Origin of the sequence: Pseudomonas sp. CFBP13509 (assembly GCF_005233485.1) — a bacterium.
Classification (GTDB): domain Bacteria; phylum Pseudomonadota; class Gammaproteobacteria; order Pseudomonadales; family Pseudomonadaceae; genus Aquipseudomonas; species Aquipseudomonas marginalis.
Map to the genome: position 1 here is coordinate 458,307 of NZ_QGAA01000002.1, position 57,551 is coordinate 515,857.

The 57,551-nt window shown below is 58.7% G+C and carries 47 protein-coding genes, 1 tRNA gene and 1 pseudogene (2 of these 49 cut by a window edge); 29 read left to right on the forward strand and 20 right to left on the reverse strand.

The features are described from left to right. The 4 genes from bcsB to PspCFBP13509_RS05485 form a co-directional block, all read right to left on the reverse strand. A protein-coding gene (bcsB, locus tag PspCFBP13509_RS05470; protein ID WP_027605102.1) for a cellulose biosynthesis cyclic di-GMP-binding regulatory protein BcsB crosses the window boundary here: on the reverse strand, window positions 1-1,465 show its 5' portion. It extends 803 nt beyond the left edge of the window; the window shows 1,465 of its 2,268 coding nt (coding positions 1-1,465); its start codon is at window positions 1,463-1,465; its stop codon lies beyond the left edge, outside the window. Beyond that, the gene (gene bcsA, locus PspCFBP13509_RS05475) at window positions 1,462-3,681 is read right to left on the reverse strand and encodes a UDP-forming cellulose synthase catalytic subunit (RefSeq protein WP_137211664.1); all 2,220 of its coding nucleotides are present in this window, start codon (window positions 3,679-3,681) and stop codon (window positions 1,462-1,464) included. Before bcsA ends, bcsB begins: the two co-directional genes overlap by 4 nt. Then, window positions 3,678-4,727, reverse strand: a complete 1,050-nt coding sequence (gene bcsQ / locus PspCFBP13509_RS05480) for a cellulose biosynthesis protein BcsQ (RefSeq protein WP_446730744.1) — start codon at window positions 4,725-4,727, stop codon at window positions 3,678-3,680. Before bcsQ ends, bcsA begins: the two co-directional genes overlap by 4 nt. Window positions 4,728-5,300: 573 nt before the next feature. Continuing rightward, window positions 5,301-5,711: a hypothetical protein gene (locus tag PspCFBP13509_RS05485; protein ID WP_137211665.1), complete on the reverse strand. Its 411-nt coding sequence runs from the start codon at window positions 5,709-5,711 to the stop codon at window positions 5,301-5,303. 188 nt (window positions 5,712-5,899) lie between these two features. Between PspCFBP13509_RS05485 and PspCFBP13509_RS05490 the strand changes: the two genes are divergently transcribed. From PspCFBP13509_RS05490 to PspCFBP13509_RS05515, 5 genes are all read left to right on the forward strand, one after another. After that, window positions 5,900-5,975, forward strand: a tRNA-Thr gene (locus PspCFBP13509_RS05490). A gap of 164 nt (window positions 5,976-6,139) precedes the next feature. Beyond that, entirely contained in the window at window positions 6,140-7,468 is a 1,329-nt protein-coding gene (locus PspCFBP13509_RS05495) for a tyrosine-type recombinase/integrase (RefSeq protein WP_137211666.1), read from the forward strand. Window positions 7,469-8,372: 904 nt separating this feature from the next. Next, on the forward strand, window positions 8,373-9,353 hold the full coding sequence (locus PspCFBP13509_RS05505) for an integrase domain-containing protein (RefSeq protein ID WP_137211667.1): 981 nt from the start codon (window positions 8,373-8,375) through the stop codon (window positions 9,351-9,353). Continuing rightward, window positions 9,350-9,661 carry a hypothetical protein gene (locus PspCFBP13509_RS05510; RefSeq protein WP_137211668.1) on the forward strand — a complete coding sequence of 104 codons (312 nt, stop codon included), beginning with the start codon at window positions 9,350-9,352 and terminating at the stop codon, window positions 9,659-9,661. Before PspCFBP13509_RS05505 ends, PspCFBP13509_RS05510 begins: the two co-directional genes overlap by 4 nt. Before the next feature lie 143 nt (window positions 9,662-9,804). After that, entirely contained in the window at window positions 9,805-12,951 is a 3,147-nt protein-coding gene (locus tag PspCFBP13509_RS05515) for a phosphoribosyltransferase-like protein (RefSeq protein ID WP_137211669.1), read from the forward strand. A gap of 286 nt (window positions 12,952-13,237) precedes the next feature. On the opposite strand, the gene PspCFBP13509_RS05520 is transcribed toward PspCFBP13509_RS05515, so the two are convergent. Next, a complete protein-coding gene (locus PspCFBP13509_RS05520; protein ID WP_137211670.1) occupies window positions 13,238-13,654 on the reverse strand; it encodes a hypothetical protein in 417 nt (138 codons plus the stop codon). 57 nt (window positions 13,655-13,711) lie between these two features. Next, on the reverse strand, window positions 13,712-14,593 hold the full coding sequence (locus PspCFBP13509_RS05525) for a hypothetical protein (RefSeq protein ID WP_137211671.1): 882 nt from the start codon (window positions 14,591-14,593) through the stop codon (window positions 13,712-13,714). 864 nt (window positions 14,594-15,457) lie between these two features. Between PspCFBP13509_RS05525 and PspCFBP13509_RS32090 the strand changes: the two genes are divergently transcribed. Then, complete coding sequence (locus PspCFBP13509_RS32090; protein ID WP_446730745.1) at window positions 15,458-15,715, forward strand: hypothetical protein; 258 nt, start codon at window positions 15,458-15,460, stop codon at window positions 15,713-15,715. Window positions 15,716-15,824: 109 nt separating this feature from the next. On the opposite strand, the gene PspCFBP13509_RS05535 is transcribed toward PspCFBP13509_RS32090, so the two are convergent. Both PspCFBP13509_RS05535 and PspCFBP13509_RS05540 read right to left on the reverse strand, forming a co-directional pair. Further along, entirely contained in the window at window positions 15,825-16,085 is a 261-nt protein-coding gene (locus PspCFBP13509_RS05535; RefSeq protein WP_065925781.1) for a DUF6429 family protein, read from the reverse strand. A 69-nt stretch (window positions 16,086-16,154) separates the two neighbouring features. Further along, window positions 16,155-16,452: pseudogene (locus tag PspCFBP13509_RS05540) on the reverse strand (IS66 family transposase); the annotation flags it as partial. Between the two features lie 103 nt (window positions 16,453-16,555). Here PspCFBP13509_RS05540 and PspCFBP13509_RS05545 point away from each other — a divergent pair. From PspCFBP13509_RS05545 to PspCFBP13509_RS05570, 5 genes are all read left to right on the forward strand, one after another. Beyond that, window positions 16,556-17,062, forward strand: coding sequence for a sigma-70 family RNA polymerase sigma factor (locus PspCFBP13509_RS05545; RefSeq protein WP_137211672.1), 507 nt, complete (start codon window positions 16,556-16,558; stop codon window positions 17,060-17,062). After that, a complete protein-coding gene (locus tag PspCFBP13509_RS05550; protein ID WP_065925784.1) occupies window positions 17,059-18,021 on the forward strand; it encodes a FecR domain-containing protein in 963 nt (320 codons plus the stop codon). Before PspCFBP13509_RS05545 ends, PspCFBP13509_RS05550 begins: the two co-directional genes overlap by 4 nt. 98 nt (window positions 18,022-18,119) lie before the next feature. Continuing rightward, window positions 18,120-20,543 carry a TonB-dependent siderophore receptor gene (locus PspCFBP13509_RS05555; protein WP_137211673.1) on the forward strand — a complete coding sequence of 808 codons (2,424 nt, stop codon included), beginning with the start codon at window positions 18,120-18,122 and terminating at the stop codon, window positions 20,541-20,543. Between the two features lie 565 nt (window positions 20,544-21,108). Further along, a complete protein-coding gene (locus tag PspCFBP13509_RS05565; RefSeq protein ID WP_074848410.1) occupies window positions 21,109-21,393 on the forward strand; it encodes a DUF3077 domain-containing protein in 285 nt (94 codons plus the stop codon). 204 nt (window positions 21,394-21,597) lie between these two features. Next, complete coding sequence (locus PspCFBP13509_RS05570) at window positions 21,598-23,727, forward strand: M48 family metallopeptidase (RefSeq protein ID WP_137211675.1); 2,130 nt, start codon at window positions 21,598-21,600, stop codon at window positions 23,725-23,727. Between the two features lie 73 nt (window positions 23,728-23,800). Here PspCFBP13509_RS05570 and PspCFBP13509_RS05575 read toward each other — a convergent pair whose 3' ends face one another. Further along, complete coding sequence (locus PspCFBP13509_RS05575) at window positions 23,801-25,117, reverse strand: OprD family porin (RefSeq protein WP_027605121.1); 1,317 nt, start codon at window positions 25,115-25,117, stop codon at window positions 23,801-23,803. Between the two features lie 408 nt (window positions 25,118-25,525). Between PspCFBP13509_RS05575 and PspCFBP13509_RS05580 the strand changes: the two genes are divergently transcribed. Beyond that, complete coding sequence (locus tag PspCFBP13509_RS05580) at window positions 25,526-27,613, forward strand: TonB-dependent receptor (protein WP_137211676.1); 2,088 nt, start codon at window positions 25,526-25,528, stop codon at window positions 27,611-27,613. A gap of 199 nt (window positions 27,614-27,812) precedes the next feature. Here PspCFBP13509_RS05580 and PspCFBP13509_RS05585 read toward each other — a convergent pair whose 3' ends face one another. From PspCFBP13509_RS05585 to PspCFBP13509_RS05595, 3 genes are all read right to left on the reverse strand, one after another. Further along, window positions 27,813-28,028, reverse strand: coding sequence for a hypothetical protein (locus PspCFBP13509_RS05585; protein WP_065925789.1), 216 nt, complete (start codon window positions 28,026-28,028; stop codon window positions 27,813-27,815). Between the two features lie 234 nt (window positions 28,029-28,262). Then, complete coding sequence (gene aguA, locus PspCFBP13509_RS05590; protein WP_065925790.1) at window positions 28,263-29,369, reverse strand: agmatine deiminase; 1,107 nt, start codon at window positions 29,367-29,369, stop codon at window positions 28,263-28,265. Window positions 29,370-29,490: 121 nt separating this feature from the next. Continuing rightward, window positions 29,491-32,391 carry an aminotransferase gene (locus PspCFBP13509_RS05595; protein WP_137211677.1) on the reverse strand — a complete coding sequence of 967 codons (2,901 nt, stop codon included), beginning with the start codon at window positions 32,389-32,391 and terminating at the stop codon, window positions 29,491-29,493. Between the two features lie 153 nt (window positions 32,392-32,544). Between PspCFBP13509_RS05595 and rfbB the strand changes: the two genes are divergently transcribed. The 7 genes from rfbB to PspCFBP13509_RS05630 are packed head-to-tail and all read left to right on the forward strand — an operon-like array spanning window position 32,545 to window position 39,609. Then, window positions 32,545-33,627 (forward strand): dTDP-glucose 4,6-dehydratase, encoded by a 1,083-nt coding sequence (gene rfbB, locus PspCFBP13509_RS05600; protein WP_065925792.1) that lies wholly within the window; start codon window positions 32,545-32,547, stop codon window positions 33,625-33,627. After that, on the forward strand, window positions 33,624-34,517 hold the full coding sequence (rfbA, locus tag PspCFBP13509_RS05605; RefSeq protein ID WP_065925793.1) for a glucose-1-phosphate thymidylyltransferase RfbA: 894 nt from the start codon (window positions 33,624-33,626) through the stop codon (window positions 34,515-34,517). The genes rfbB and rfbA overlap by 4 nt, the downstream gene beginning before the upstream one ends. Further along, window positions 34,498-35,043, forward strand: coding sequence for a dTDP-4-dehydrorhamnose 3,5-epimerase (rfbC, locus tag PspCFBP13509_RS05610; protein WP_065925794.1), 546 nt, complete (start codon window positions 34,498-34,500; stop codon window positions 35,041-35,043). Before rfbA ends, rfbC begins: the two co-directional genes overlap by 20 nt. Next, on the forward strand, window positions 35,040-35,909 hold the full coding sequence (rfbD, locus tag PspCFBP13509_RS05615) for a dTDP-4-dehydrorhamnose reductase (RefSeq protein ID WP_137211678.1): 870 nt from the start codon (window positions 35,040-35,042) through the stop codon (window positions 35,907-35,909). The genes rfbC and rfbD overlap by 4 nt, the downstream gene beginning before the upstream one ends. 36 nt (window positions 35,910-35,945) lie before the next feature. After that, window positions 35,946-37,754, forward strand: a complete 1,809-nt coding sequence (locus PspCFBP13509_RS05620; RefSeq protein ID WP_065925796.1) for a sensor histidine kinase — start codon at window positions 35,946-35,948, stop codon at window positions 37,752-37,754. Next, entirely contained in the window at window positions 37,751-39,127 is a 1,377-nt protein-coding gene (locus tag PspCFBP13509_RS05625; RefSeq protein ID WP_065925797.1) for a sigma-54-dependent transcriptional regulator, read from the forward strand. Before PspCFBP13509_RS05620 ends, PspCFBP13509_RS05625 begins: the two co-directional genes overlap by 4 nt. 26 nt (window positions 39,128-39,153) lie before the next feature. Then, on the forward strand, window positions 39,154-39,609 hold the full coding sequence (locus tag PspCFBP13509_RS05630) for a YiiD C-terminal domain-containing protein (RefSeq protein WP_065925798.1): 456 nt from the start codon (window positions 39,154-39,156) through the stop codon (window positions 39,607-39,609). A gap of 65 nt (window positions 39,610-39,674) precedes the next feature. Here the strand turns inward: PspCFBP13509_RS05630 and cysQ are convergent, their stop codons facing one another. Beyond that, window positions 39,675-40,511: a 3'(2'),5'-bisphosphate nucleotidase CysQ gene (gene cysQ / locus PspCFBP13509_RS05635; RefSeq protein ID WP_027605133.1), complete on the reverse strand. Its 837-nt coding sequence runs from the start codon at window positions 40,509-40,511 to the stop codon at window positions 39,675-39,677. Beyond that, window positions 40,508-41,074 (reverse strand): ADP compounds hydrolase NudE, encoded by a 567-nt coding sequence (nudE, locus tag PspCFBP13509_RS05640; RefSeq protein WP_027605134.1) that lies wholly within the window; start codon window positions 41,072-41,074, stop codon window positions 40,508-40,510. The genes cysQ and nudE overlap by 4 nt, the downstream gene beginning before the upstream one ends. A gap of 87 nt (window positions 41,075-41,161) precedes the next feature. Here nudE and yrfG point away from each other — a divergent pair, with 87 nt between their 5' ends. Further along, entirely contained in the window at window positions 41,162-41,824 is a 663-nt protein-coding gene (gene yrfG / locus PspCFBP13509_RS05645; RefSeq protein WP_065946703.1) for a GMP/IMP nucleotidase, read from the forward strand. A gap of 107 nt (window positions 41,825-41,931) precedes the next feature. On the opposite strand, the gene lysM is transcribed toward yrfG, so the two are convergent. Continuing rightward, on the reverse strand, window positions 41,932-42,372 hold the full coding sequence (lysM, locus tag PspCFBP13509_RS05650; RefSeq protein ID WP_065946704.1) for a peptidoglycan-binding protein LysM: 441 nt from the start codon (window positions 42,370-42,372) through the stop codon (window positions 41,932-41,934). A 132-nt stretch (window positions 42,373-42,504) separates the two neighbouring features. Between lysM and PspCFBP13509_RS05655 the strand changes: the two genes are divergently transcribed. From PspCFBP13509_RS05655 to PspCFBP13509_RS05670, 4 genes are all read left to right on the forward strand, one after another. After that, a complete protein-coding gene (locus PspCFBP13509_RS05655; RefSeq protein WP_065946705.1) occupies window positions 42,505-43,392 on the forward strand; it encodes a LysR family transcriptional regulator in 888 nt (295 codons plus the stop codon). Window positions 43,393-43,489: 97 nt separating this feature from the next. Further along, the gene (gene fdhD, locus PspCFBP13509_RS05660; protein WP_065946706.1) at window positions 43,490-44,329 is read left to right on the forward strand and encodes a formate dehydrogenase accessory sulfurtransferase FdhD; all 840 of its coding nucleotides are present in this window, start codon (window positions 43,490-43,492) and stop codon (window positions 44,327-44,329) included. Then, the gene (locus tag PspCFBP13509_RS05665; protein WP_065925805.1) at window positions 44,326-46,674 is read left to right on the forward strand and encodes an FdhF/YdeP family oxidoreductase; all 2,349 of its coding nucleotides are present in this window, start codon (window positions 44,326-44,328) and stop codon (window positions 46,672-46,674) included. Before fdhD ends, PspCFBP13509_RS05665 begins: the two co-directional genes overlap by 4 nt. A 205-nt stretch (window positions 46,675-46,879) precedes the next feature. Beyond that, window positions 46,880-47,353, forward strand: coding sequence for a glycine zipper domain-containing protein (locus tag PspCFBP13509_RS05670; protein ID WP_027605140.1), 474 nt, complete (start codon window positions 46,880-46,882; stop codon window positions 47,351-47,353). Window positions 47,354-47,436: 83 nt separating this feature from the next. Here PspCFBP13509_RS05670 and PspCFBP13509_RS05675 read toward each other — a convergent pair whose 3' ends face one another. From PspCFBP13509_RS05675 to PspCFBP13509_RS05685, 3 genes are all read right to left on the reverse strand, one after another. Further along, window positions 47,437-47,868, reverse strand: coding sequence for an acyl-CoA thioesterase (locus PspCFBP13509_RS05675; protein WP_137211679.1), 432 nt, complete (start codon window positions 47,866-47,868; stop codon window positions 47,437-47,439). 23 nt (window positions 47,869-47,891) lie between these two features. Next, window positions 47,892-49,829 (reverse strand): RecQ family ATP-dependent DNA helicase, encoded by a 1,938-nt coding sequence (locus PspCFBP13509_RS05680; protein WP_137211680.1) that lies wholly within the window; start codon window positions 49,827-49,829, stop codon window positions 47,892-47,894. Window positions 49,830-50,055: 226 nt separating this feature from the next. Further along, window positions 50,056-51,231, reverse strand: coding sequence for a tetratricopeptide repeat protein (locus PspCFBP13509_RS05685; RefSeq protein ID WP_065925808.1), 1,176 nt, complete (start codon window positions 51,229-51,231; stop codon window positions 50,056-50,058). Window positions 51,232-51,407: 176 nt separating this feature from the next. On the opposite strand from PspCFBP13509_RS05685, the gene PspCFBP13509_RS05690 reads away from it, so the two are divergent. The 4 genes from PspCFBP13509_RS05690 (at window position 51,408) to PspCFBP13509_RS05710 (ending at window position 54,172) form a co-directional block, all read left to right on the forward strand. After that, entirely contained in the window at window positions 51,408-51,578 is a 171-nt protein-coding gene (locus PspCFBP13509_RS05690; RefSeq protein WP_083221252.1) for a YhfG family protein, read from the forward strand. Continuing rightward, window positions 51,578-52,177: a putative adenosine monophosphate-protein transferase Fic gene (locus PspCFBP13509_RS05695; protein WP_137211681.1), complete on the forward strand. Its 600-nt coding sequence runs from the start codon at window positions 51,578-51,580 to the stop codon at window positions 52,175-52,177. The genes PspCFBP13509_RS05690 and PspCFBP13509_RS05695 overlap by 1 nt, the downstream gene beginning before the upstream one ends. 301 nt (window positions 52,178-52,478) lie before the next feature. After that, window positions 52,479-52,775, forward strand: coding sequence for a hypothetical protein (locus PspCFBP13509_RS05700; protein ID WP_065948515.1), 297 nt, complete (start codon window positions 52,479-52,481; stop codon window positions 52,773-52,775). Between the two features lie 1,040 nt (window positions 52,776-53,815). After that, the gene (locus PspCFBP13509_RS05710) at window positions 53,816-54,172 is read left to right on the forward strand and encodes a DUF1493 family protein (protein WP_027605145.1); all 357 of its coding nucleotides are present in this window, start codon (window positions 53,816-53,818) and stop codon (window positions 54,170-54,172) included. A gap of 127 nt (window positions 54,173-54,299) precedes the next feature. Here the strand turns inward: PspCFBP13509_RS05710 and PspCFBP13509_RS05715 are convergent, their stop codons facing one another. Together PspCFBP13509_RS05715 and hslO are read right to left on the reverse strand one after the other, a co-directional pair. Continuing rightward, complete coding sequence (locus PspCFBP13509_RS05715; RefSeq protein WP_065925812.1) at window positions 54,300-55,841, reverse strand: phosphoenolpyruvate carboxykinase; 1,542 nt, start codon at window positions 55,839-55,841, stop codon at window positions 54,300-54,302. Between the two features lie 179 nt (window positions 55,842-56,020). Then, a complete protein-coding gene (gene hslO / locus PspCFBP13509_RS05720) occupies window positions 56,021-56,923 on the reverse strand; it encodes an Hsp33 family molecular chaperone HslO (protein WP_027605147.1) in 903 nt (300 codons plus the stop codon). Window positions 56,924-57,049: 126 nt separating this feature from the next. Here hslO and PspCFBP13509_RS05725 point away from each other — a divergent pair, with 126 nt between their 5' ends. Continuing rightward, on the forward strand, window positions 57,050-57,551 hold the 5' portion of the coding sequence (locus PspCFBP13509_RS05725) for a phosphatase PAP2 family protein (RefSeq protein WP_065925813.1). Its footprint extends 302 nt past the window's final position; 502 of the gene's 804 nt are visible here — the first part of the coding sequence; its start codon is at window positions 57,050-57,052; its stop codon lies beyond the right edge, outside the window.

Here is a 57,551-nt window from a genome sequence, read left to right on the forward strand (position 1 = left end):
AGTCCGGGTCGACGGAACCGCGCATGTTGTCGACGATAATGTCGCGGCATTCGCCTTCCTTGATGTAGTCGTACATAAAGCGCAACTGCAGCTTGGACTTGGGCGATGCCGAGCTGATCGGCAACAGGGTCGTCACTTCACGGGGCAGGCTTTCGTCTTTCTTCAACTGGTCGAGCAGGGTTTGACCGCCGCCCAGGTTGGTCACCGACGGCAGCGCCACGGACTTCATGAACTGGTCATTCAGACCGATCAGCAGCGCGGAATTGGTCGACACCTGCTGTGGGGTGTAACGGTATTTGAGGTGCAGCGGCACGCCTTCTTCACGCCAGTTGAACAGGTCAGGCGGCAGGCGCATGTCAACGCTGATGGCGCCGGGATTGTAGCCCGACACACTGAGTTTCTGCTGCTCGACCAACTCACCGAGGCGCACCGGGCGGTTGCTCGGCAGCCAGTTCGGGGCGTCATAGGGACGGCGCGGCGCGAGGGCTTCGAGCTTGGTGATGACCACGCTGTTGCCGGCCAATACCGGGCTACCCAGCACCACGGCGGTGGCGGCGCGCTTGAGCTCTTGCGCGTCACGGCCGGTGACGATCAGCAGCTTGCCATTGGCGTCGGTGGGGTTGGCGATCAGGGTCAACGTCGGGCCGGTCGGCTTGGCGATGGCGACACCGTGCACATCCATGGCTTCGGCGGTTTGCACCAACACGATGGCATTGCCCTTGGCCGGCAGCTCGCCGAGGGTGGTCGGGAAGGTCGCGCCACGGTAGCTGGCGAGGCCGCCGATCCAAGACGACAACGCACCGGCCGCTTCCAGGGCGGCACTGTCCGGCGCGGTGGCGAACACGAACGGCAGGCTCACCCGGCGCGCGTCACGCTTATCGAAGAATGGCAGCGGCAGCACGGCCAGGTCGTCCTTGAGGACGATCGGCTCGACCTGCACTTTCAGCTCACTGCTGTTGCTGATCTTGGCCCACAGGCTGCTGTGCAACGGGTCTTCGCAGGACATGGTGTAGTGACCGATGAACTGCAGGCTCAAGCGGTTGAATTCGGTGATCAACTTCGGCGGGATCTGCACCAGTTGTTCCTGCTGAGTGCCGGCCCCCTCTTTGGGCAACGCCAGGCTGGCGGCTACTTCGCCGTTGACCAGCACGTTGATCTGCGACAGGTCCGCCAGCAACGCCGGCGAGTAGCTGTACTTGAGCAACAGTTGCGCGCCCTTGACCACTTCGTCGGCACGAATGTCGAAGTTGACGCTGTCGGAAGACTCCACCCCTTGCAGGTTCATGGTGTCGCGACGCCCCAATTGCTTGAGGGTCAGGCTGTAGCCGTTGTCGGTGCTTTGCACGGGCACGGTGGTCACCGCTTGCTCGGCAGCTTGCGCCAGGGTATTGAAACCCATCAGCGAGGCGATCATCAGCGCGAGTGCACGGCGCGGATGAGGGCGAGCGAAAATCTTCGAGGTCATGGCTTGTCCATCAGCGTATCAAGCGGTTTTTTGGGGGTGCGGCTCAAGGCCAGACGCAGTTCGTGTAGGGTGGCGCGGCCGAGGGTGAACAGGCCGCCGATGCCGATGGAGCTGACTTCGCGCAGGGCCGCCAGCGGCGTATCCGGTTGGCCGGCGCCCCAGCTCGCGGCCCAGGTGTCGGCGCGGGAGAAGGTCAGGCGTACCAATTCGCTTTGCTGGCGCAGGCTGAGGGGTTCGAACTGGGCGCCGATCTGCGCCCCTTTGCTGAACACCACGCGCGCATCGAACAGGCTGTCCTGGCCGTTGCGCGAAAGCACCAGTTGCACGCGCTCGCCCTGGGTGATCGAGTGACCATCGGTGAGCATCAGGCCGAAGCCGTTCTGCGAGAAATCCTGGGTAGTGCCATCCAGCACTCGGCCGTCGGCACAGATAATGCTCACCGGTAGCTTGGCGCTGACGCGCGGCTCGGAACGCACCTGGCGCGCCTCCGAGGCCACGGCGACGGCGGCGCTGGTGATGATCAGGTTGTAGAGGGTCCAGGTCAGGTTGATCGCCACCGTCACAGCCGTGGACGCATCGCCCCAGATCAACTGATGGATACCAAAGCCCAGGCCGACCAGGTTCACGGCCAACAGCACCAGGTAAGGGCGCGCCAGCTTCCAGTCGAAGAACTGCTTGTCGATGATGCCGCCCTTGTCGGTGACGTTGAAGCCACCGGCCTTGGGGTTGACCAGCGCCACCAGCACCGGCGGCAGGATGTACCAGGCCAGTACGGTCTCGTATACCTCGTTCCAGAACGAGTGCCGGAAGCGGCCCTGGATGCGTGAGTTGGTCAGGCTTGAATGCACCAGGTGCGGCAGTACATAAGCGACGATCATCAGCGCCGAGGCATGGAAAATCTCCGCGCCAAAGACCAAATAGGCCAGCGGTGCGGTGAGGAATACCAAACGCGGCAAACCATAAAAGAAGTGCAACATAGCGTTGGCGTAGCAGATGCGCTGGCCCCACTTGAGGCCCTTGCCCAGCAGCGGGTTGTCGGTGCGGAAGATCTGCGCCATGCCCCGCGCCCAGCGAATCCGCTGGTTGATGTGGCGCGACAGGCTTTCCGTGGCCAGGCCCGCGGCTTGCGGGATCGCCAGGTACGCCGTGTTGTAGCCCAGGCGGTTGAGCTTGAGCGCGGTGTGGGCGTCTTCGGTCACGGTCTCGACGGCTACCCCGCCGATTGCCAGCAGCGGCTCACGGCGAATCACCGCACACGAGCCGCAGAAGAAGGTGGCGTTCCACAGGTCGTTGCCGTCCTGCACCAGGCCGTAGAACAACTCGCCCTCGTTGGGCACGGCGCGGAAAGTGTCGAGGTTCTTTTCGAACGGGTCCGGCGAGAAGAAGAAGTGCGGCGTTTGCAACATCGCCAGCTTCGTATCCTTGAGGAACCAGCCCAGGCTGACTTGCAGGAAGGAGCGCGTCGGCACGTGGTCGGCGTCGAACAGCGCGACGTATTCGCCGTCGGTGACCTTCAACGCTTCGTTGAGATTACCGGCCTTGGCGTGGAAGTTGTTGTCGCGACGGATGTAGTTGACCCCGACCTTGCGGCAGAACTCGCGAAAGTCATCACGGCGGCCGTCATCGAGCACGTGCACACGCAGCTTGTCCTTGGGCCAGTCCATCGCCTGGGCGGCGAAGATGGTCAGTTTTACGATGCTCAGCGCTTCGTTATAGGTGGGGATGAACACATCCACCGTCGGCCATTCTTCCGGCTCGGTCTTGAGCCACACCGGGGTGCGACGCAGCGGCCAGGCGGTTTGTACGTAGCCGAAGATCAGCACGATCAGGGCGTAGAACTCGGCGGCGACCAGGCCGTAGCCGAAAAACATGTCGAGCCAGGTTTCAAAGCCCAGGGTGGAGGTGAGTCGCCAGAACATGTAGCGCAGCGAGGCCACCAGCGACAACACCACCAGCGCGAGGATTGCCAGGCGCCCCGGGATCTTGCGCAGCACCAGCACCGCCATGAAGCACACAACGGCAAACAGGCATTGGCTGTAGAGGTCCAGCGGCGCACTGATAACGCCAAAAAACAGCAGGGCACCGAGCACGCAACTGGCAAATACCAGCACCGTACGTAGCGCTGCAGGCCAGCGATTGAAGCGCGCGATGGCGCCATTCAGGCGCTGTTCAGCGCGCCCTTCGACGAAGGGCGTGGAGGACGTATTGTCGGTCATGGAAGGTCCGAGTCGATGCGTTCGAGCAAGGCGCGGCACAGGGCGTGGACGTCCTGGCAGCCGATACTGTTGACGGTAGGGTCGAGGGGATCACGCCCGTAGGCCTGGACTTCGCTGAACGCCAGGTCGCGGTGTACCGTGCCCAGCAGGGCACTGCCGAGGCGCGTCTTGAACACCTCGGCCATGTCCAGGCTGAAGCGGTGGGCGGCGTCCAACTGGTTGATCACATAAAAGCGTTGTGGCGGTTTTGCGCGTTGCAGGTATGGCGCCAGCACGCTGTCCATCTGCTCCAGGGTGCTGAACGACGCCACATCCGACTGCACCACCACCAGCACCGCGTCGGCAACCGACATGGCTTGGCGGAGGTACACGGTGTTGCCCGCCGGTACGTCGATGATGACCGTGTCCTGGCCGTTCAGCTTAAGGCTGGCCAAACGCTTGCCAAGCCACTCGGGATCCTGACCCAACCAGCGATTCAAGCTCTGCTGCTGCTCGTGGTCAGTGCCACCGAACGCCACCAGCCGGCAACCGCCAAAGCCGCGTTCAGGCAGGGCTTCCCAGCTTTCGTTAAGCAAGCTGGTAGCGCCGATGCCAGGGAAGTCGAGGCCCAGGCACAGGTGGTGACGCAGGGCGTTTTGCGGGTCCAGGTCGAGGGCAAGCGCCGGGTGCCCCTGGCGCTGCAAGCCACTGGCAATCGCAGCAGACAAGGTGCTACGGCCGACACCCCCTTTAACCGAAACCACCACCACCACTTTCGGCGTGGACTGCTCCGAATACACCTCGCCTTGCGGGCCCGGTACCACTTCGGACCGTGGCAGGTGGTCGGCGGCGCCATGGTTCAGCTCTTCGAGCAAACGCAACAACGGGGCCGATGGGGCTTCATCCAAGAGAGCTGCCAATGCAGGCGGGGGAGCAACAACCTCCGGGCTTTCCAGGACCTCTACTTCGTCCTCGATAAACTCATGGATAAAGTCGATTTCGCGGTAGCCATTCGGGTTGGCACCCAGCTTGTTGAATAGTTTTGAAATGTCATCTGCTCGACTCACTCACTGCCCCTCCCCACCTGGTTTGCGCTTTAAAGGCGATAAAAAGGTCAGCGAAGAGCTGACCTTGTATTTTTATAGTTATGTGTTGGCCGAGGCATTCTGTGATATCACATTGATGGTGTCAGTATTTTGATGCTTTTAGCTCGATATTATCCGACGAACGGCGTGGCGCCATTTTTATGACGAATCCAGCGATAAAAATGCATTCGTTGTAAGAACATGAACTTGCACCGATTTATCGTGATTTTTGTTGGCCTGATGGTCAAAAACGGCACAAATCTGACATACCCATAAACAAATAATCCGTTGCCTCAAATCTGTCTCGAAAATTTGCCTACACGATTTTGCGATTAAACCCACTATTCATATCGCGCGACAGAATACGCAAACCGCGCCTGGATTCAAGGCAAAACCCACCCGGCGGTCGCCCGCGACGTCTATGCACAACTAAGCAAAACCCACGCCGCTGGACACTTCCTCGACCTTCAATGAACCCATCCATTGAACCAAGAGGATACCCAGCACGAGCGCGAACGCGTTGACCATCGTCAGCCAGCGGACAACTGCTCAGGCTTATTGATGAACCCGCCGCTCGGTGAATTCATAATCACCCTGGCAATCACTGGTGGGGTCCGCTGCCACACTCACGTAATGCACGGTGTCCGGGTCCACCAGCTTATAGGTGTACACATCCGGCGAACGCACCCCATCGGTGCGCAACTCGTTCTTACCGTCGGCCGCCGACCACGACCCCTGCTCGGTCTGAATCACCTGCGTCTGCTGCGCATCGCGAAAGAAGGTAATGGTGAAACGGCCATCGGCCTTGAGGTGGTTGGTCCACGACAGGAACTGACAGTTGCCGGTTTCCGAACGCAGGCCTTTCCAGGTACCGACCAACGCGGGGTCGTTGCCGGGCTTGGTAGTGGAGCATGCGCTGAGAGCGGCGGCGAGGAGGATGAGGCACAGGGAGAGAATCCGTTTCACGTGGGGCTTCCTTAGGCAGGGATGAACTCAACATCGCACCGGCCAGACCGCCCGGCGACGAGGGAAGAATCCTACCCGCGCTTGCCGGAAAAAGGGGCGTTCGTGAAAAAAGCTCAGGTTCTGCAAAAATAGTCAGAATTCAGGGGTTTACAGAACGTTGCCAATCGCTATAATCGTCGCCCTAACACGCCGGTATAGCTCAGTTGGTAGAGCAACTGACTTGTAATCAGTAGGTCCCGGGTTCGACTCCTGGTGCCGGCACCACATTAGGCTCCACTGCATTCCACCGAATGCTCTGGAAGCCCCGAAAACCCGCCCTTTGGCGGGTTTTTTCGTTCCAGAACCCTCCGTCGGGATCCAACAAAATCCCCCTTCCCCGAGGGTATGTTAGGGGTACTGCGATTTCCCGGTCAGGAGCGCGTACCCCTATGCCACGTCTAGCGATCCCCCTCAGCGACCTGCAATGCCGCACGGCCAAAACCCGCGAACGCGCCTACAAACTGTTCGACGGCGGCGGCATGTACCTTTTCGTCAAACCCAATGGCGTGAAGACCTGGCGCTTGAAGTACACCAAGCCCAGCGGCAAGGAAGGTACGCTCATCATCGGCAATTACCCCATCGTTACCCTTTCCGTCGCACGACGTAAGCGAGACGAAGCCAAGGCGTTGCTGCTCGACAACCTCGACCCAATGGAAGAAAAGAAGAGGGCCAAGATCGTAGCCCAACGGGCGGCACTGCTTTTCGAAACCGTTGCTCTGGAATGGCACGCCGACATGTCTCGCCGCTGGACCGAAGGCCACGCAAAAACCGTAATGAGCCGACTGCGCACCCACGTCTTCCCGCTGATCGGCCAACGGCCCATCGCCGAACTCGATACCCACGACCTGCTAGAGATCACCCAGCGCATCAAGGAACGCGGCACCATGGATGTGGCTTTAAGGGTACAGAACTACTTATCCACCATCATGCGCGGGGCCAAAAGGGCTCGGCAGATCACCATGAATCCTGCGCTGGACCTGGCAGGCTCGATTCACGCGCCGCGCACAATCCATCGCCCGGCCCTCTCCCTCAACCGCCTACCCGAACTGCTACACCGGATCGACAACTACAACGGCCGCGAGCTGACGCGCCTCGCCGTCCTGTTGACGTTGCATGTATTTGTCCGCTCCAGCGAACTGCGTTTCGCTCGATGGAGTGAGTTCGATTTCCAACGCGCCATGTGGGAAATCCCCGACACGCGCGCACCGATTGAAGGGGTACGCAACTCCACACGCGGGACCAAGATGAACGGCGACATTCAAATGGTTCCGCTATCGCCGCAGGTCATCGAAATACTGGAGCGCCTGCGCAGCCTCAGTCGCTTTTCAGAGTTGGTGCTACCGGGCGACCACAAGTACTGGAAGCCCATGTCCGAGAACACGGTGAACACCATGCTCCGCAACGTCGGCTATGACACCAGCAAGGACGTTTGCGGCCACGGCTTCAGGACCATGGCCTGTAGCGCCCTGCTTGAGTCCGGGTTATGGACCGACGCAGCCATCGAAAGACAAATGAGCCACAAGGAACGCAACCGTGTGCGCGCCGCGTATATCCACAAGGCCGAATTCCTCGAACAGCGCAGGCTGATCATGGCGTGGTGGAGTAACTACATCGACGCCAACCGCCATGGGCATGTGACGCCCCACGAATTCGCTCACCCAGTCGGCAACAACATCACCGCCCTACAAAATAGCCGTGGCGCATCCAAACGTGGGTAAGCCAATGAGATCACCGCAGTCCGCCCTTCCACGCGGGTCCATCCAAACGGGGCTGCAAAGCCGCCCTGCTTGGATGGACCTCACTTAAAAAATCTAAAGCCCACGCAACTGTCTGTGGAAAACCACTGATTTCCACCGGTGGATAATTTCATCCACAGCCGCAGAATTCCCGAAAATGCGAGCCTTGACCCAAATTATCCACAGGCGTAGAAAAGATCGGGCAAAGCGCTGTCGTTGACAGCAACCCAGGTAGCCAGAACCTTTAAGGCTACGCCACACCGTGGTGGTTCTCCCAAAGTGCGATTAGCGTCCGGCGGCTCGCACGGTCACTCACCGAGTGATGGATGCCTACTTCAGATCATTGCCATTGCGGCAAATACATCCCCCTCCCCAGCTGCCCTGCAGCAATCTATCCGCTTGGCCATTTCATTGCGCCAACCTGCGCCCGTCTCTTTCTTCCGGAAAGAGACGGGCGCTCCTACCACTGCTGCAGCCCATCTCGTACAAGGCTTTGCGGCATTTCCCTCGTGACAATCGGCGTGACAAACACCGAAGTCACCAGCAACAGCGATGCAGATGATGGTGCCGCAGCCCACGGAATGGGCTGCACCTGACTGACAGTCAGGCATGCCCCAGTCATCGCATCACTGCCTTCACCCGACTCAGGATCTCGCGGCGTTGGTCTCGTCAGCCAGTGCAGCCTCCACCCGCCCACTTTCTCGGAAGTGTTCAGGAGGCCAGATCATGAGATGCCCAAGCTCCCGGTCGTAAAGAGCCGCCAGTCCCGCGTTAGTGGACAACCCTCACAGGTCGCAGGGGCCTTGATCCCTGATAACACTCAACATTCTTGGCGGGATGACGTGGGGAAGGTTTTAAAAGTTTTGGCTTCGAGAGGAGTTTGATCATGGCATTGGTAGGTAGACGGGATGGGCGCAATTTTGGATGGGGTCGGCAACTGAGCTATGCCGGGCCGCAGGCATTGCGCGATCTATTTGGCGGCGGGCATTACGGCACGGTCAAAGCACACAGTGATCGCTGGCAGGCGTTTGTACGCTGGTGTCGCTCGGAGGATGGGCCGGGGTTTAACGATGCCCGGAAAATTGATCGACAGACCCTGCGGGACTATGCCGAACATCTGCGTCACCACGTTGAACAAGGTGAGCTCGCAATCGCGACTGCGCAAAATCGGTTGTCCAGTTTGAACCGAACCATGGCGGCGCTCCGCGGTGATCAGTATGTGAAGGTCGTGAGTCCGAGCAAGGCGTTGGGAATGCGGCGCACCAGTGTTCGTCGCTCGGTGCCGCAAGGCCAAGACCGCGAACGCGTGAAGCGTGTCGTAGACGTGCTCTGCGGACATCAGCAGTCGCGTGCCGCCGCCATCGTAAAGTTGGCGCGAGCAACCGGCATGCGCTTACGCGAGGCGACTTTGGCCGCCCTTCCTCGACTGCTACGGGAAGCCGAGCAACTCGGGAGGATCAACATCCAGGACGGCACCAAAGGTGGACGCTCGGGAGTCTCGGCCCCTCGATGGATAACGGTGAATGGGCACATCCGCGACGCACTGGCATTCGCCCTTCAAGTTTCGCCTGACGGTAGCCGCAACCTGTTAGCTCCTCACGAAAGCTACCGCGGTTTCCAACTGGGAATCGTCCGTCCTGCACGGAACATCCTCCTTCAGTACAGCCTCAAAGGTTTCCACGAGTTGCGGGCGGCCTATGCATGCGAACGCTATGAGCAAATCACCCAGCATCCTGCGCCCATCAACGGTGGCCGTTGCTACCAGCTTGACCGGCACCTCGATCAGCAGGCCCGAGCAAAAATCAGCTACGAATTGGGACACGGGCGTATCGACGTGGTATCGGCTTACATCGGTGGCCGAACATGAGCACGGAATTCGATATAGAGCTTTTCCTGGCTGGCGTCCTGACCGGGTCGCATACCACGCGCCAGCGTCACCTTCGCCAAGCGAAGGTCATTCAAGCGACGATCTCTAATCGCTGGCGCCGAGATAATCGATGGACCTGGCAGCGAAAACATCTCGTGTGGTTCCTAAATCAGCAAGTGAACCAACGCGCCGAATCGACGCGTTATTACTATCTGCTGACCATGCATTTGCTCACTCTTCGCTTAGGAAAATCCTGGCAGTTCAAATCTTTAGCGCATGTCAGAAATAGGCCCAGGCTGGGTTTATGAAATCTAGTGCAATTCAGAGCGAGCGAACCGTCCTTAGCGCTTTTCGCAGAGCGCTGAAGCATTGCCTCCATATGCATTAACGATCATACTCGTGGCATATAGCTATCAACGCTCATTTCGAGAAACTTCAACAGGGAGTTCGAATGAAACAAGAAAATGGTATTGAAGAACGTTTTATAGCACTTGATGATGATTCGAACGTCGAAACTCTACACTCGCTATTCAAAACCATCTGCATTTTTCTTGAGTTAAATCCAGCCACCCCTCAAGTTTCTCTTCTTGACCAAAACAACAATAACCCTATTAAGAAACATGTAGCCTCTTATCTACTACGAGCACTTAGCGGTCATTCTAAATTATTATGGGATGACAGCTCGACAAGACACAAAGCTATTACTCTCTTTAACGATGTCTTATGCAATCAGATATACAAGATATTAAAAATAGATGAAAAAAACAGCAGCCATGAAATATTCGCAGGGCTGCAGGCCATTCATGCCAATACAATCGGCGAATTTGAGAAAATAAAAGTCTCTATTGTGAGCATGGAGACCGCAATAAATGCCCGCAGAGGCTACATAAAACTTATTAGCAGCCCGCTCACGACGATATTTTCAGAAAGTCAAATATACGATCAGTCGTTAGTATCTAAAGAGCGTATAAATGAATTTTTTAATGCTATAGAGCAATATTCACAAGCTGACAGGGTTAATGCTCTTACCGCTTTTACAAGACTTGAAGAGATATATCGTAGCTATATTAGTGACATACAAAGACATGGATCAAATATTTATGTTTCCGCCATGATTGAAAACATCCTAGAGTCTGCCTTTGTGACAGCTCAAATGGATTTTAATCATAGCGGATTGCAAAAACCTGTAGTTCTTTCTCTGAAGGCATCTGAACGAAAGTACCCTCTTCATGCAATTGGCGAATCCTTTCCAATTAAAGTTTACCTTTATAACTCTGGCCCTGGAGTGGCTTTTGACACCATAATTAACATACTAGAGTCAGATGATGGTCTTGAAGTCGAAAGTGATGAGCTTTCTCTAGGTACTGTAGATGCTGGTCGCCACGAATTTATAATAAAAGCGCACTCCGTAGCCGGAGGTACAAAAATCCCAAAAATCTTAGGCATTTTGTCGTGGGCTGATTATAAAGGAAAGCGAATTGAAGTAGACTTTGAAATTGAGGTTGTTCCTCAAAACGGAACTTTAAACTGGGATGAAATAAAAAGACAACAGCCTTACAGCCTAGAGTCGGTAGATAGCGAAGCTGATCTAGTAGGACGTAAAGACCTTCTTGAGGATATTTCATCAAAACTGTCCCTTCGAAAAGGTGAGTCGTCAATTATTTATGGCCAAAAAAGAGTTGGCAAAACATCACTCGCACGAACCATTCAGCATAAATTTGAAGGAAAAGATAATCACGCCACTGTTTTTATCGAGACTGGCAGCCTGGACAAAACATCTCCAAGCAACTTCATCAACACTCTTGGCAAGAAAATAACTAAAAATTTAAGACGGGTATTTTCTGTCGAAATAGATGACAGTGGATTTGCATCTTCTCTATACCCTCTAGTCTCATACATAGAAGACATAGTGGCCGCAAACAAGAAGGCTCGAATAATAATCATTCTAGATGAATTTGACGAAATCCCGTCACAACTTTATCCATATACAGAAGAAGGTAATTCTTTTTTTCACAACTTAAGAAGTTTAAGTGGCGAAAGTGGTGAGGGCCGCGTCTCCTTGATACTTGTTGGCGGGGAGAACATGAGCGTGATTATGCAAAGCACGGACAAACTTAATAAATTTGACGCCTCAAATGTCGGCTACTTTAACAAGTCCGAATACTGGGAAGACTTTAAAGAACTTGTAACCGCCCCTGTCCGAGGGGTATTGGAGTACAGCGATGAAGCTATACTCAAGCTTTATGAAGTGACAGAGGGCAACCCCTTTTATACAAAATTCGTCGCTAAGACCCTTTACAAAAAAATGTGCGAGCGACGCTGCTCTTTCATATCGATTGACGAAATGGAAGATGCGATTCACGATACAATCGTTAATATGGAGGCTATTAACTTAAACCACTTCTGGAGTGATGGAATAAGAGTTGAGGACACTGAGCGCAGAGACACCATAGAAACCCAGCGACGAAGACTGTTAATAGCATTTGCTGATAAATTACGTGAAAATAGCTCGGTAGAAAAAACCTCTATTGTTAGTGACTTATCTCTTTCTGGAATTCCATCAAAAGAGATACTTGAAAGTTTTATAAGCCGAAATATTATAGTCGAGGAGGAAGGCCTGCTTAGGATAAAACCAAGGCTTTTCGAACGATGGCTTACGGAAAAAGGCGTGTACAACCTGAGAGCTTCGTTCGCGGATGAAGATGCGCAGACTGCATTTAATGAGAAAGAAAGTGCGGCGTATATATCTGAAAGCGAAATTATTACGCTTAGCGATAAGTGGGAGCATTATCGAGGAGCTAAAATTAGCCCGTCGCATATCCGCGCATGGCTAGATCAATTTGAAAACAACATAGAGCGCCGCATGGCATTTAAATTACTTCTTAATTTAGACTTCTATGGTGAATCTAAAATTAGAGAAAAACTGAAAATTGTCCATGACATCGTCAGGCGTGAGGTCGTACACACTATCAAAGCAGGTGAGCGCGTTCGTAAGGATATTTTGGTTAGCGCATTCGGCGCCTTATCCAAGAGCGGGCCGACATACATCAGAATGTATGCTACGGAGAACGGCATTACCGCTCATAGCATAAAAGCCTACAACGAGTTACAAAAAGGTATTCTGGGTGATGAAAATATTAAGGCCCTAGTATTCATCGATGATATGGTCGCATCTGGCGGCACCGTAATTGGTCACTTAGATCAATTAAACCTCGACCTTGGTGAGATTCTGGGCGAAAGAGAAATACTGGTAGTTGTGGGCGTAATTTGCGGAACAGGCGATGGAATTGAGAACTGTCAAAACCATATTGACAATAGTAATTTTCCATTCAAAATTGTACTCCGGGTATGTGATGTTATTGATGGCGGGCATAAGGTATTCGCAGCCGAGTCAAAAATATTTGAGGACCATGAAGTTACTAAAGCTCTTTCAATGGCGAGAAAATATGGTGCCAGGATAAATAATAGGCACCCTCTCGGATACCATGATGGTCAACTGCTAATCGTATTTAAGGATAATTGCCCAAATAATTCGCTACCTATTATTTGGGGTAGTGCGAATGATCCAAAATGGACACCGCTTTTCAAAAGGAACTAGGGTCATATTTATGGATGCGTGCTAGCAATGCAATTTTTAATGTACGCTAAGAAATTACCACTTTTAGCAACGCATAGTGTTTCCACGGCGCTAAGACCTGGCGCCTGAGGTATTTCAAACCCAGCGGTAAAGGCCGCAGCGACGCCAGTGATTACGTAGAGACTGAGACGTCCTCGGCAAAAGGACTTCGCCGACCATCTCCAGTTATCATTGAAGGTGCGGCATACCACTTACTATGGCCTCTGGTTACAGCCTATTGCGCCAGCTTAGGGATAGATTGAGTAAATCATGGGGCTTTAGCATGCGCAACAATCTCTTTTAGTGTTATCCGAGCGACGTAAACGCTAATCGCAAGGGAAAGTTGCCCGATTATGCTAGTAACGAATAACAGCATTCCACTGCCAGTGCTGATACCTGATTTTGCGACCCAAGGAAGTAGGGACATACATGCAAAGACTACCGCGTAAATCAAGCTGACCCATGCATGAACTTTTAATTTCCAATAATCCGGCCACTTAACAAGAAGTTGAATCGTATCCTTATCTTCTTGCAACAACCCTCGTACTTCATTGAATACCCATACAGCCAGCGCCGTTGGTAGAAGCATTAGATACTTAAGGACTTCATCATTAAGCGCCAGTGAGCATGCAAAATCATGGAGTTGCGGAGCTAAATACGTCCACGCCAACCACCCAAGTGCCAAGACTATTGCTTCCACACTTATTAATGCGACACGGAGGCCGTAGAGATATCGCACAGGTCAATGCCTCATATCGCGTTCACTACTGACACGCTCGAAGTGACCGCGAGCGAGGGATGCAAGTATTTCAGGATCTGGCTTTTTATCAAATAAAAAGCTCTTTTGAGACTCTGAAGTTCGTATCACTACGTCGTGCCCGTTTTCGGTGCCCAATGCTTTACCAGAACCATAGCCGTCTGCAGCCATCAACATCGCAGCATCGGTGATGTCTGGCTCTTCAACTGGTTCATAACTGGGGTTCTCAAGAATATGTTCTATCAGCTCAAGTAGCTGAGTTGATAACCCTTTCGGTTTAGAAGTTGTTTCCCGGACCGAGACTTCATCGGCTTGGCGCCGTCTTACATATTTATCTAAACCACCCCAAAGACGACCGAACAGAGGGTTAGGTGGATGGACCTTTGCGGAGAGCTCAGTAATAATGTCTAGTGACTGAAGCTTTTCCAAGAAAGCCCGGTAGTCCGCAACTGGTTCTACTGTGCAACCTACAAAAAAATTATCATATGCAGACTCAATAATTGCCTTGAATCGCCGAGGGAATATGTCTTCTTGAATTCCATTCCAGACATGAAGAAACGCGAGACCCGAGAAATCCGGAAGATAGACAAAGGGGGCACTAGCCTCCAGAAGATAGGGGGCTTGAGCTTGACGCTGCTGTTTAGCAGGCTCATTGACTATCGTTACTTCTCCATTTCTAGAATATTTAGCGAGATTACCAAATATGTAAGGTGTGGGAGAATCACGCCTGTCGATTACATCTGTGATTGTCCATTCAAACTGACCAAGCACCACAACTGGTGCTTGAGCAATAGCATCTAACAGTTTTTCTTGATTTAACTGGCCGAGCTTGATAACTCTCGCTAAATAATAACGACCACGCCGCATACTCGCTCATCCTTAAGTATCGCCTTGAAGCGCTCTAACTATAGCCCCTGTAATCTCGATGGCGAACCAGAAAGTGCAGTAAAACACATAGCAGGTCTACCCCGATACAAAGAGCAGTGTAGCGAGCAACGCTACTATTTTGCCACCACCATGTCCATAGCCTTGGGCCAATTTGCCCGGAGGGGTACCGGAGGCGTCAGGCCGTAGCTAAGGTAACGCAAGTAGCACACCTTTCGACGGTAGGTACCCAATAACTGGGCGTGCCCTTCGCCACTGATGATTTTTTGATCGGGTGCGATTGAGCGTCGACAGACGAGTGCAATAAATTTCCTACCCTCGTGTCCCTACCCCATTCTTTGGGGATAGCTAAATCAAGTAGATGGATAGCATCGAGACTTTGCGGACCCGGGTTCGATTCCACTGAATGCCATAACTAGCTGAATTATTTATAGTTACTCATTGGGGTACGCCAAATTTTCCAGCGAACTCCAGACGCCCGAAAAACCTAGCCCCGCAGAAACATACCGTTCGTCTGGTGCCGCACCATACAAAACAAAGCCCTCACAGAAATGTGAGGGCTTTGTTGTTTCTGGGTTAATACAGCCCAGTCGCTCGCCTGTAAATCCTTCCCCAAACCGACAAACCGCTATTGGTGGCCGACTACCAGCCGAAGCATAACGTCCGCATACCATGTACACAGCGCATACAGAACACGTGTGGAACAACGTTATGGCAGCCTCTCCCGTTCTGTCTTTCGGAGTAAAGCCCGAACTTGTCAGCGAGTTGGATCAACTGGCGCGGGCGACCGACCGAGATCGTCAATCCCCCCCTGCAGCGGGCTTTGAGCCGCTACGTGACCGCTGAGTGCTGGCATTTAAAGCCGTGCAGGAAGACATTGCAGATACTGATGCCGGCAACGCCACTGATTGGGAATTGAGGGAGGCAGCCGTCTTCCACATTCTCAACAGCCTGGGAATGCTGGAGCGTTCCCTCATGCAGGGAAAGCGTCTCCAGTACTCGATTGCCGGGAGCTGGTTATCACTGCGTATCCGTATCGAGCGACCTCTAGTTTGCAAGGTGACCGCGAAGCGCACCACAGCACCACAGCACCAAGCCCCGTAACTCGGGGCTTGGTGCTATTTGGCGTTTGAATGAATATCGGCAACTGCAAGAAAATAAGGCGCACTATGCGATCCATAAACCCGACCGATCGTATGGCCGTGGTATGAAGTCAGGTATCCAAGTCGGATTCATGCTCCACTTGAGTTCTTACCCCAAATAACCGGTCGGCTATCTGCCGGCCTCGCTCCAGCCCTTCAGCCGTCAACCAAATCGATTTGTTCTTGTTCACCGGATTACTGATGAAACCATGTTCATGCAATCGGTTCATGGTCTCGAAGTCGAACCCTTTCCAAGCATTGCCGTTATCAAAACTGAAGGTTGCCAACAGGGCAAGCACGGCTTCTTCAATCAGTTTATCGTCGTATTCCATGATCGTTGCTCCGCTCGTGTTCTTTGAACTCACCGTAAACCCCACCAGCCATCAAGATGAATAGCGCGCTTAACTATGCGTCATCGGCGAGCAGTTCCAGGACAGTAAAGCTTCGTAATCCTCAACCGAAGAAGTCGTCAAGTGCGTGGCGCAGCCACGCATAGGGCTCTTGGCCGTTGGCTTTAGCCGTCTCGACCAAACTGTAAAGTTGAGCGCTGCCCGTCGCGCCTTTGAGCGTGTCGCTGAACAGCCAATTCTTGCGCCCGATCACGAAGGGCCGGATCGCACGCTCGGCGGCGTTGTTGTCGATCGGCAAGTAACCGGCTTCGGTGTAGCGCACCCACTTGCTCCCGTTGTTGCTCAGATATGGACGTAGAATTCCACCCCATCAAACAGGTGTAAACACTGTACAACCATGCGCCCGATCAATACGATGAGAAGCATTATCATTCACGCAGTGCGAGCCTCACATGCAGGATGCCAGCCCAACATCGTCCGTCGAACAGTTGTACGAGAATCATCACGGCTGGCTGCAGGGCTGGCTGAACCGGCGGTTGGGGCACAGTGCCGATGCCGAGGATCTGGCCCACGACACGTTCATCCGTGTGCTGCGCGCCCCTCAGCAGGTGCGCGAGTTGCGCCAGCCCATGGCGTTTCTCGCGGCGATTGCCAATGGACTGCTGGTCAATCGCTGGCGCCGCCAGGAGATCGAGCGGGCTTATCTTGAAGCGTTGGCTGCTCGGCCCGAAGGGGGGGAATCGTCACCCGAGGACCGGTATCTGGTGATCGAAACCTTGTTGCAACTCGACTCGCTGCTGATTGGGCTCTCTGAGCGCATACGGCAGATTTTCTTCATGTCTCAGCTCGACGGCCTGACGTATTCGCAGATCGCTGCGCAGTTGGGTTTGACTGTGGCTCAAGTGCAACGGGCCATGGGCAAGGCATTCAGTGTTTGCTATGCGAGCCGTTTCGAATGAGGGCCGAGATTAATCCGCAGGTGCGCGATATCGCCATTGATTGGCTTGTCAGGACGCAGTCCGGGCTTATGAGTGCGCCTGATCTGGAAGCATTGCGGTGTTGGCGCGAGGCGAGCGATGAGCATGAGCAGGCCTGGCAGCGTGTCGCCAGCTTGCCGCTGTTGCAGCAGCCCGGAGCGAATCTTTTGCGCGATGCCACCGCGCGCAGGGCACTGGCGTCGGCTGGGCCGGACATGCAGAAACGTCGGCAGTTACTCAAGCGCCTGTTGGTCCTTGGTGCGGTTGGCACCGTTGCCTGGCAAGGCGCGGGTTCCACGCCAGTGCGCGCCGCGCTGGCGAGCCACCGCACAGGAACAGGCGAGCGTCACCAGTGGGCCCTGGTTGATGGCAGCTCGCTATGGCTGAACACGGCCAGTGCGGTGAACCTGGATTTTAATGACCAGGTGCGGCGCATACAGATGATAGAGGGCGAGCTGGCCTTGAATGTGCGAGCAGAATCGCGTCCGCTGCAGTTGATCACGCCGGACGCGATCCTGCAGAGCCGCGATGCGCAGTTGCAAGTGCGCCATGACCGGCAGGGCACGCAGGTCACCGTCATGGGCGGCCAGGTGCAGGTGCACTCACGCGGCCAGCCAACGTCCTCTTCACTTGAGGCCGGATGGCAGGCACGGGTGGATCGCCTGGGTATCGGCGTACCGAGCCGCCCCGACCTGCTGGTCGCCCAAGCCTGGCTGCGCGGGATTCTGCCGGCGGATCGCCTGCGCCTGGATGCCTTGGTGGCGGAACTCTCACGTTATCGCCCCGGTGTTTTACGTTGTCATGAGCAGGTCTCAGGGTTACGCCTCACAGGCAGTTTTTCGCTGGATGACACCGATGCAGCCTTGACCCTGGTAGCGCGCACGCTACCGGTGCGAATCGAGCGCATGACGCGGTATTGGGTCTCGATCGTGCCCGCCTGAAATATTTTTTCCGCTGCACGATAGTTTTTTCGTACTCGCTTGGCCTATAGGGATCACCCACCCGCCAGAGGTGGGTCTTGACCCCTTAGGAGCCTCGTATGACTTCACCTTCCCGCGCCCTGCGTGCCCGTACGCTTGGACTGTTGTTGCTCAGCGTGCAACCGCTTTGCAGCCTTCCAGTCTTTGCCGCGGGTAGTTCGCAGCATTACAGCATCGACGCTGGCCCCCTGGATTCTGCGCTGTCACGTTTCGGCGCACAGGCGGGGATTACCATGGCGGGCAGCTCAACGCTGACGGCCGGCAAGAAAACCCAGGGGCTGCAAGGCGATTTCAGTACTGAGGCCGGCCTGGCGCAGCTCTTGCTCGGCTCTGGGCTGACCTATGAGCGCCAGGACGACGGTAGCCTGCTGCTGGTACCGAGCAACGGCGACGTGCTGGAGCTAGCGCCGACCGCCATCAGTGGCACCGCCTACGACACCTCGTTAGGCCGCAACGATGGCCTGGTCGCCAGCCGGACCATGAGTGCCAACAAGACCGATACGTCGATCATGGAAACGCCGCAATCGATCAGCGTGGTCACCCGTAAGCAAATCGATGCCCAGCAGCCACAAAGCATAGGGCAGGTGCTGCGCTACACCGCCGGGGTCAATGGTGAAGCCAACGGTGTCGATACCCGGCGCGACACGATTAGTATTCGTGGCTTTGACGCGACGACTGGCGGTGGTATCTATCGCGATGGCCTGCGCCAGTACAGCTTTGCCAACCAGAGCCGTGCCGTGGGTGAAGTCTATGGGCTGGAGCGCGTGGAAGTGCTGCGCGGGCCATCGTCGGTGCTCTACGGTCAAAGCTCACCGGGCGGCATGGTCAACGTGATCAGCAAGCGTCCCACCGATGAGCCGCTGCATGAACTGGTGGCGCAGGCAGGCAGTTTTGATCGCAAGCAATTGGCTGCGGACTTCGGCGGGCCGCTTAGCGAGGACGGCGTCTTGACTTATCGCCTCACCGGGCTGTGGCGAGACAGCAGTACGCAAATCGACTACGCCCGTGATGACCGTCAATTCATCGCCCCGGCAATCAGTTGGCGCCCCTCGGACGACACCTCGCTGACGGTGCTGGCGTCCTTTCAAAAAGACCGCAATGTGCTGGGCTACTACGCGTTGCCACGGGTCGGCACCCTCGACAGCTCGCGTTACGGACGGATCGCTACGGATCGTTTTGTCGGCGACCCTGACTTCGACAAATATGATGTAGAACAGTGGTCACTGGGGTATCAGTTTGAACATCACCTCAATGATATCTGGACATTCCGCCAGAACGCCCGTTACAGCCGTTCCTACCAGGAACAGCGCACGATTTACCAATACGGCCTGGATGACGACCAGCGCACCGTGGGCCGCTTCGGTTATCTGGGCCACGAAAAGGTGAAGAATGCGCTGCTCGATAACCACTTCCAGGCCCAGTGGAACGCCGGCCGTTTCGAACATACAACGCTGGTCGGTATCGATTTGCAACACGCCAGTACCAACCAGTTGGGGGGTGGCAACGTGGTTGATCCCCTGGATGTGTATGCGCCGGTCTATCACCAGGATTACAGCGACCTGGACGCTTTTTACGACATCAACCAGCGTCGTCAGCTAGACCAGGCGGGGGTGTATCTCTCGGAACAGCTCAAATTCGACGAACATTGGGTCTTCAACCTGGGCGGTCGCCAAGACTGGGCACGCTCGAAAACGGTCCATTACGCCACCGATACGGCGGCAGACCTCAAGCAGCGCGATCACGCCTTCACGTGGCGGACCGGTGTGATGTACCTGGCAGACAACGGCCTGGCGCCCTACGCGAGCTATTCGGAGTCGTTTTTCCCTAACATCACGGCGGTGGCGCGTGACGGCAGTGCCTTCGAACCCGAAACCGGTCGCCAGTACGAAGTCGGGATCAAATTCCAGCCCAGGGGCAGTGACAGCTACGTGACCGTCTCGCTGTTCGACCTGACGCGGCAAAATGTACTGACTGCCGATCCTGCCAACAATCGTTTCTCGGTGGCGACCGGAGAAATCCAGTCGCGCGGTATCGAACTGGAAAGCAAGGCGCAGGTGTCCGATGCGCTGGAGTTGATGGCCAACTACAGCTATTCACACCTTGAAATTACCCGCAGCAATACGGCCGATGAGAAAGGCAATCAACCTGGCAATACCCCTGAACAACTGGCCTCGCTCTGGTCGCAATACACCATTCAGGGCGGCGCGCTATCGGGCTTGGCGATAGGGGGAGGAGTACGCTATGTCGGCAAGAGCTATATCGACTCGCAAAACAGCGAAGGCATTCCCCACTACACGCTGTTTGACGCCAGCCTGAGCTACGACCTGGGCAAGCTGTCTTCATCCTATGCAGGGGCGAAGCTGGCGCTCAATGCGTCCAACCTGACCGACGAAACCTATGTGTCCCAGTGTGGTTACAGCGGCGACAGCTGCAAATACGGGTATCGCCGAAATGTGACCGGGTCGGTGAGTTACAACTGGTAAGCACCCCCTTGGCGACCGGATCGGCACGTAGCGCAATTGCCAGACAAAACCGCTTTAGTACTCGATATTTCAACAGCGTCGTCCGATAGAGGGCGTTGACAGCGGACTGCTTTCGGCAGCCTGCTGCCTGCTGCCACGGCAGCTTTTGGCGGATTCCTGCCTATTCTCTACGGAAGGGATGATCGACAACGTTCGAATTCAGGAGGTTTACCATTCGTTAATGGCATCAACGCCCGGTCGCTACCTTTAAGGAATAACTGAAAAATCAATCGATCTATTTTCCCGATTGCTCCTCACCGCTCACGACGCTAACCTCCCCCCGTCGCTGCCAATTCAGCGATCGGGCCTGAGAACCCGGCAAGATGCAGGCGCACCAAGCGCCCCCAACACCCGATTTTGAAGGCGTTTTTTTTTCGCCTGAAAATTCGTGCAATGGCGGCTGTGCGTGGGAGACCTTCGGGTCTGCCGGGTTCCTGTATCTCCGGTTTCTCAGCCTGCGCACAGCTGCCACCCATTCGCCTGAGAACGAACGTGGTAGCTCTCACTCGATATGGGAGTTTTACCAATGAACGCTCCAAATCCCTCTGCGTTAACCACCCTCGGCGTCACCCCGTTCTCCTTTCACTCCGACCAACCTCTGTTCCGCGTCAACAGCGGTGTTTCCCTGCATGAAGCCTTGCATCACGTTTCCGACTTGCCCCACGTTGCCAAGCTCCTCGCCGAAGATGCAGCGATGACGAAGGAGACGGACCGTCATGCCTGGGCGTCGCATTACTTGCAGGAGATGAGCAAGGCGGTGATTGATGATGGGGTGAAGGTGTTGGAGTCGCCTGGGAATACCGGGCTGTAAGTAGGGCTGTGAAGCGGCCCCAAAACCAGGCGCTTAGTTTTAACAGAAAAATCTCAGTGTCTTTATTGGGGCTGCTGCGCAGCCCGGCGCGGGGCAAGCCCGCTCACCACAGAGTGGTGTGCCCGCATTTGAGAGTGGTGTAGATACCCAGGGGCGTTTTTTTCGGTATAAACCTGAACACCCCTGCGTTGTGAACGGACTCCCATGAACGCTCTCAAACTGATCTGCCTCCTCATCGTTTTCCCGCTGTTGCTGGCCGCCCTCGGTGGCTGGGAGCGTCAGCGTGCTGACGAAACCACCACGGCGCTGGTCGATTACCACATCACGGTGACTACCGCTAAACAGCAACTCCAAGCGCTGGCGGCGAAGGAGCCGACGGCGACGGTCGATCTGGTCGATGAAAAAATCAGCGTGCAAATGGCCCTCTCGCGTCTGGAAAAAATCGAAGCCGAGCTGCCCATTGCCCACCGCGTGAACGGTGCGATGCGGGTCCTGACGCCGTGGGTGATGGGCTTGGGGCTGTTGGCGGCGTTGATTGGTACGGCTGCGTTGGCAGGTACGTACTGGGCCGGGCGGCGGGCACGGCACTCACGGGAGAGGTTATTGCAGGTGTTCTCCCTGGGCAGCCGCCTGTTGCCCTACGTGCTGGTGGGCCATGTGGTGGCGGTGGCGGCGGCCGTCGCGTTGGCGTTGAGTTTCGAAGGCTTGGGGATGTGGCATATCGGCCGGCTGGGCAGTGGCGAAGTCAAGCTGATGGCGGTGCTGGGGGTGATCGCGGCGTTCTGTGTGTATTCGATCTGGCAGTTGCTCAGACAGCTGCGCCCTATGCTGGGGATGTTCAAGCCCGAGCCGCTGGAGATGTTCGGCCAGGTGGTGACGCCCGCGCTGGCTCCAGGGTTGTGGCGCCATGTGGACGAGCTGGCGGGTCGGCTCGGTGCGCTGCCACCGGACCACATCGTGGTGAGCCTGGCCCAGGGCTTTTACGTGACCTCCAGCGCGGCCACTGTGCAACCGGCGAATACTTTGCTGCAGGGGCGCACCTTGCATGTGCCGTTGCTGTATCTGGGCCTGCTGAGCCGTGAAGAAATCAGCGCGGTGATCGGCCATGAGCTGGCGCACTTTGTGGGGCAGGACACGGAATACAGCCTGCGCTTTTTGCCGATCTACGATGGGGTCAATCGCAGCCTGGAGGCGCTGCTGCAAACCCTGCTGGGCAGCGATTTGATCCAAGGCTGGCTGATGCGCCCGTCTTTGCTGTTCGGGGTGTTTTTCATGCAGCGTTTCGATCACGCGGTTAACCACTGGAGCCGTGAGCGCGAATTGCTGGCGGACGCTGCCGGCGCGCAGTTGGTGGGCCCTGAGGCGGCGGCTTCGGCGTTGTTGCGGATGTCGATGTTGCAGCCGCACGTTGAGGATGCACTGTTGGCGTTGTGTGAGGCAGGCACGGCTACAGACCTGCCCGACGCCGTGTTCACGAGCTTGCGTGAGTGTGAACTGCAACCATCAGCCGAAGCCCTGGAGATTCATCAACCCCATCCCACCGACTCCCACCCCTCCAATGGCGAACGCCTGCAGGCGCTGCACGTGCCACTGGACGATACCCTGCGCGGCGCCACCCGCGAGGTGGATAGCGACGTAGCGAATGCGCAGATGGATGCCTATTTCAGCGCACACCAGGCACTGCGCGAGCAGCTGTCTCGCGACGTGATGGACATGGCCGTGTCGGAGAACAGCGCGCACACCCAGCTGCTGGAAACCTTGGCCGCTTCGGCCGAGGGTGAGCGCCGCCTGCATGAAGGCGGCCAGTGGCGCGGGGTGCTGATGGCGGTGTCGGGCCTGCCCTTTGTGCTGGCGGCCCTGTTTATCCTGAGTCGAGTCTGGCTCGCCCCGGAGCGTTTGAAAGGCACGCCGCTGTCGGCAGTCGGCGCGGGCGCGTGCCTGGGTCTTATCGGGCTGGGCCTGCTGTGGCTGGGCATCCGTCGATTCAAGCGCGCGCCGCAGACCGCGTTGCGCCTGACACCGGAGCATTTTGTGTTCAATAACCTGGCGCAACCGCTGCCCATCGAACATATCGAGGAGATCACGTTGCAGTTTGTCCAGGGCATCTGGGTAACCGTCCAACTGACGCCCGAGGCGCCGTTACCCGTAACGCGCAAGACCGCGTTCGGTGTACCCGGCGTGCGGGTCAACAAGAAAAAACGCCAGGTGCTGCTGCTGATGGCACAGCTGTGTATCGACAATAAAAAGATCGAACCCTATGAGGGGTTGTCCTTGATGCTCGACTACAGGAATGCGGCGTTGGCGCGCAAGATTTTGCAGAGCCACGAGGACTGATGCACCCCCATAAAAAAACCCCGAACCAGTCGGGGTTTTTTATCGCCTGGAATCAGGCGCGACGTGTGATCACTTAGAAAACGTTGATCGGGTAGTCGGCGAACAGACGGATTTCGTTACCGCCTACGTTGTACTTGTCGGCATTGCTGGAAACGCGCAACCAGGACGCACGAGCACGCAGGCTCAGGTCTTTGGCCGGGCCGCTTTGGACGACGTATTTGAACTGGTTGAAGATCTCGCGCTCGGTGCCATTGCCACGGTTGGAACCGTCGTCAATGTTGGTACCGCGCACGTAGGCCACGTTGTAGGTCAGGCCAGGCACGCCGAAGGTGCTGAAGTCCAGGCCGTAGCCGGCCTGCCAGGAGCGCTCGTCCTTGCCGTTGAAGTCGGACCAGTAGGAGTTGGCCAGCAGGATGGTGTTGCCGCCGTCGCCGATGCCGCCAGCGTTGCGGTAGCCGCCGTACAGGTAGCCGGTGTCGCCCGTGCTGCGCTGGTGAGCGACGGTGAAGCTGTGCGGGCCGACAGCCCATGTGGCGCCCAGGCTCCAGATCTTGTTGTCGCGAGCGTCTTCGCTGCCTTGGTTTTCCAGGGCGAAGCTCTTGTCCAGCTTGGTCTTGTAGCCATTGAAGTCAAAGGTCAGCGACTGTTTCTCTGGCAGGGCCAGCACGTAGTTGACGTTGACGTATTGCTTCTTCAGCACGTCTTGCATGTCGGAGGCGTACAGCGCGGCCGACAGGTTTTCGGTGAATTTGTAGCTGCCACCGACGTAGTCGATGCTTTTCAGACGGCCGCTGTCGGTACCTTCGGCGCTCTTGCGAGCTTCCTTGGTGAAGTGACCGGCGTCGAGTTGCAGGCCGGCGATCTCTTTGGAGACGATCGACGTACCCGTGAACGTTTCGGACAGCAGACGGGAGTTGTCGTAGGCCAGGACCGGAACGTTAGGGAACTGATCACCGTACTTGAGCACCGTGTTGGAGACGCGGAACTTGACCGCTGCGCCGCCTTTGGCCAGGTCGTGTGGTGCCGAGCCAGGGTTTGCCGAGCCATCTGGGTTAGTGGTGCCATTACCCTGCTTGAAGAAGTCGATCCCCCCCGCGCCGGCGCGACCTTGGCCACCGTCCAGACGGATAGCATATTGGCCGATCACGTCCACACCCACACCGACAGTGCCTTGGGTGAAGCCGGACTCGAACTTGCCGATGAAGCCTTGGCCCCATTCGGCTTTGTCTTGCTTGCCGTTTTTGTAGTCGCGGCTGATGTAGGCGTTACGGGCCGCGATGTTCAGGTGGCTGTCTTCAACAAAACCCTTGGATTGCTCCTGGTCGTTTGCCATTGCTGTCGATGCGCTCAAAATCCCCAGAGCGATCAGACTCATCCGTTGCTTCAACATTTTTTGTATTCCTTATTACGGGTTGAGTACGCGCGATGACACCAGGCTCCATGTCGCTTTTCTGGTGTCGACTTTTCCGAAAAAAGAAGGCCCGCGGACGACTGAACATGCCGCGGGCCTTTTCTTATTGGATGAGTCATGGCTGTTAGCCACAGGCGTTGGGCGCAATCCTAGTCGCGCGTTGAACTATGTGTCAATTTCGTGAATCGTCTGTATTTAGGCGAAATAATTCTAAGCAAAGGCCTACTGCCTTTCTGAAAACGACCAGATTCTGTCTTTAACGACCCATGAAACACATCTCGTAACATATTTCAAAGCCGATACGTTTGGTAATGGATAACGCGCGCAAATGCAAAGCATTACCATTAGCGTGCTTTTTCCTGCCAAACCCTTTGGATGCATTCCACCATGCCTGCCCTTCGCCTGACGCCCATGACCCTTGGGCTTTCTGTTCTGCTGTCTGCCGGTTTTGCCTGTGCGGCCACCACCTTGCCCGAAACCTCGATCAGCGCCGAAGCTGACGAAGACGACCCGCGCGTCAAGGAAACCAGCACCGCGACCCGCACCGCCACACCGGTACGGTATGTGCCCCAGGCCATCGACTCGGTGAAGACCGAAAGCCTGCGCGCCTACGGCACCAACGACCTGGGCCAGGCCTTGAGCGGCATCCCCAACGTCAGCAGCGGCGCCGACACGCGCTTCGACAGTCTGCGCATCCGTGGTTTCGACGCGAGCAACGACTTCTACCTCGATGGCATTCGCGACGACAGCCAGTACGTGCGCGACCTGCACAACATCGAGCGCATCGAAGTGCTCAAAGGCCCGGCAGCCGTGCTTTACGGGCGAGGCGGCCAGGGTGGGATCGTCAACCGCGTGAGCAAACTGCCAACGGCCGGGCGCAAGTCGAGCATCGAGGCCCAGGGCGGCAGCAACGATTTGCGCAGTGTGTATGCCGACCTGAGCACCGACCCCACCGACAACATCAGCCTGCGTCTGAACATGGGCAACCAGGACAACAACAGCTTCCGCGACGGCGTCAGCGGCAATCGCCAACTGTTCGCGCCGTCCATGAGCTGGCAGCTCACCCCGGATCTCAATTGGCTGGTGCAATACGAATACAGCCGCTACAACCGCACGCCGGATCGCGGCATCCCCGGCGTCAACGGCCGCCCCGCCGACGTCAGTCGCAGCACCACCTACGGCGACAGCCGCGATTACATCGACGACAAGACCCAGTCCCTGCGCTCCAAGCTGGCCTACGAACTCAACGACAACTGGCAACTGCGCCAGACCCTCGGCGTGTTCAAGCTCGACAGCGATTTCGACAACACCTACCAGACCGCCTATGTTGCCTCGACCAATCGGGTGACGCGCCAATGCTGGCAGCAAGACCTGACCACCCTCAACGTCTTCAACAACGTCGAGCTGGAAGGAGGCTTCAGCACCTTCGGCCTGGAACACCGCCTGCTCACCGGCGTGGAGCTGGGCAGCCAGCGCCGCGATCCAAAGCTGTACACCGCCACTGCTGTGAACCGCGGTGGCCAGGCCGTGCCAGCCCTGGACCTCAACCAGCCCAACCGTCGCCTGAGCCACACCGGGCGCATGAGCGTATCGAGTAACAACCACACCGAAGTCGAAAGCCGCGCCCTGTATGTGCAAGACCAACTGCGCCTGAACGACCAGTGGCAAGTGCTGGCCGGCCTGCGTTACGACCGTTTCGAAGTGGACACCAAAAACAAACTGCTCAATACCCGACAAGACGTCAAAAGCCACAGCACCAGCCCGCGCTTTGGCCTGGTGTGGACGCCCCTGGAACACCACTCGTTCTATGCCTCGTGGAGCAAGACCTTCTCACCGGCCGGTGGCGGCCTGATCGGCATCACCCCGAACGCCGCCGGCAGCGTCAACGACCTGAGCCCCGAGCTGACCAAGCAAAAAGAGATCGGGGTGAAAAGCGACTGGCTCGACGATCGCCTGAGCACCACCCTGGCGGTGTACGAACTGGAACTCTACAACCGCCGCACCAGCGACCCGCTGGACCGCACCATTACCCTGCTCAGCGGCCTGCAGCGCTCGCGCGGCGTGGAGCTGACAGCCACCGGCAAGATCGTCGGCAACTGGTCTGTACGCGGTGGTGTCGGCCTGCAGGATGCCAAGGTCGAGAAGGACAACAACGGCTTTGAAGGCAAGCGCGTCAGCGACGTGGCCAAGCGCAATGCAAGCCTGTTTGTCACCTGGAAACCGGAGATGGGCTGGTACGCGGAAACCGGTTTGACCCTGGTCGGCGACCGCTACGCCGACAGCCTCAACACCGTGGTGCTGCCGGGTTATGGCAGTTGGGATGCGTTGGTCGGGTTCCGGCAGAAAGAATGGGATGTGCGCGCGGCGCTGAACAACATCGCCGACAAGACCTACTACGAATCGGCGACCAGTGTGGCGCAGATTCAGCCGGGCGATCCGCGTAACCTGGTGGTGACAGGCACCTACAGTTTCTAACCCCGATAAACCCGTAGAGGTCGTCTCAAGCAACACCACACAAACCCCGTAGCAGCTGCCGAGCGCAAGCGAGGCTGCGTAGGGCGCGCAGCCGATTCAATCTCGAGTCGCGGCCGACGCAGCCTCGCTTGTGCTCGGCAGCAGCTACGGATTTACGCGGTGTTGGATAGACGGTATCTACGACATCAGTGGTGATTGTTCAGTTTTCAATCAACTCGCACAACGCGTGCATTTCATCCTCGCTGAACAACCCCACCGGGTAGCGTTCACTCATCACACTGCGCAAATCCGGCTGCTGCCTGACTTGTCGCGAGCCGTTTTCCTTCAACCAGAGCCCCAGCGCATGGATCGCGTCACCGTCAACCCGCGAAGGGTGGAAGGTGCGCGTGTACATCGGGTTGATATTGGCATTCATTTCGGCGCTCTCTCCTGCTGCGTGAGCGGCTAACTTACTCAAGGTTTATGACAGAACTGTGCGGTCATCACCCTGGGACACTGGGGCAACACCGATACAAGAGCTATGCCAATGTCGCGTGTTTATAGGTGGGTGGACACAAAAAAGCCCACGAGCGTGATGGGCCGTGGGCTTGCTGTAGAGGCCGAAACCGAGGAGCGCCCGGCTGCCGGAAAGGCGTTGTTACAACCGCACTCAGTTTTTATGCGGGGCCGGCTGTTGTTGGGTCAGGCAATGGATATTACCGCCACCCAGTAACAGTTCACGGCCCGGCACCATCACCACTTCGTGCTGCGGGAACAGGTTCTGCAGGATAGCCTTGGCTTCAGCGTCCAACGGGTCGTCGAAACTTGGCGCGATGATGCCGCCGTTGACGATCAGGAAGTTGACGTAGGAACCCGCCAACCGCACGGTCGGATTGCGTTCCTGTGTGCCGTCCACCGGGTCGACCCCTGCGCACTCTTCCTCAGTGGCATACAACGGCCCCGGGATCGGCATTTTATGCACTGTGAACGAGCGCCCCTGGGCGTCGGTGCTGCTTTGCAGGACGGCCATGGCGGCGTGGCAACGTCCGTAGTTCGGGTCTTGCGGGTCGTCGGTCCAGGCCAGCAATACTTCGCCCGGGCGCACGTAGCAGCAGAAGTTATCCACATGACCGTCGGTTTCGTCGTTGAACAGGCCGTCCGGCAGCCAGATGATCTTATCCACAGCCAGGTTGGCGCTGAGCACCGCTTCGATTTCGGCACGGTCGAGGTGCGGATTACGGTTGCGATTGAGCAGGCACTCTTCGGTGGTGATCAGGGTGCCTTCGCCGTCGACGTGGATCGAGCCGCCTTCCAGCACGAAACCCTCTGTGCGGTAACGCGGCGCGCGCTCGATTTCGAGGATCTTGCCGCCCACCTGCGAGTCGCGGTTCCACGGCGAATACAGGCCACCGTCAAAACCGCCCCAGGCGTTGAAATCCCAGTTCACGCCGCGCACTTCGCCACGGTCGTTGATCACGAACGTCGGGCCGGTATCGCGCACCCAGGCGTCATCGCTGGACATTTCCACCACACGGATATTCGGCACGTCCAGGCGGGCGCGGGCGTTTTCGTACTGGCCGGCGGAAACCGCAACGGTCACCGGCTCAAAACGTGCGATGGCCTTGGCCACGGCCACGTGAGCGGCCTGCGCGGGCTTGCCGCCCAGGCGCCAGTTGTCCGGGCGCTCGGGCCACACCATCCAGGTTTGGGTCTGTGGCGCCCATTCGGCGGGCATGTGGAAGCCATCGGCGCGGGGGGTGCTGTGCAGGGTGGTCATGGCGATCAGGACTCCGAATGGGGTAAAGGCCGACTTTATAACGGATAAAAATCGGCTTTAAAAGCGAACAGACAGCCTGGATGAAAAATATGACAGCTAATCACCGATAACAATCGATTATTTACAGTTGCTCATCCAGCACCTTCGACAGCATGTCGACAAAGAAGTCCACGCTACGTTTGGAGGTCACCATCGGCGGCTTGATCTTGAGGATGTTCAAATAATCGCCAGTCGGCTGCATGAAAACCCCCAACTCCCGCAAGCGATCACACAACAGGGTGGTCTCTTCGGTGGCGGGCTCCAGGGTTTGCCGGTCACGCACCAACTCCAGGCCCAGATAGAAACCGGAACCGTGAACCGCGCCCACCAGGGGATGACGGTCGATCAGCGCTTCCAGCCGGGCCTTGAAATGCCCGCCGACCACCTGGGCGTTTTCCCACAGCTTTTCTTCTTCCATCACATCCAGCACCGCCATGCCGATCCGGCAACTCACCGGGCTGCCCCCCGACGACGAGAAGAAATACCCCTCGGCCTCCAATGCCTCGGCGATCTCGCGACGGGTGATCACCGCGCCAAGTGGCTGACCGTTGCCCATGCCCTTGGCCATGGTGATGATGTCGGGCACCACGCCCTGCTCTTCGAAGCCCCAGAAAAAGTGCCCCATGCGGCCGTAGCCGACCTGCACTTCATCGGCGATGCACACGCCGCCTTGGGCACGCACCAACCCGTACACCTGCTGCAAGTAACCCGGCGGCAGGGAGATGCCGCCGGCGTTGCCGTACACCGGTTCACAGATAAACCCGGCCAGTTGGCGCTTGCTCGCAGCGATTTTCGCCAGGTTATGTTCCACGCTTCGTACGTAGTCCGGCGCACTGTCCTGCCCGCGGAATTCACCACGATAGGTGTTCGGCGCGGTAACCGGGTGGACCCACTCCGGGCGGCTGCTCAAGGCCTGGGGATTGTCCGCAATCGAGGTGGACACCGCATCCGCCGCCACCGACCAGCCGTGATAGGCCTCCAGCACACTGAGCATGTCGCGCCCACCGCTGTAGGCCCAGGCCAGGCGGATGGCCAGGTCGTTGGCCTCGGTGCCGCTGTTGACCAGGAACACCCGATCCATGCCCGCCGGCGCCAGCGCCAGCAAGCGCTCGGAAAACTCGGCAATGGCGGCATAGTGAAACCGCGAGTTGGTATTGAGCAGCGACCATTGCCGCGCCGCGACCGCCGCCATGCGCGGGTGGCCGTGACCCAGTACGGCAACGTTATTGAGCATGTCCAGGTAGGAGCGGCCCTGCATATCGATCAGGTGGTTGCGCCAGCCGCGCTCGATGCGTGGAGGGTCGACGTAATAGTGCTTCTGCGAGCGGGCAAAACTGGCGTCACGCCGGGCCAGCAGGGCGTGGGGGTCGAGTTCCGGTTCGGCATCGCAGGCCAGTCCCAGTAATGCCGCGGGCGAGGGGCACAAGGCTTGCCAGGCCAAGGCCCGGGACGGTGTACAAAACAGCGGCGGTTCGAGGTCGGCACGGCACAGTTGCACGGTCAGCGGCCCATGGACCTCACCGAGAACCTGCCCCTCCACCAGCAATGAACCGTGCTTCAACCGGGTGTCCACGCCCCACAACCGCACGCTCAGCTCCACCCCTTGCACGCTCACAAGGCCATCGGCGTCCTGATGCAGCGTTCCGGCAAAAGGCGCCTCCAACACCGTGCCATGGGGCAGATGCAGCTCTACGTGGAGGGGGAAAGTCTGCGGTTCGGTGGCACTGTCCGGGCAGGTGCGCGACAGCCGATATTGGCCATAACGACTTGCCGCCAGCCCATGCACGGCCGCCGCCTGATCCAGCAGTTGCCGATCAATGCCGGGCAGTTCCCAATTGCCGGCTTCGAAATGCGGGCTGAGCACCCCCAGGTCGATCAGCGCGAACTCACGCCCCACCAGGCCCGGTAGCAACGGCGCGAAGTCCTGGCTGGCAATCGACGACAGCGTCTCACCGACACTGCCGAGAATCGCAGCCTCCATCAGCTCAAACGGCACCGACGACGCCACATGGAAAATTTCCCACTCGTGTTCGGCGTTTTTCAACAGGTAAGTGTTGTCCGGATCCAGGCGCTGCTGCTGTTCGCTGCTTAATACCAACACTGCCGCACGGGCGACGATCAGCGGCCACAACGCCTGCAACTCCTCGCGCTGCAGTGGGGTCACGGCATGGCAGGCCCGGACCGCCGGCAGGATGGCAAACGGGTCGCCCTCGGCATGGTGCAACAGGGCCGCGCAGGTCACCGACAGGTCGGCAATCCGCCAGGTGTGCACCAGGTCGCCGAAATCGATGACGCCTTGCAGTTGCCAGTGCCGTTGCGCATCGCGCTGCCACACCACGTTGTCATCGGTGATGTCCATGTGCACCGCTTGCCAGGGCAGGCGGTCGGCCAGGGGGCGAATGCGCTGTTCAACCTGCTCGGCCACCTGTTCCAGCGCGGCGCGGTGGGGCAGGTTTTCCAGGGTGGCCAACAGATGGGTGATCAGTTCCCGGGCATGGCGCGGGTCCCATTGCAGGGTACGGTCCAATCCAGGGTGGGAGAAATCCGCCAGCGCCAGGCTCATGCGCCCGCACAGGTCGCCGAAGCCTGCGATCACGTCGCGCCCCAAATGGGGCAGATGGGTCAACGGCTGGCCGTCGATATAGTCCAGCAGCCGCAGGTGCAGGGGCTGGCCATCGACCGTCACGCTCAACAGTTCTTCACCGCCCAGGGCCTTGATGACCTTGGGCACCCGCACGGCCTGCAGGGTGTCGAGGGCCGCGTGCTGGGCCTGCAGCTCAATCGCCGCATAGTCGCCCCGGCAGATCTTCAGAACAAACCGGCCGCGAGTGCTGTCGACTTTGTAATTGAGGTCTTGCTGGCTGCCCAGTGATTGCAGGGTGCCCGTGAGGCCGTAGTGCTGCTCGAGCAATTGCGCTGCCTGGTCGGGGCCTACTTGCGGGCAGGGTAGATTGGCGCGATGGATCAACGTAGCAAGCAGCATGGGCGTGGCCTCGTTTTTTTCAGGGGTGTATATCGCCATTGTTCAGGTGAGTTAGGCAACCCCCCTACGCATACCGCGCTTGCGCCTATCTTCCGCACAACTCAAGCTATGCTTCATTCGCTTAATGTCCGTCTAAGGAAAAGGCCCTCCGACATGCGCATTCTCATCACCGGCGGCGCTGGATTTATCGGCTCCGCCCTGATCCGCCATCTGATCCAAAACACCGAACACGAAGTGCTCAACCTGGACAAACTTACCTATGCCGGCAATCTGGAATCACTGAACAGCATTGCGTCCAACAGCCGCTATGAGTTCGTACAGGCCGATATCATTGACCAGGCCAGCGTCAGCGCCGTGCTGACGCGCTTCGAGCCACAGGCAATCATGCACTTGGCTGCAGAATCCCATGTCGATCGTTCGATTGACGGGCCGTCGGATTTTATCCAGACCAATATCGTCGGCACCTACAGCCTGCTGGAGGCCACCCGCGCGTACTGGCACACGCTGGCGGAGCCCTCCAAGAGCGCTTTCCGTTTCCATCACATCTCCACCGATGAGGTGTACGGCGACCTGCACGGCGTTGACGATCTTTTCACCGAAACCACGCCTTACGCGCCCAGTTCACCTTACTCCGCGAGCAAGGCGGCGTCCGACCACCTGGTACGTGCCTGGCAGCGCACCTACGGCCTGCCGGTATTGCTGACCAATTGTTCGAACAACTACGGCCCTTTCCACTTCCCCGAGAAGTTGATCCCGCTGGTCATCCTCAACGCGCTCGCGGGCAAGCCATTACCGGTCTATGGTAATGGTTTGCAGGTGCGCGACTGGCTGTTCGTCGAGGACCATGCCCGCGCACTTCTGAAAGTGGTAACTGAAGGTGTGGTCGGCGAGACCTACAATATCGGCGGCCACAATGAGCAAAAAAACATCGACGTGGTACGAGGCATCTGCGGCCTGCTGGAAGAATTGGCACCGCAACGTCCGGCCGGTGTGGAAAAATTTGCCGACCTGATCACGTTCGTCAAAGATCGACCGGGCCACGATCAGCGCTATGCAATCGACGCCAGCAAGATCGAACGCGAACTGGGCTGGGTCCCGGAAGAAACGTTCGAGACCGGCCTGCGCAAGACCGTACAGTGGTACCTCGACAACCTGGAATGGTGCCGCCGGGTACAGGACGGCAGTTATCAGGGTGAACGATTGGGCAACACCGACATGAAGGATCTGATTGCATGATGAAGGGAATCGTATTGGCAGGAGGCTCAGGCACTCGCTTGCACCCCATTACCCTGGGCGTGTCCAAGCAGCTGCTGCCAGTGTATGACAAGCCGATGATCTATTACCCGATCTCGGTGCTGATGCTGGCGGGAATCAAAGACATCCTCGTGATTTCCACGCCAGTGGACTTGCCGCAGTATCGTAACTTGCTGGGCGATGGCAGCCAGTTCGGCGTGCGCTTCACCTATGCCGAGCAGCCGTCGCCGGATGGCTTGGCCCAGGCATTTATCATTGGCGAAGAATTTATCGGTAATGACCCGGTATGCCTGATCCTGGGTGACAACATTTTCCACGGCCAATATTTCGGCGAACAGTTGCGGACTGCAGCCAGGCGTCCTTCCGGCGCGACGGTATTTGGTTATTGGGTAAAAGACCCAGAACGATTTGGCGTGATCGACTTCGACAAGGATGGTCGCGCCCTGTCGATTGAAGAGAAACCACTGAAGCCAAAGTCCCCCTATGCCGTAACCGGCCTTTACTTCTACGACAACGACGTGATCGAGATCGCCAAAGCCGTGAAACCTTCACATCGTGGCGAGCTTGAGATTACCGACGTCAACAACGCCTATCTCAAGCGCGGCGACCTGCATGTGGAACGTTTTGGGCGCGGCTTCGCTTGGCTCGATACAGGCACCCACGACAGCCTGTTGGAAGCTTCGCTCTACGTGCAGACCATCGAGCATCGCCAGGGCCTGAAAGTAGCCTGCCTGGAAGAAATTGCTTACCAGAACCGCTGGATTGACCGTGAATACTTGCTGGAGCGGGCCAAATATTTTGGCAAGACCGGCTACGGTCAATACTTGTTCACCCTCGCAGGGGATAATCCATATGAATGTATCCGCCACTGAGTTGCCCGGGGTATTGATCATCGAGCCGAAGGTTTTTGGCGATGAACGCGGTTTTTTCTATGAGAGTTTCAATGCCCGGGACTTTGCGCAAGCAACCGGGCTGCAGCAAGAGTTTGTTCAGGACAACCACTCGCGCTCACAAAGAGGCGTGTTGCGCGGCCTGCATTACCAAGTGGAACACGCTCAGGGCAAATTGGTGCGAGTGACTGCCGGTGAGGTGTTAGACGTCGCAGTGGATATACGTCAGAGCTCACCTGCATTTGGCAAATGGGCCAGCGTTCGGCTATCGACCGAAAACAGTCGCCAACTGTGGATTCCTCCGGGGTTCGCCCATGGTTTTGTGGTGCTCAGCGACTACGCAGAATTCCTCTACAAGACGACTGATTACTACACACCCTCTGCAGAGCGCTGCATCCGCTGGGACGATCCGGACCTCAATATCGACTGGCAATTGACGGGGCCTCCAACCTTGTCTTCCAAGGACCAGAGCGGCAAAAGCCTGAAAGACGCCGATCTATTCCCATGAAAATCCTGATTACCGGCCAACATGGCCAAGTCTCCCAGGCACTGCAACAGCAGCTCCAGGGCCTGGGCGAACTGATTGTACTCGGCCGCGAGCACCTCGATCTGGCCGACGCCAAGCACATCCGCCAGCAGGTGCGCGCCCATCGCCCCGACCTGATCATCAACGCCGCCGCCCACACGGCTGTGGATCAGGCCGAAAGCGAAGCGGACCTCGCCTTCGCCATCAACGCCACCGCCCCCGGGATTCTCGCCGAGGAAGCCAAGGCCTTGGGCAGCCCGTTGATCCACTATTCCACCGACTACGTGTTCGACGGCAGCAAGCCTGCGCCCTACACCGAAGCTGACACACCCAATCCCCTGGGCGTCTACGGCCAGAGCAAACTGGCGGGTGAACAGGCGATTGCCGCAGTGGGAGGCCAGTACCTGATCCTGCGCACCAGCTGGGTCTACTCCAACCACGGCAAGAACTTCCTGCTGACCATGCAGCGCCTGCTGCAAGAAAAACCCCACCTGCGCATCGTCGCCGACCAGATCGGCGCGCCGACGTGGGCCGGGACCATTGCCGCCAGTACGCGCGCCCTGATCGAACGCTGGCAGGCGGGCAAGGCCGGGGAATGGGGCATCTACCACCTGACCGCCGAGGGTGAAACCTCGTGGTTCGGCTTTGCCCAGGCGATCGGCGAGCACCTGCGCGCCAGTGGCCGCGCCTGTGCCGAACTGGAGGCGATCCCGTCCAGCGCCTACCCGACCCCCGCCCGGCGCCCGCTGAACTCACGTCTGGATTGCAGCCACCTGCGCCAGCAATGGCACGTCAGCCAGCCCTTGTGGCAAGACGCATTGCGCGAGTGTCTTGCCGGGCAGCACTAGGCATAATGCGCCTGTACCCACAGGCGCACGACTCCCATGACTCCACCCCTTCCGCGAAGACCCCGCTGGCGCAGCCTTGCCCTGTTGGCCCTGTGCCTGGCACCGTTGCTGTGGCCGCTGGAGCACTTGGCCGAGCGTTACTATCGCAGCGAACTGGCCGGGCAAAACCGCCAGACCCTCGACCTGTACGTCGCCAACCTGCTGGGCACCCTGCATCGCTATGAAGTGCTGCCGCAGATCCTCGGCGACTTGCCGGCCTTGCGCACGGCACTGGACGCACCGCAGGTCAGTACCAACCTGGTCAACGCCAACCTGCTGCTCAAGGACGTCGCCGCCCAGGCCGGGGTGGAAGTGATGTATTTGATGGACACCACCGGCAAGACCCTCGCCGCGTCCAATTGGGACAAGCAGGACAGTTTCGTCGGGCGCAACTTCTCGTTCCGGCCCTATTTCAGCGAAGCCATGGCCGGGCGCCTGGGGCGGTTTTTCGGGCTGGGCACCACCTCGGCCAAGCGCGGCTATTTCTTCGCCGCCGCAGTGCGCGATGGCGACACGATCATCGGCGTACTGGTGGTCAAGGTCGACCTGGACCACACCGAAAGCCTGTGGGGCAATACCCCGGAACAACTATTGGTCACCGACCACAACGGCGTGGTGATCCTCACGTCACGCCCGCAATGGCGCTTCCGGGCCACCCGGCCGCTGACCGCCGAAGAACGCCAGGCCATCATCGCCATCCAGCCCTACCCCACGCGCGATCCGCAACCGTTGAGCCTGAGCAACAGCGCATGGCTGCGCCAATCCACCGCCATTGCCGAGACCGGCTGGAATGTGGAGATCCTTGCACCGCAATCCTTGATCAGCCGCCCGGTGCGCACGGTGGTCGCCGTGGGCGGCGCCACGTTGCTGGTGTTGATGCTGCTGCTGGGCCTGTTGATGCAGCGCCGTCGCCACTACCTGGAACGCATCGCCTTCGAAGCCAAGGCCCGCCGCGAGCTGGAGATGCGCGTGGTCGAACGGACCAGCGATCTGGAAGGCCTCAACCGTCGCCTCAAACAGGAGGTGCTGGAGCGCGAACACGCCCAGCAGGAACTGGTGCGCGCCCAGGATGACTTGGTGCAGGCCGGCAAGCTGTCAGCGCTGGGCACCATGTCGGCAAGTATCAGCCACGAACTCAATCAACCCCTGGCGGCGATCCGCAGCTATGCGGAAAACGCCGAGATCCTGCTCGACCACGAGCGCACCAGCGATGCCCGGGGCAATCTCAAGCTGATCAGCGAACTGACCGGGCGCATGGCCTCGATCATCGCGCACCTGCGCGCCTTCGCCCGGCGCGATCGCCATGCCCCGGAGAGCGTGGCCCTGCAACCGGCGCTGGACGATGCGCTGGCCTTGCTGGCCAAGCGGCGGCGCTCGATGGAAGTCGAGCTGATCCGCGATTTGCCGGAAGCGACCCTGTGGGTGCAGGCCGGCGAAACCCGCCTGCGCCAGGTGCTGGGCAACCTGCTGGCCAACGCCCTCGACGCCCTTACCGAAAAAGGCCCGCCGCGCAAACTGTGGCTGAGTGCCGAAACCACCGCCCAGGGCGTCAACCTGTACATTCGCGACAATGGCCCAGGCTTTTGCATGGAAGCCCTGGGCCGCGCCAGCGAACCGTTCTACACCACCAAGACCCGCACCCAGGGCTTGGGCCTGGGCCTGGCGATCTGTGAAACCCTGATGCGTGCCTTTGGCGGCGAACTGCTGTTTGCCAACCACAAGGAAGGCGGCGCGCTGTTAACCTTGAAATTGCGCGCCGGCTCGCCGGGCGTCAGTCTGCAACCGTCCGAGGACCGCAGTGTATGAGTATCGATAACCAGATTCAGGTGGTGTTGATCGACGATGATCCACACTTGCGTCAGGCCCTGTGCCAGACCCTGGACCTGGCCGGGCTGAACGTCCTGCCCCTGGGCGAAGCCACCGGCCTCACCGCGCGCCTGTCGCGGGATTGGCCGGGCGTGGTGGTCAGCGACATCCGCATGCCCGGCATGGACGGCCTGGAGCTGCTGGCCGAGCTGCACGGCCAGGATCCGGACCTGCCGGTGCTGCTGATCACCGGCCACGGCGACGTGCCGCTGGCGGTGCAGGCCATGCGCGCGGGGGCCTATGACTTCCTCGAAAAACCCTTCGCCAGCGACGCCCTGCTCGACAGCGTGCGCCGCGCCCTGGCCCTGCGCCGGCTGGTGCTCGACAACCGCAGCCTGCGCCTGGCCCTCAGTGACCGCCAACAACTGAGCACCCGCCTGGTGGGGCACTCGCCACAGATGCTGCGCCTGCGCGAGCAGATCGGCGCCCTGGCAGCAACCCGCGCGGATGTGCTGATCCTCGGCGAAACCGGCGCCGGCAAGGAAGTGGTGGCCCGCGCGCTGCACGACCTGTCGAGCCGGCGCAGCGGGCCGTTTGTGGCGATCAATGCCGGGGCGTTGGCCGAGTCGGTGGTGGAGAGCGAACTGTTCGGCCATGAGCCCGGCGCCTTTACCGGCGCGCAGAAACGCCGCATCGGCAAATTCGAATTCGCCAACGGCGGCACGTTGTTCCTCGATGAAATCGAAAGCATGAGCCTGGACGTGCAGGTCAAGCTGCTGCGCCTGTTACAGGAGCGTGTGGTGGAGCGCCTCGGCGGCAACCAGCTGATCCCGCTGGATATCCGCATCATCGCCGCCACCAAGGAAGACCTGCGCCAGGCCGCCGACCAGGGCCGCTTCCGCGCCGACTTGTACTACCGCCTCAACGTCGCGCCGTTGCGTATTCCGCCACTGCGCGAGCGCGGTGAAGATGCGTTGATGCTGTTCCAGCACTTCGCCGACGAAGCCAGCAGTCGCCACGGCCTGCCTTTGCACGAGCTGCAACCGGGCCAGCGTGCCCTGCTGTTGCGTCATAGCTGGCCGGGCAATGTGCGCGAATTGCAGAACGCCGCCGAGCGCTTTGCGTTGGGCCTGGAGCTGGCGCTGGACAGCACCCCGGACAATCCCGCCAGCAGCGTGCTGACTTCCACGCCGGGCGGCTTGAGCGAACAGGTCGAGCAGTTCGAAAAAAGCCTGATCGCCGCCGAACTGACCCGCCCCCACAGCTCCATGCGCAGCCTCGCAGAAGCCCTCGGCGTACCGCGCAAGACCCTGCACGACAAACTGCGCAAGCACGGCCTGAACTTCGCCAACCAAAGTGCTGACGACGAATGACCCTGCCCACCCATCAAGAGGCCCCCATGAGCCGTGACAGCCGTTACCTGGAATCCATCCTCCACCACGACATCCCCCTGACCCGCGAAATGGGCCTCAAGGTACTCGACTGGCAAGACGGGCAACTGCAGCTGCACCTGCCTTTGCAAGCCAATATCAACCACAAGAGCACCATGTTCGGCGGCAGCCTCTACTGCGGCGCGGTGCTGGCGGGTTGGGGCTGGATGCACCTGCAACTGCGCGAGGAAGGGATTGAAGACGGGCATATCGTGATTCAGGAAGGGCAGATCAGCTATCCGCTGCCGGTGACGCACGACGCGACCGCCATTTGCGCGGCGCCGGAGGAGAAGGTGTGGAAGCGCTTTTTGGCGACCTACAAGCGCTATGGCCGGGCGCGGCTGGCGTTGGACACCTGGATCGCGAATGAGGGCAGTGAAGAGCGGGCCGTTACGTTCACCGGCCAATACGTCCTGCACCGCTAGAAGCCAATACACAAAACAAATGTGGGAGGGGCACCGCCCCTCCCACATTTAGATCGGCTGAGGTATTAAGAGCGGGCCAAGGTCAGCAACCGCTCACGCCACGCCGCCTTCGCCGGCAACGCCAGGAAAAACGGATTCAGCAACGACGCCCGCGCCGGATAGCTGAACGGCTCGCCACTCAACTCCAGCACCTCGCCGCCCGCCCCTTCCAATACACCCTGCGCCGCCGCCGTATCCCACTGCGAAGTCGGCGCCAGCCGCGGGTAGCAATCGGCACTGCCCTCGGCCAACAGGCAAAACTTCAACGAACTGCCGATATTCGCCAGTTTCAACTCCCCCAACCCTTCGCTCAAACCGTCCAGCAGACGCTCTTGCTCGGGGCTGGTATGCCGGCGGCTGGCGACCACGGTAAACGCCTCACCCACTGCTGGGGCCTCGCGCACCTGGATCTGCCTGGGCGCTTCGTTCACATCGGAGCGCCACGCCCCCAGGCCGGCTCCACCGAAGTAGCAACGGCCACTGGTGGGCATGGACACCACGCCGAACACCACGCGACCCTGTTCGACCAGGGCAATATTGACGGTGAATTCTTCGCTGCCGGCGATAAATTCCTTAGTGCCATCCAGCGGGTCCACCAACCACCAGCGCTGCCAGCCGGCCCGTACGCTCTGGTCGATGTCGGCGTCTTCTTCGGACAGCACCGGGATGCTCGGGTCGAGTGCGGTGAGGCCCGCAAGAATCAGATGGTGGGCGGCCAGGTCGGCCGCCGTGACCGGCGAATCATCGGCCTTGGAGGTCACCGCCACATCGGCGCGCCAGTACGGCAGGATCACTTCACCCGCCTGGCGGGCCAGCTCGATCACAGGGGCGATAAACGGGTGGCCTAAAAACAGTTCGCTCATGGGGTAAACGCTCCACGCTGAATCAACAAATCTCGTACCAGGTACAACGCCGCCAGGGCGCGGCCTTCGCTGAACTGCTCGTTTTGCGCAAGCTGCGACAGCTCGCGCAGGTTGACCCGGTCCACACGCATCGGCTCGGGCTCATCGCCTTCCAGGCGTTCTTCATAGAGTTCGGTGGCGAGCACCACCTGGATTTTCTGGCTCATGTAGCCAGGAGACAACGACAGCTCGGTAATGTGTTCCAACTGCCGTGCGCCGTAGCCGGCTTCTTCCTTGAGTTCACGGTCTGCTGCCGCCAGCACGTCTTCGCCGGGTTCGATCAGGCCCTTGGGCAAGGACAGCTCATACTCATCGGTACCGCCGCAGTACTCTTCAACCAGCAACGCATGATCTTCGTCGATCATCGCCACGATCATCACTGCGCCGTAGCCGGCACCGCGGCCCACCAGGCGCTCGTAGGTCCGTTCAACGCCATTGGAAAAGCGCAATTGCACTTCCTCCACGCGGAACAAACGGCTACTGGCGACTATTTCGCGGGCGAGGACGGTGGGTTTCTGGCGCATAAGCGGCTCCTTGGCGTGATCGGGTTACTATACCGTGGCTTTTCCGATTGTCTGTGTCGGATATCTTTACTTACATGAGACCGCACCATGCCCTCTTTGCCCTGGCACGCCATCGACACCGTCCTGCTGGACATGGACGGCACCCTGCTCGACCTGCATTACGACAACCACTTCTGGATGGAGCACCTGCCCCAGCGTTACGCCGAGCTGCACGGGGTGAGCCGGGCCATGGCCGAAATGGAGTTGCAGCCTCTGTTCGAGCGTAACGCCGGACAGTTGCAATGGTATTGCCTGGATTTCTGGAGTGCGGAGCTGAACATCCCGGTGCGCGAACTCAAGCTGGAAACCGCCCACCTGATCGCCCTGCGCCCGGATGCCGATACCTTCCTGGCGGCGATCAAACGGGCAGGCAAGCGCGTGATCCTGATCACCAATGCCCACCGTGACTCGCTGTCACTGAAGTTGGAGCGCATTGAACTGGCGCCGTACTTCGAGCGATTGATCAGCTCCCACGACTACGGCTTCGCCAAGGAAAACCCGCAGTTCTGGGATGCCTTGCAGGCTGACATCCAGTTCGATCCGGCTCGCAGCCTGTTTATCGACGACACCCTGCCGATCCTGCGCAGTGCCCAGGCGTTTGGCGTGGGGCATTTACTGGCGGTGAAAGAGCCGGACAGCCAAAAAGGGCCGAAGGACACCGGGGAATTTGCGGCGGTCGAGGATTACCGGGATCTCATTGCCGGGCTCTGAACCATGTGGGAGGGGGCTTGCTCCCGATAGCGGTGGATCAGTCAACTTGATGTCGACTGACACTCAGCTATCGGGAGCAAGCCCCCTCCCACCTTTTCGCCCGTGTATTACTCAGGAATACGCAGCGTCTGCCCTGGGTAAATCTTGTCTGGATGGGACAACAGCGGCTTGTTGGCCTCGAAGATCTTGTTGTACAGGTTGGCGTTGCCGTACACCGTCAGGGAAATCGCGCTGAGGGTGTCACCCTTTTTCACCACGACGAAACGGGCGGCGGTCACTGCCGGGCCGGTTACGGTGATCTGGTCATCCACACTGGCCACGCCTTGGATGTTACCCAGCGCCAGCAGAATCTTCTCTTTCTCTTCCTGGGTGGCGACTTCACCGGTCACGGTCACCTTGTCGCCCTCTACCGTGGTCTGCACATTCGGATTCCCCAGACCCACCTTCGCTACGTGTTCCTTCAACTGCTCACTCGCATTGGCATTACCCGGCGTCAACAGGTCGACAATCTTTTCGCCGGCTTCTTTGATAAAGCTGAAAATGCTCATAGTGCGCTCTCCTTGGTAGTTGATTTCCAGATGCCCAAGACTAGACCAGTCCGGCAGACTTGGGTTCCAGCCCGACCAAAGACGCAAACGCGCTAGAATCCCCCCGCCATTGGAATAAGCCCTGGAGCGAAGATGGACATCAAGCAGCTGAAATTCCTCATCGCCCTCGACGAGACCCGTCACTTCGGCCAGGCCGCGGCGCGTTGCCACATCACCCAGCCAACCCTGTCGATGCGCCTGCGCAACCTTGAAGAAGAGCTGGACTTGCCGCTGGTCAATCGCGGCCAGCGTTTCGAAGGGTTCACCGCCCCCGGCGAGCGCGTGCTGGCCTGGGCCCGCACGGTGCTGGCGGCCTATGACGGCTTGCAGGCCGAAGCCGCCGCCTGCCGTGGCAACCTGGTGGGTACGTTGCGCCTGGGTGTGGTGCCGTTGTCGAGCTTTGATCCGCTGGCGTTGATGCAACAACTGCACAAGGAGCATCCGAGCCTGCGCTTTGAGCTTTCGGCCCTCAGCTCCGAGCAGATCCTCGAACAGTTGGCGAGCAATCGCCTGGACCTGGGCGTGTCCTACCTCGACCGCCTGGACAACGAGCGCTTCGATTCCCTGGCCCTCGGCGATACCCGCATGGGCCTGCTCTACGACCAGCGCTATTTCAGTTTTGGCGACAAGCCGCTGAGCTGGGAGGCATTGATCGAACTGCCCCTGGGCATGCTCACCAGTGGCATGCACTTCCGTCAGTCCATCGACCACAACTTCCACAGCCGGGGCCTGCACCCGCAGCCGCTGTTACAAACCGACGCCGTCCATCAGTTGTTACAAGCTGTGCATGGCGGACTGTGCTGCGCCGTCATGCCGCTGGACGGCGGTCTGGACGCCCTCACCGAACATTTGCGCCTGCAACCTATCGAAGACGCCCACACCCTGGCGCGCCTGGGCCTGATCATGCGGCGCAGCGCACCGCGTTCGGCATTGGCAGAGGCGTGTTTCGCGCTGTTTCAGAAATCGCAAACAGAGTCTTGATCGACGTCATCTATCGGTAGATCAGTACTGGCAATTAGACGCGACGCTTTGTCGCGCCTAGTCTAAACACTGATCAATCCGCCGGTGGTACTGCCCCATGAACGCCAAGCGCCCAGTCTGCGCGGCGCCTGCTCCGGAAACGTCCGCGCCCGTCGCCAGCCAGAGCTACCAGTTTTGCAACCTTGAGCACACTGAAGTCACCAGCACCGCCTTGGCGGAAGAAGTGGCGTTGGCGATTGCCTATAACGACATCAGCCAGGCCGTCATGCTGGTCACGCCCACGGACCTGGAAGACTTTATTGTCGGGTTCAGCATCGGCAGCGGCATTATCGCAGACGTCAGCGATATTTATGATCTGAAACTCAGCGGTTCGGGTTCGGCCCAATACGCTCAGGTGCAGATCTCCAGCCGTGCGTTCTGGAACCTCAAGCAGCAGCGCCGCCAGCTGGCAGGTACCAGCGGCTGCGGCCTGTGCGGAGTGGAAGCCGTTGAACAGGCCCTGCCGGACCTTCAAGTGCTGCCCGGCGCGCCCTTGCCGCCTGCCGAATGGCTCGACGGCCTGCGCCAGCGCATCAGCGCGTTCCAGCCTTTGGGCCAGTGCAGCGGCGCTGTGCATGCGGCTGTGTTCATGAATAACCAGGGCGAATTGCTGATGGGCCGTGAAGACATCGGCCGGCACAACGCCCTCGACAAGTTGATCGGTGCGCTGATCCGCCAACGGATCCCCACCGACGGCGGGCTGGCGATTGTCACCAGCCGTTGCAGCCTCGAATTGATCCAGAAAGTCCTGCGCGCGGGCATCCAGACCCTGGTCAGCCTGTCGTCGCCCACCGGCCTGGCCCTGCAATGGGCTCGCCGGCATAACCTCAATCTCATCCACCTGCCGCAGAAAAGTGCGCCGCGGGTCTACAGCCCTGCGATGGAGAACCAGCCGTGAGCAATCATCATCAAGCCGACCAAACCCCAACCCCGCGCTACAAGCCTTACAAGGGCCCGGCTGGCGGCTGGGGCGCGCTGATCAGCGTGGCACAGGCGTGGTTGACCAGTGACAACGCGCTGAAAAACCTGCGCATGATGCTCAAGACCAACCAGAACGGCGGCTTCGACTGCCCGGGCTGCGCCTGGGGCGACTCGCCGGAAAGCGGCATGGTCAAGTTCTGCGAGAACGGCGCCAAGGCGGTCAACTGGGAAGCCACCAAGCGCCGCGTTGACGCAGCGTTTTTCGCCAAGCACAGCGTCACCGCGCTGCTGGAGCAAAGCGACTATTGGCTCGAGTACCAAGGCCGCCTGACCGAGCCCATGCGCTACGACGCCGAAACCGATCGCTACCAGCCCATCAGCTGGGAAGCGGCCTTCGACCTGGTCGGCAAGCACCTCAACGCCCTGCCCAGCCCGGACATGGCCGAGTTCTACACCTCGGGCCGTGCCAGTAACGAAGCGGCGTACCTGTACCAGCTGTTTGTGCGCGCCTACGGCACCAACAACTTCCCGGACTGCTCGAACATGTGCCACGAGGCCAGCGGCGTCGCCCTGGCGCAGAGCGTGGGGGTCGGCAAAGGCACCGTGACCTTTGATGACTTCGAACATGCCGATGCGATATTCGTCTGGGGCCAGAACCCCGGCACCAACCACCCGCGCATGCTCGAACCGCTGCGTGAAGCGGTCAAACGCGGTGCCCAGGTGGTGTGCATCAACCCCCTCAAGGAGCGCGGCCTGGAGCGCTTCCAGCATCCGCAGCATCCGCTGGAAATGCTCACCAACGGCGACAAGCCGACCAACACCGCGTACTTCCGCCCGGCCCTGGGTGGCGACATGGCGATCCTGCGCGGCATGGCCAAGTTCCTGCTGCTGTGGGAGCGCCAGGCTCAGGCCGAAGGCAAGGAAGCGGTGTTCGACCACGACTTCCTCAATGAACACACGGCCAACGTGCTGGATTACCTGGGCCAGATCGACGACACCTCCTGGGATGAAATCGTCGAACAGTCCGGCCTGACCCTGGTCGAGATCGAGCAAGCGGCACGCATGTACGCCAAGGGCAAGAACGTGATCATGTGCTGGGCGATGGGTATCACCCAGCACCGCCACTCGGTGCCGACCATCCAGGAAATCGCCAACCTGATGCTGCTGCGCGGCAACATCGGCCGCCCCGGCGCCGGCCTGTGCCCGGTGCGTGGCCACAGCAACGTGCAGGGCGACCGCACCATGGGCATCAACGAACGCCCACCGGTGGCGTTCCTCGACGCCTTGGAGCGACGCTTCCAGTTCCAGGTGCCGCGCACCAACGGGCACAACGTGGTGGAAGCGATCCACGCCATGCTTGAAGGTCGCTCCAAGGTGTTTATCGGCCTGGGTGGCAACTTCGCCCAAGCCACGCCGGACAGCCCGCGCACCTTCGAAGCACTGCGCAATTGCGACCTGACCGTGCAGATCAGCACCAAGCTCAACCGCAGCCACCTGATGCACGGCAAGGACGCGCTGATCCTGCCGTGCCTGGGCCGCACCGACATCGACATCCAGGCCGAAGGTCCGCAAGCGGTGACGGTAGAAGACTCGTTCAGCATGGTCCACGACTCCAACGGCCAACTGCAGCCGCTGTCGAAGTTGATGAAATCGGAACCGGCCATCCTCGCCGGCATCGCCGCCGCAACCCTGGGCAGCAAACCGGTGGACTGGAACTGGTTGGTGGCCGATTACAGCCGCATTCGCGACCTGATCGCCGATACCATCCCAGGCTTCAAGGACTTCAACGAACGCCTGAAACACCCCGGTGGTTTCTACCTGGGCAACTCCGCCGGTGCCCGACGCTGGAACACGCCTTCGGGCCGTGCCAACTTCCGCCCGAACATCCTGCCCAAGGACCTGATCCACGAGCGCACCCATGCCACGGGCCACGTGCCGGACCTGATCATGCAATCGATGCGCTCCCACGATCAGTACAACACCACCATTTATGGCCTGGACGACCGCTATCGCGGGGTCAAAGGCCAGCGTGACGTGCTGTTCGTCAACGAAGCCGACATCATCCGCCTGGGCTTCAAGCCGGGGCAGAAAGCCGACATCGTGTCGTTGTGGGAAGACGGCCGCGAGCGTCGGGTGAAGGGCTTCACCTTGCTGGCGTTTGATATTCCGGCGGGGCAGGCTGCGGCTTACTACCCGGAAGTGAACCCGTTGGTGCCGCTGGAAAGCACCGGGGATGGCAGCCATACACCGACGTCGAAGTTCGTGGCGATACGTTTGGAAGCTGCCAGTGACAATGGGCTGATCACGGCGCGTTCGGCCTGACTGATCATTTCGGACACAAAAAAGGCCGCTTTTGCATAAAAGCGGCCGTTCCGAAGTAGCTAAAGACTCGCAAAAACCACTTAAGTTCCCGAGCTAAAACAGTAAGTTAGAGAATTGTGTACAACTCGTGCTACTGGTCGGATTTCTATTGTAACCATGTCAATACAGCCTCAGGATCGCGCCGTCATCCTCTTGAGGTCTCTCTATGAAGTTCTCCTCGATTCTCTTGTTGTCCCTTGGCCTGGTCAGTGGCGCAGCCATGGCCGGTGGCACCACCGAAGCCGGTGTGGGCGGCGCATTGGGCGGGGTTCTAGGCTCGGTTGTCGGCCAGCAGTTGGGCGGCAACACCGGTTCGACCATCGGCGCGGCCCTGGGCGGCGCAGGCGGTAGTGCGGTCGGCGCAGACAAGCGCAGCCGCGGCGAAGCAGCCATTGGCGGCGCACTGGGCGCAGCCGGCGGCAACGTGGTGGGCCGCAGTGTCGGCGGCAGCACCGGGGCACTGATCGGTTCAGCGGCCGGCGGTGGCGCGGGCGGTGCGCTGGGCAACTACATGGGCAACAAGAGCGATGACGATGATCGTCGTAGTCGTGATAGCCGCCGTTATGACCGCGACGACCATCGCGGCCGCGGCCATGCCTACGGGCATCGCAAGAACAAGCATCACTACCGTCACCGCTAAGCGCTAAAGAACACTGAAAAACCGATGTGGGAGGGGGCTGGCCCCCTCCCACATCGGGTTCCGTGGTGCCTGCAACGCCGAAGTCAGACCACCAACCGCTGCAACGCCTCGCGCAACATCCCCAGAATCGTCACCGGCTGGTTCGTCCCCCGATCCACGAACACATGCACAAAGCGCCCCGCCGCACAGGCCTCCTCTTCGCCTGCCTTGAACACCGCCAATTCATACTGCACTGAGCTGTTGCCCAGCTTGCCCACCCGCAGGCCGATGTCCAGGCGGTCGGGAAAGGCAATCGAGGCGAAGTAATCGCACGCCGAACTCACCACAAACCCCACCACCTCACCGTCATGAATATCCAACCCACCCTGTTCGATCAGGTAGGTGTTCACCGCCGTGTCGAAGAAGCTGTAGTAGGTGACATTGTTCACATGGCCGTACACATCGTTGTCGTGCCAGCGTGTGATGATCGGCTGGAAGTGACGGTAATCGGCGCGTTGCGGCATTGAGTCAGGCATGGGCACGTCTCATGAAAGTATGGTTACAGGTCACTCAAGTGGGCTTGGGCCCACTCACGCACGTCGGCGTAGGGGTAGTCTTCCAGCGCTGCGAAACCGGGAATGCCCCGCGCCTTCAACTTGGTAAACAACGGCACGCTGATACCCCCCAGGAACCGTGTCAGCCGCTCAGCGCCCGGCAGTTGGCCGGTGTGCTCATGATGCCTGTGGATAAAATCACCGCACAGCCCCATGAAGTTTTTATCCACAAGCGGCGGCAGGCTCGGCGGCGCCGGCAAATGCGCGACGTGGCCGTGGCACACGGAGCAGTGCCCGCAGCGCTGCGGTGCATTTTCATCACCAAAGTAACGCGCCAGGCGCTGCCCCAGGCAATGTTCGGTGGCGAACAGATCGAGCATGGCATGAATCCGCGCCACTTCCGTCACCTCGTGCTGCTTGAAGCCTGTGTATAACTCGGCGCTCAACACCTGTGGATCAAACTCGGTATCCAGCAGGCTGTAGACCTCCGTCATCTGCTTGCTTTCCAACTCGATCAGGCCTTGTTCCTGGAAGTAATCCAGGGCCTTCACCACCCGACTGCGTTCGGCATTGTGTTGTTGGTAAAGCGCGTCGAAATCCACGGTCGCCCAGGTTTTCGCGCGCTTGCACACCTGGATGATCGCCGCGACAAACTGCTGGCGCTCGCCGGAAAAACGCACCAGCAGGGCCTCGGGCTCGACCAGGTACTTGAAGCGGTACTCGGCATAAAACGCGTAGCGCGGCGCGATCACGCCCCTGAGCTCCAATTGCACCAGCAGTGTCTTCAGTGGCAGTTCGCGGATGTTGCTGTGGTCCGACAGCGACCTCAGCAGGAACTCCCACTGCCCTTCACTGCGCGCTGCCTGCAACTCTTCCAGCACCCGCCGAATACCGTCCTGCTCGGGCGTATCGCCGTACACGAAGTTTTCCAGCACATTGAGGCTGTCGCGGTTGGCCAGCACCAGGCAGTCCGAGGGCTGCCCATCACGCCCCGCACGGCCGATTTCCTGGCTGTAGTTCTCGATGGATTTGGGCAGGTCAAAATGCACGACATTGCGGATATCGCTCTTGTCGATGCCCATGCCAAACGCGATGGTAGCGACGATGCAATTGGAGCGCCCAGCCATGAAGCGCTGCTGGATGCCCTCACGCCTGTCGTGGGGCAAGCCGGCGTGATACGCCTCGGCCTGGATACCGTTGCGGTTCAGGTGCTCGGCAATCTGCTCGGCGGTTTTCTGCAAGGTGACGTAGACGATGCTGGGCTGGCTGGCCCGCTCGCCCATCCACTGCACCAGGCGACGATGCTTGTCCGCACCGGCGACCGGCTCCACCAACAGGTCGAGGTTGGGCCGGTAGAAGCCCGTGGTGACCACGTCGTCCGGCGCAATGGCGAACTTGGCCTGCATGTCGGCAATCACCTTGGGCGTGGCCGTAGCCGTCAGCAGCAGCGCTTGTGGGATCTTGAACTGGCGCTGGTAGTCCGGCAGCTTCAAATAATCCGGGCGGAAGTTGTGGCCCCACTCGGAAATACAGTGCGCCTCATCCACCACCAGCAGCGAGATCTGCACACTTTGCAGGAAGTGGCGAAAACGCTCGTTCTTCAAGCGCTCCACGGAAATCATCAGGATTTTCAGCTCGCCGGAACGCGCGCGGGCCATCACGTCATTGGCGTCCTCGCGGCTTTGCGCCGAATCGATACTGCCCGCCGAAATACCGTGGCGTTGCAGGAAGCCCAACTGGTCCTGCATCAACGCCAACAACGGCGACACCACCAGCGTCAGGTGCGGCAGCAACACCGCCGACAGCTGATAACACAGGGACTTGCCCGACCCCGTAGGAAAAATGGCCGCAGCCGAACGACCTGCCAGTACGGCGCTGACCGTTTCTTCCTGGCCCAAACGAAACTGTGGATAACCAAAGACCTGCTGGAGGGTGTCGTGCATAGGCTGTCACTCCATTGACCGCTGAAGGTGGCTTAAAAACGTAGCCCAGCAAGCTCAGCGAATCGAGAAAGGTCGCATGGAAAAAAGAGACAGGATGATACACAGGGTGCAGCAATGGCCTTGGGCCAAATTTGACAAGTTCGACTGTGGCTGTAGGAACACCACAAACCAAATGTGGGAGGGGGATTGCCCCCCTCCCACATTTCAGACCTGCGCTACAGCTGAATCAGCGATTCTGCACCCGCTCAATCGCCGTGTCATACACCGGGTTGGCCTTCTGCTCCTTGGCCAACTGGTAGTGACGCAATGCATCCGGGAACTGCCCCGCCGCTTCGTAGATCCGCGCAATGTTGTAGTAGGCACCTGCACGCACGGTGGCAGCATTGGCGCCGGTGGCAAGGGCGATAGCCTTGCGATTGGCCCAGATCGACTCGGCAGTGTTGCCGGCTTTCTGATACGCCAGGCCGAGGTTGCCGTAGGCCTTGCCGAAGCCATTGTCCAGCTCGATAGCCTGGCGGAACAGGTCGATGGCCTGGTCCAGCTTGCCGGCCTGGTAGGCCGCTTCACCCTGCAGGTTCAGACGCTTCGCATCGGTTTGTACGGAAGAGCTGACGGTGACGGCGGTGACCGCCACGCTGTCATCCAGCAGCGGTTTGACTTCGTTCAGCACATTCGCCGCATTCACGGTCACGCCACTGAAAGTGTTGATGTCCTGGAAGTCGCCGCTGCCGGTCATGCGGAACACCGTCCACAGGTTGCCGCTGCGGTTCTTGGGCACGTAGTAGGTACGCACCAGCGATTGGCCCATGTACACGAACACCTTGGCTTCGCTGTCGGACAACTGGCGCGAGCCTGGATTGCCGCCATTGCTGTAGTCGTGCACGGCATAGACGTAGCTTTCGCCGTAGTGCTTTTTCTGCAGGGTGATGGTTTCCGGACCGTAGCTGTCGGTGTCATCCACATCCAACTCGGCGTCGGTACCCTTCTGGTTCTCGAAGTAGATGTTATTGCCGGGGAAAATCATGTGGGAGTCGAGGTCACTCGGCGTCTTGCCCCAGGTCAGCACCACACGCAGGCCATCGAGGTTTTCCATCACCGGGCTGATGGCGTAGGTCATGCCCGCGCATGGGCACTTCACCACCAGGTTGGAGTAGCCAGGTTTCTTGATGATCAGCAGGTTGCTCGCATCATCAGCGGCCTCACTGGTCAGCGTCACTTGGCCCTGGGCGTTGGTGCGGCCCACCACATTCTGTGCGCCGTTGCGTTGCAGCAGCACTTCGGCATCAGCGATTTTCTGGTCCTTGACCACCGCACTGAGCACTTCGATCGGCAACTGCCCGGCCTGGACCGAAAAAGCCACCGCACACAACGACATCGCCGAAGCAACACGAAGCAAACCCATGCTTAACTCCCTTTAAGTAGCGGGCGGAAATCGCCCTACAAGATTTTGCGGTGAAACATACGCTGAATTCCGAGTGTCGGCGGATTTTTTGTACAGAATGTGACGTGGTTTTTATCCCGCCTTCCCGTTGAAGCATTGCGCTACAATCAAACCTTGCTACCCAGGAGTGCGCTGCGATGAGCGAACTGACGTTTGAGCAAAAACAGGATCATTACCACAAGATCCGCCGTTCCAATTACCTGGCCAGCCTGCGCCTGGAAGGGTTCGACACCCAACCGGCCGACGTCGACAAACCCCTGCCGACCCGCGAAACAGTGCTTGCCAAGTACCGCAACACGCCACGCTGATGCTCGACAAATACGGGGTGGGCCAGGATCCGTACTGCTATCCCGGTAGCAACGTCCTGCGCAACCGCCTCGATTTGCTCGACGAAGCCCGCCTGCACCAGGCCGAGCGGGAATTATCCGAAATCGCCGTAGGCAGCCTCCCCCTCTTCCCCCCGCCCTACGACCTCGACCGCCTGCAACACATCCACCGCACGCTGTTCGGTGACATCTACGATTGGGCAGGTGAGTTGCGCAGCGTGAACATCCAGAAAGGCGACACCCTGTTCTGCACCCCGGAGCGCATCCCCCCGGAAGCCGCGAAGATCATCCGGCAGATGGAAGAAGCAAACTGGTTTGTCGGTGCCAGCCAAACCGAGTTGGTGAGCAAGATTGCCGAAGCCTATGGCGACCTCAACGTCATCCACCCCTTCCGCGAGGGCAACGGCCGGGCGCAGCGGATTTTATTTGAACAGATCATCGTCAACGCGGGGTTTTCAGTGAACTGGTGGCTGGTCAAACACGCGGCATGGATACCGGCGAATATTGATGCGGTGGCGTGTGATTATCGGGGGTTGGAGGCGATTTTTGAGCGGTGTGTCAGCAGGCCTGCCAGCGCCTGATCGAACCACGAACGATTAAACCATCTGTTTATTGCCCGAGCGCACACTCACTTCTAAGGTTCGCACCGTCGCTGCCAAATCAGCGGCCGGGTTTGGTCACCCGGAAAACAGCACACATAAGTGCCATTACTCGCTCTGCGAACGTCTATCGTCTCGTATAGCAGTGCTATGGCGGCTGTGTGGGGGACGTCTTCGGACGTGTCGGAGTGCTGTTTCCGGCTGGCCAACCCGCGCACAGTCCGCCACCCACCGTTTGGCCACGGTGATGTCGGTTACCTAACAGCAAACCGAGCACCTTCAAATGCAAATACCTGAAACGATGAACCGCTATCGTCATCTACGCACCAATTTCACTGATACCCATCCGCTTCTCATCGACACCCAAGCCAAAGCCGAAGACATCCAGTCCGCCGCCCACCAACGCATCCGCGCAGCCACCGACTTACTGGAAACCTTCTCCTGCCTGACCTTCGAACACTCCGATCTCAAAGACATCTCCCACATCACCAACGCCTTGTACCTGCTCGTCCAAGACGGCTGTGATTTGCCGGAAGCGGCGCAACACGTACAACTACAAACCGAACAAGCACAAATCTAAGCAACACCCTTTTTAGAAGCGAGCCTGTTCGCGAAAATCATCAACGATGACGCGGTAAGCCAGAAGAAACGCGGCGTCCTTGAGTTTTTCGCGAGCAAGCTCGCTCCTACCATTGACCCGCGTTGCCTGTTAAAGCACTGCCAAGCCACAAATGCCGGAAACCGTTGTAGGAAACCTCCAAACAACGCGACATCCCCTTCCCAAACTGCTCCAAACACACGCTTAACCCTCTACAGAAGTTACCCGTAGCTGAATGAAAATAGCGCGGTCTCAACTTTCTCGGCAGAAACCTGTGAACATCGAAAGGGCTCAACACATCGGCCACTATGGCGTCATCTTCACAGTGATTCGCTTCACTGTTGTGCCTGACAATCGGCATGCTTTGGCCAATCTATGCCTGCTTGAAACAAAAACGGCAGCGCGACAAGTGCGCGATCAGATACGTAGGCTGTACGAAAAAATGCTGGCCAGAGACTTGCCATGCGAAAGGGCGGTCGCGATTTCCCATCCTTTGAGACGGAATCAGGCCGATCGGTTAAACGACCAAAACGTGCTCATCAAACAAATAATCTCCGGAGCGGTTAAAGCACCAGGGATTGCCATTTCAACCGTAACCGCGGGCTTCGTTGGAGATAGGATTTCCGGCAAGCTTCGTAGATATCACGCTGGAGACATCATCATCGGTCTGGATGCCAGTGTGAGAGGAGGCATAGGGCCTCAGCGGTCAACACTCTCAATGCATGTCTACTCGGACGAGTCTTAGTGGCATGGCCCTTTACCTTCAATCCGCTTCCTTTCTCATTATCTATTTGGTGCTGCACTACCAAATCACAGACCCAATGCTCAGAAAGCACTTCGCAGTCACATTTCTTACAACAGGCCTTATTTTGACGTTCCTACTACCCTATGTAGCGGTGATCCTCAGAATGCCCCTCCTACCTGTCTTTGTATTCTTGATAGGCTTGGCGCTCTTCATCACTCGAAACAAATACCGCCTCCAACGCAACCAGCCCCTTCACCCACTCCTGCGTGCACCCACCATGAACCTCGCCCCTAACTTCCCCGAAGACCCCGTGATGCAGCAACTCCTTCAACTGCTGCACGAAGAAATCGGCCTGCCGAAACACAAGACCATCCGCCTGCAAACCTCACTCAATTTCGACCTGGGCTGTGACGGCAGCGAAGCCAAGCAGCTCATGGAAGCGCTGGAGCAGGAGTTCGCCCTCGACCTGGGCGACTACGACACTTATCGTTACTTCAACCCACCGGTCTTTGACGTGTTCCTCAAGCGTCGGGGCAAGGGGCATGGCGACAAGGTCCCGTTGACCATCGGCATGCTCTACCTGGCCATCAAGACCCACAGCTGGGACACGCAGACGCTGGAAAACCTGAGCTGAGCGAATACCGGCTCCAGGTACACCGCAAGTCAAAGGTGGAGGGGCAATGGTTCGGCCTATCGTCGACGAACCTTTCGCGCACAAAAAAGCCGCTCACAAGGAGCGGCTTTTTAACAGCGACCGAATCTTACAACTTCGGACCCGCAGCCTTGATCGCATCGCTCACTTCAAACTTCTTGAAGTTCTCGATGAACAGACCAGCCAGCGCCTTCGCTGCTTCATCGTAAGCGGCCTTGTCAGCCCAGGTGTTACGTGGGTTCAACAGGCCGGTCTCAACGCCCGGTACGGCCAATGGCACGTCGAGGTTGATGGTGTCGAGGTGTTCGGTTTCAGCACCGATCAACGCGCCGCTCTGGATCGCTGCGATCACGCCGCGCGTGGTCGGGATATTGAAGCGCTTGCCAACGCCGTAGCCACCGCCGGTCCAGCCGGTGTTGACCAGGTAGACCTTGGAGCCGAAGCCGCGGATGCGCTTGATCAGCAGCTCTGCATATTCGCCGGCCGGGCGCGGGAAGAACGGTGCGCCGAAGCAGGTGGAGAAGGTCGACTTGATGCCGCTGCCCGAACCCATTTCGGTCGAGCCCACCAGTGCGGTGTAGCCGGACAGGAAGTGGTAGGCCGCTTGTTCTTCGCTGAGGATGGACACGGGCGGCAGTACGCCGGTCAGGTCGCAGGTCAGGAAGATCACCGCGTTTGGCTCGCCGCCCAGGTTCTTCTCGGAACGCTTGGCAACGTGCTCCAGCGGGTAGGCGGCGCGGCTGTTCTGGGTCAGGCTCACGTCAGCATAGTCGGCGTGCTTGGCCTCGTCGATGACGACGTTTTCCAACACGGCGCCGTGCTTGATGGCTTTCCAGATAACCGGTTCGTTCTTCTCGGACAGGTCGATGCATTTGGCATAGCAACCGCCTTCGATGTTGAACACCACGCCTTCGCCCCAGCCGTGCTCGTCGTCACCGATCAGGTAGCGGCTTTCGTCGGCGGACAGGGTGGTCTTGCCGGTACCCGACAGACCGAAGAACAGGGTCACGTCGCCGGCTTCGCCAATGTTGGCGGCGCAGTGCATCGGCAGTACGTCGGAAGCCGGCAGCAGGTAGTTCTGCACCGAGAACATGGCTTTCTTCATTTCACCGGCGTAGCGCATGCCGGCGATCAGCACTTTTTTCTGGGCGAAGTTAAGGATCACGCAACCGTCGGAGTTGGTGCCATCACGCTCAGGCACGCACTCGAAGTTGGCCACGTTGAGCACTTGCCACTCGTCACGACCGGCCGGGTTGTACTGGGCCGGGTTGATGAACAGGCAACGACCGAACAGGTTCTGCCAGGCAGTCTGGGTGGTCATTTTCACGGCCAGGTAGTGGTCTTCGGAGGCCCCTACGTGAACGTGGGAAACGAAATGCTCTTGCGCATTGTTGAACGCCTCGACGCGTGCCCACAGGGCATCGAACTTGTCGGCCGGGAACTTGCGGTTGATCGGGCCCCAGGCGATGGAATCCTGGGTGGAAGGCTCTTCAACGATGAAACGGTCGACTGGCGAACGGCCGGTACGGTGACCGGTTTCCACGACCAGCGCGCCGGTATCGGCAAGCACGCCTTCACCGCGCTGCAGGGCTTCTTTGACCAGATCGTCAACACTCAGATCGGTGTATACGGCGTTATTGGCTTGCGTCATGAGGTTCCCCGTCGGCCTGTGGCCGAGTGCTCCAAACGTTTTGTAGTAGAAAGTTGCGCACTACTACCGCGAAAAAAGTGGGCCGGATTATGCCAGAAAAGCCCAAAAAGAGTAGGGCCCTCCCGTCAGAACGCCTCTAATCCGGCATTTGACAGGTGATTTACCTGTGCTTAAACGTTTTAGTGGCGGGTGTCGGAAGGCGTGTCGATGCCTGCGCCAGCGAACAATTGCGCTACATCGGCAGCGTCGAACAGGTAGCGCTCGTTGCAGAACTGGCAGTCGATCTCGATATTGCCACCGTGTTCCACCACCAGGTTCTGCGCATCTTCCAGGCCCAAGCTGACCAGGGCGTTGCCCGAACGCTCACGGGAGCAGCTGCAGTGGAAGTGCAAGGTCTGCGCGTCGAACAGGCGCACCGGGTCTTCGTGGTACAGGCGGTGCAGGATGGTTTCGTTGTCCAGGCCCAGCAGTTCTTCGGCTTTCAGGGTATCGGCCAAGGCAATGCAGTGCCGCCAGCTTTCAGCGCGATCTTCGTCGTCCTTGATACGGTCGGCCGGCAGTTGTTGCAGCAACATGCCACGGGCGCGCTTGCCGTCGGCGTTGAGCCAGAACTTGGTGCCCACTTGCTGGGACATCACGAAATAGTTGGTGAAGCATTCCGACAGCGTTTTGCCGTCAAGGTCGACGATGCCCTGGTAACGTTGGCCTGAGGTCGGGTCGACGGTGAGCGCCAGGACACCGTTGGGCATCAGCTCGGCCAGGCTGGCGTCCGGGGCAATCTGGTCGGCTTCATAACGGGCCAGGCCACGGATTTCGCGCTCGCTGGAGCACTCGATCATCAACAGCGGAATCGGCCCTTCGGAACGGGCTTGCAGGATCAGCAAACCGTCGAACTTCATGGTGCCTACCAGCAACGCAGCAGCGGCCATCAGCTCACCGAGCAGTTGTGCGACCGGTTCCGGATAGGGGTGCTTGGCGAGGACTTCGGCGTAGCTGCGCTCCAACGAAACCATTTCGCCGCGGGCGTCGCTCTCATCGAAGATGAAGCGTTGGGTGAAGTCGGTATCCGGTAGATCAGTCATAGGTCTGGGTATCTGAATTGATGACAAATTGGTTACAAGGTTTATAAAATTAAACGCTTTAGCACCATCTTGGTGCGGCTTTCTCCTGGAAACAGAGAGCTTATTTAGAGCGAAGAGGGACAGTTTATGAACAATCCGGGTTTGTTCCAAGCCAAGTGGAACCTCCGGCGATGGGCTCTGTGCAATCTACTCGCTATCGGGCTGCTGTGTTTTTGGCTGTGGCCCACGGGGCAGATGCTGTGTGTGATTTTCGACGAGTGGCTGTTTCACCTTCTCAACGACCCGCTGGCGAGCAACGCGACATGGCTGCACGTGTGGGCCGTGGCCAGTTTGCGGCCGTTTGATGCGGTGGTCGGGGTGATCCTGCTGATGCTGATGATTCGCGGCGACTGGGTGTTCAAAGCCGCGCAGGTACGCCAGGCCCTGTTAGGTTTTGTCGGTATTTTGTTGCTCTTGCTGTTTATCCGCATGCTGTTTTCCAAACTCGCAGCGCAGATGGGCTGGCAACACAGCAGCCCGTCGATGGTCATCGCCGGGGCGATCCAGATGAGCGACTATTTCCCGGGGCTGGAGAAGACCTGGGAGCTGAAGGACCGCTCAAGCCAAAGCTTTCCAGGGGATCACGCCT

What these genes read in the sequence shown, in the direction of transcription:
- bcsA (WP_137211664.1), bottom strand. Translation starts at nt 3,681, where the DNA reads ATGACCGACAATACGTCCTCCACGCCCTTCGTCGAAGGGCGCGCTGAA.
- PspCFBP13509_RS05495 (WP_137211666.1), top strand. Translation starts at nt 6,140, where the DNA reads ATGCCACGTCTAGCGATCCCCCTCAGCGACCTGCAATGCCGCACGGCC.
- PspCFBP13509_RS05505 (WP_137211667.1), top strand. Translation starts at nt 8,373, where the DNA reads ATGGCATTGGTAGGTAGACGGGATGGGCGCAATTTTGGATGGGGTCGG.
- PspCFBP13509_RS05510 (WP_137211668.1), top strand. Translation starts at nt 9,350, where the DNA reads ATGAGCACGGAATTCGATATAGAGCTTTTCCTGGCTGGCGTCCTGACC.
- PspCFBP13509_RS05515 (WP_137211669.1), top strand. Translation starts at nt 9,805, where the DNA reads ATGAAACAAGAAAATGGTATTGAAGAACGTTTTATAGCACTTGATGAT.
- PspCFBP13509_RS05525 (WP_137211671.1), bottom strand. Translation starts at nt 14,593, where the DNA reads ATGCGGCGTGGTCGTTATTATTTAGCGAGAGTTATCAAGCTCGGCCAG.
- PspCFBP13509_RS05535 (WP_065925781.1), bottom strand. Translation starts at nt 16,085, where the DNA reads ATGGAATACGACGATAAACTGATTGAAGAAGCCGTGCTTGCCCTGTTG.
- PspCFBP13509_RS05545 (WP_137211672.1), top strand. Translation starts at nt 16,556, where the DNA reads ATGCAGGATGCCAGCCCAACATCGTCCGTCGAACAGTTGTACGAGAAT.
- PspCFBP13509_RS05550 (WP_065925784.1), top strand. Translation starts at nt 17,059, where the DNA reads ATGAGGGCCGAGATTAATCCGCAGGTGCGCGATATCGCCATTGATTGG.
- PspCFBP13509_RS05555 (WP_137211673.1), top strand. Translation starts at nt 18,120, where the DNA reads ATGACTTCACCTTCCCGCGCCCTGCGTGCCCGTACGCTTGGACTGTTG.
- PspCFBP13509_RS05565 (WP_074848410.1), top strand. Translation starts at nt 21,109, where the DNA reads ATGAACGCTCCAAATCCCTCTGCGTTAACCACCCTCGGCGTCACCCCG.
- PspCFBP13509_RS05570 (WP_137211675.1), top strand. Translation starts at nt 21,598, where the DNA reads ATGAACGCTCTCAAACTGATCTGCCTCCTCATCGTTTTCCCGCTGTTG.
- PspCFBP13509_RS05575 (WP_027605121.1), bottom strand. Translation starts at nt 25,117, where the DNA reads ATGTTGAAGCAACGGATGAGTCTGATCGCTCTGGGGATTTTGAGCGCA.
- PspCFBP13509_RS05580 (WP_137211676.1), top strand. Translation starts at nt 25,526, where the DNA reads ATGCCTGCCCTTCGCCTGACGCCCATGACCCTTGGGCTTTCTGTTCTG.
- PspCFBP13509_RS05585 (WP_065925789.1), bottom strand. Translation starts at nt 28,028, where the DNA reads ATGAATGCCAATATCAACCCGATGTACACGCGCACCTTCCACCCTTCG.
- aguA (WP_065925790.1), bottom strand. Translation starts at nt 29,369, where the DNA reads ATGACCACCCTGCACAGCACCCCCCGCGCCGATGGCTTCCACATGCCC.
- PspCFBP13509_RS05595 (WP_137211677.1), bottom strand. Translation starts at nt 32,391, where the DNA reads ATGCTGCTTGCTACGTTGATCCATCGCGCCAATCTACCCTGCCCGCAA.
- rfbB (WP_065925792.1), top strand. Translation starts at nt 32,545, where the DNA reads ATGCGCATTCTCATCACCGGCGGCGCTGGATTTATCGGCTCCGCCCTG.
- rfbA (WP_065925793.1), top strand. Translation starts at nt 33,624, where the DNA reads ATGATGAAGGGAATCGTATTGGCAGGAGGCTCAGGCACTCGCTTGCAC.
- rfbC (WP_065925794.1), top strand. Translation starts at nt 34,498, where the DNA reads ATGAATGTATCCGCCACTGAGTTGCCCGGGGTATTGATCATCGAGCCG.
- rfbD (WP_137211678.1), top strand. Translation starts at nt 35,040, where the DNA reads ATGAAAATCCTGATTACCGGCCAACATGGCCAAGTCTCCCAGGCACTG.
- PspCFBP13509_RS05620 (WP_065925796.1), top strand. Translation starts at nt 35,946, where the DNA reads ATGACTCCACCCCTTCCGCGAAGACCCCGCTGGCGCAGCCTTGCCCTG.
- PspCFBP13509_RS05625 (WP_065925797.1), top strand. Translation starts at nt 37,751, where the DNA reads ATGAGTATCGATAACCAGATTCAGGTGGTGTTGATCGACGATGATCCA.
- PspCFBP13509_RS05630 (WP_065925798.1), top strand. Translation starts at nt 39,154, where the DNA reads ATGAGCCGTGACAGCCGTTACCTGGAATCCATCCTCCACCACGACATC.
- cysQ (WP_027605133.1), bottom strand. Translation starts at nt 40,511, where the DNA reads ATGAGCGAACTGTTTTTAGGCCACCCGTTTATCGCCCCTGTGATCGAG.
- nudE (WP_027605134.1), bottom strand. Translation starts at nt 41,074, where the DNA reads ATGCGCCAGAAACCCACCGTCCTCGCCCGCGAAATAGTCGCCAGTAGC.
- yrfG (WP_065946703.1), top strand. Translation starts at nt 41,162, where the DNA reads ATGCCCTCTTTGCCCTGGCACGCCATCGACACCGTCCTGCTGGACATG.
- lysM (WP_065946704.1), bottom strand. Translation starts at nt 42,372, where the DNA reads ATGAGCATTTTCAGCTTTATCAAAGAAGCCGGCGAAAAGATTGTCGAC.
- PspCFBP13509_RS05655 (WP_065946705.1), top strand. Translation starts at nt 42,505, where the DNA reads ATGGACATCAAGCAGCTGAAATTCCTCATCGCCCTCGACGAGACCCGT.
- fdhD (WP_065946706.1), top strand. Translation starts at nt 43,490, where the DNA reads ATGAACGCCAAGCGCCCAGTCTGCGCGGCGCCTGCTCCGGAAACGTCC.
- PspCFBP13509_RS05670 (WP_027605140.1), top strand. Translation starts at nt 46,880, where the DNA reads ATGAAGTTCTCCTCGATTCTCTTGTTGTCCCTTGGCCTGGTCAGTGGC.
- PspCFBP13509_RS05675 (WP_137211679.1), bottom strand. Translation starts at nt 47,868, where the DNA reads ATGCCTGACTCAATGCCGCAACGCGCCGATTACCGTCACTTCCAGCCG.
- PspCFBP13509_RS05680 (WP_137211680.1), bottom strand. Translation starts at nt 49,829, where the DNA reads ATGCACGACACCCTCCAGCAGGTCTTTGGTTATCCACAGTTTCGTTTG.
- PspCFBP13509_RS05685 (WP_065925808.1), bottom strand. Translation starts at nt 51,231, where the DNA reads ATGGGTTTGCTTCGTGTTGCTTCGGCGATGTCGTTGTGTGCGGTGGCT.
- PspCFBP13509_RS05690 (WP_083221252.1), top strand. Translation starts at nt 51,408, where the DNA reads ATGAGCGAACTGACGTTTGAGCAAAAACAGGATCATTACCACAAGATC.
- PspCFBP13509_RS05695 (WP_137211681.1), top strand. Translation starts at nt 51,578, where the DNA reads ATGCTCGACAAATACGGGGTGGGCCAGGATCCGTACTGCTATCCCGGT.
- PspCFBP13509_RS05700 (WP_065948515.1), top strand. Translation starts at nt 52,479, where the DNA reads ATGCAAATACCTGAAACGATGAACCGCTATCGTCATCTACGCACCAAT.
- PspCFBP13509_RS05710 (WP_027605145.1), top strand. Translation starts at nt 53,816, where the DNA reads ATGAACCTCGCCCCTAACTTCCCCGAAGACCCCGTGATGCAGCAACTC.
- PspCFBP13509_RS05715 (WP_065925812.1), bottom strand. Translation starts at nt 55,841, where the DNA reads ATGACGCAAGCCAATAACGCCGTATACACCGATCTGAGTGTTGACGAT.
- hslO (WP_027605147.1), bottom strand. Translation starts at nt 56,923, where the DNA reads ATGACTGATCTACCGGATACCGACTTCACCCAACGCTTCATCTTCGAT.